This is a genomic window from Scandinavium sp. (assembly GCF_032012665.1).
Classification (GTDB): Bacteria; Pseudomonadota; Gammaproteobacteria; order Enterobacterales; family Enterobacteriaceae; genus Scandinavium.
The window spans coordinates 1-57,671 of the sequence record NZ_DALZVG010000028.1 but is presented as its reverse complement, the minus strand read 5'-3'; the positions used below and the strand labels follow the sequence as shown (position 1 = coordinate 57,671).

Annotated in this window: 55 protein-coding genes and 1 tRNA gene (1 of these 56 running past the window's edge); 21 read left to right on the top strand and 35 right to left on the bottom strand. The window is 52.6% G+C overall.

Features of this window, described 5'->3' with window-relative positions:
- Both mltD and gloB read right to left on the bottom strand, forming a co-directional pair.
- Positions 1 to 514, bottom strand: partial view of a murein transglycosylase D gene (gene mltD / locus RTU33_RS18730; protein WP_312629354.1) — the 5' portion only. It extends 851 nt beyond the left edge of the window; the window shows 514 of its 1,365 coding nt (coding positions 1–514); it begins with the start codon at positions 512 to 514; its stop codon lies off the left edge, out of view.
- 72 nt (positions 515 to 586) lie between these two features.
- Positions 587 to 1,342, bottom strand: coding sequence for a hydroxyacylglutathione hydrolase (gloB, locus tag RTU33_RS18725; RefSeq protein WP_312629353.1), 756 nt, complete (start codon positions 1,340 to 1,342; stop codon positions 587 to 589).
- A 32-nt stretch (positions 1,343 to 1,374) separates the two neighbouring features.
- Between gloB and RTU33_RS18720 the strand changes: the two genes are divergently transcribed.
- Positions 1,375 to 2,097 (top strand): class I SAM-dependent methyltransferase, encoded by a 723-nt coding sequence (locus tag RTU33_RS18720; RefSeq protein WP_312629352.1) that lies wholly within the window; start codon positions 1,375 to 1,377, stop codon positions 2,095 to 2,097.
- On the opposite strand, the gene rnhA is transcribed toward RTU33_RS18720, so the two are convergent.
- Entirely contained in the window at positions 2,094 to 2,561 is a 468-nt protein-coding gene (gene rnhA, locus RTU33_RS18715) for a ribonuclease HI (protein WP_312629351.1), read from the bottom strand. The genes RTU33_RS18720 and rnhA overlap by 4 nt on opposite strands.
- 62 nt (positions 2,562 to 2,623) lie before the next feature.
- Here rnhA and dnaQ point away from each other — a divergent pair, with 62 nt between their 5' ends.
- Together dnaQ and RTU33_RS18705 are read left to right on the top strand one after the other, a co-directional pair.
- Positions 2,624 to 3,355, top strand: a complete 732-nt coding sequence (gene dnaQ / locus RTU33_RS18710; protein ID WP_312629350.1) for a DNA polymerase III subunit epsilon — start codon at positions 2,624 to 2,626, stop codon at positions 3,353 to 3,355.
- 128 nt (positions 3,356 to 3,483) lie between these two features.
- Positions 3,484 to 3,560: transfer RNA gene (locus RTU33_RS18705), tRNA-Asp, on the top strand.
- Between the two features lie 240 nt (positions 3,561 to 3,800).
- Here the strand turns inward: RTU33_RS18705 and RTU33_RS21910 are convergent.
- The 22 genes from RTU33_RS21910 to RTU33_RS18600 all read right to left on the bottom strand — a co-directional run bounded on the left by RTU33_RS21910 (position 3,801) and on the right by RTU33_RS18600 (position 22,555).
- Positions 3,801 to 4,088 (bottom strand): helix-turn-helix transcriptional regulator, encoded by a 288-nt coding sequence (locus tag RTU33_RS21910; RefSeq protein ID WP_409438262.1) that lies wholly within the window; start codon positions 4,086 to 4,088, stop codon positions 3,801 to 3,803.
- A gap of 598 nt (positions 4,089 to 4,686) precedes the next feature.
- Positions 4,687 to 5,205: a hypothetical protein gene (locus RTU33_RS18700; protein ID WP_312629348.1), complete on the bottom strand. Its 519-nt coding sequence runs from the start codon at positions 5,203 to 5,205 to the stop codon at positions 4,687 to 4,689.
- Positions 5,206 to 5,222: 17 nt separating this feature from the next.
- Complete coding sequence (locus RTU33_RS18695) at positions 5,223 to 6,140, bottom strand: hypothetical protein (RefSeq protein WP_312629347.1); 918 nt, start codon at positions 6,138 to 6,140, stop codon at positions 5,223 to 5,225.
- 3 nt (positions 6,141 to 6,143) lie between these two features.
- The gene (locus RTU33_RS18690; protein WP_312629346.1) at positions 6,144 to 6,863 is read right to left on the bottom strand and encodes a hypothetical protein; all 720 of its coding nucleotides are present in this window, start codon (positions 6,861 to 6,863) and stop codon (positions 6,144 to 6,146) included.
- The gene (locus RTU33_RS18685) at positions 6,850 to 9,420 is read right to left on the bottom strand and encodes a TcfC E-set like domain-containing protein (RefSeq protein WP_312629345.1); all 2,571 of its coding nucleotides are present in this window, start codon (positions 9,418 to 9,420) and stop codon (positions 6,850 to 6,852) included. The genes RTU33_RS18690 and RTU33_RS18685 overlap by 14 nt, the downstream gene beginning before the upstream one ends.
- 19 nt (positions 9,421 to 9,439) lie before the next feature.
- Positions 9,440 to 9,958, bottom strand: a complete 519-nt coding sequence (locus RTU33_RS18680) for a hypothetical protein (RefSeq protein WP_312629344.1) — start codon at positions 9,956 to 9,958, stop codon at positions 9,440 to 9,442.
- Between the two features lie 56 nt (positions 9,959 to 10,014).
- Positions 10,015 to 10,557, bottom strand: coding sequence for a hypothetical protein (locus tag RTU33_RS18675; protein ID WP_312629342.1), 543 nt, complete (start codon positions 10,555 to 10,557; stop codon positions 10,015 to 10,017).
- Positions 10,558 to 10,766: 209 nt separating this feature from the next.
- On the bottom strand, positions 10,767 to 12,089 hold the full coding sequence (locus RTU33_RS18670) for a TadE/TadG family type IV pilus assembly protein (RefSeq protein ID WP_312629340.1): 1,323 nt from the start codon (positions 12,087 to 12,089) through the stop codon (positions 10,767 to 10,769).
- Positions 12,065 to 12,433, bottom strand: coding sequence for a hypothetical protein (locus RTU33_RS18665; RefSeq protein ID WP_312629338.1), 369 nt, complete (start codon positions 12,431 to 12,433; stop codon positions 12,065 to 12,067). Before RTU33_RS18665 ends, RTU33_RS18670 begins: the two co-directional genes overlap by 25 nt.
- A complete protein-coding gene (tadF, locus tag RTU33_RS18660; RefSeq protein ID WP_312629336.1) occupies positions 12,434 to 13,024 on the bottom strand; it encodes a tight adherence pilus pseudopilin TadF in 591 nt (196 codons plus the stop codon). It lies immediately after the preceding gene.
- The gene (locus RTU33_RS18655; protein ID WP_312629335.1) at positions 12,999 to 13,493 is read right to left on the bottom strand and encodes a pilus assembly protein; all 495 of its coding nucleotides are present in this window, start codon (positions 13,491 to 13,493) and stop codon (positions 12,999 to 13,001) included. The genes tadF and RTU33_RS18655 overlap by 26 nt, the downstream gene beginning before the upstream one ends.
- Entirely contained in the window at positions 13,493 to 14,230 is a 738-nt protein-coding gene (locus RTU33_RS18650) for a tight adherance operon protein (protein ID WP_312629333.1), read from the bottom strand. Before RTU33_RS18650 ends, RTU33_RS18655 begins: the two co-directional genes overlap by 1 nt.
- Complete coding sequence (locus tag RTU33_RS18645; protein WP_312629331.1) at positions 14,217 to 15,056, bottom strand: type II secretion system F family protein; 840 nt, start codon at positions 15,054 to 15,056, stop codon at positions 14,217 to 14,219. Before RTU33_RS18645 ends, RTU33_RS18650 begins: the two co-directional genes overlap by 14 nt.
- Positions 15,056 to 15,925: a type II secretion system F family protein gene (locus RTU33_RS18640; protein ID WP_312629330.1), complete on the bottom strand. Its 870-nt coding sequence runs from the start codon at positions 15,923 to 15,925 to the stop codon at positions 15,056 to 15,058. Before RTU33_RS18640 ends, RTU33_RS18645 begins: the two co-directional genes overlap by 1 nt.
- 3 nt (positions 15,926 to 15,928) lie before the next feature.
- Positions 15,929 to 17,209, bottom strand: a complete 1,281-nt coding sequence (locus tag RTU33_RS18635) for a CpaF family protein (RefSeq protein ID WP_312629328.1) — start codon at positions 17,207 to 17,209, stop codon at positions 15,929 to 15,931.
- Complete coding sequence (locus tag RTU33_RS18630) at positions 17,209 to 18,321, bottom strand: tight adherance operon protein (protein WP_312629327.1); 1,113 nt, start codon at positions 18,319 to 18,321, stop codon at positions 17,209 to 17,211. The genes RTU33_RS18635 and RTU33_RS18630 overlap by 1 nt, the downstream gene beginning before the upstream one ends.
- A gap of 12 nt (positions 18,322 to 18,333) precedes the next feature.
- Positions 18,334 to 18,810 (bottom strand): hypothetical protein, encoded by a 477-nt coding sequence (locus tag RTU33_RS18625; RefSeq protein ID WP_312629326.1) that lies wholly within the window; start codon positions 18,808 to 18,810, stop codon positions 18,334 to 18,336.
- Complete coding sequence (locus tag RTU33_RS18620) at positions 18,807 to 20,144, bottom strand: pilus assembly protein N-terminal domain-containing protein (RefSeq protein ID WP_312629325.1); 1,338 nt, start codon at positions 20,142 to 20,144, stop codon at positions 18,807 to 18,809. The genes RTU33_RS18625 and RTU33_RS18620 overlap by 4 nt, the downstream gene beginning before the upstream one ends.
- 29 nt (positions 20,145 to 20,173) lie before the next feature.
- Positions 20,174 to 21,010, bottom strand: a complete 837-nt coding sequence (locus tag RTU33_RS18615) for a pilus assembly protein CpaB (protein ID WP_312629324.1) — start codon at positions 21,008 to 21,010, stop codon at positions 20,174 to 20,176.
- Between the two features lie 22 nt (positions 21,011 to 21,032).
- A complete protein-coding gene (locus RTU33_RS18610) occupies positions 21,033 to 21,458 on the bottom strand; it encodes a prepilin peptidase (protein WP_312629323.1) in 426 nt (141 codons plus the stop codon).
- Positions 21,459 to 21,539: 81 nt separating this feature from the next.
- A complete protein-coding gene (locus RTU33_RS18605; RefSeq protein ID WP_312629322.1) occupies positions 21,540 to 21,767 on the bottom strand; it encodes a Flp family type IVb pilin in 228 nt (75 codons plus the stop codon).
- Positions 21,768 to 21,982: 215 nt separating this feature from the next.
- Positions 21,983 to 22,555, bottom strand: a complete 573-nt coding sequence (locus RTU33_RS18600) for a transcriptional regulator (RefSeq protein ID WP_312629321.1) — start codon at positions 22,553 to 22,555, stop codon at positions 21,983 to 21,985.
- Between the two features lie 1,473 nt (positions 22,556 to 24,028).
- Here RTU33_RS18600 and RTU33_RS18595 point away from each other — a divergent pair.
- From RTU33_RS18595 to RTU33_RS18550, 10 genes are all read left to right on the top strand, one after another.
- A complete protein-coding gene (locus RTU33_RS18595; RefSeq protein WP_312629320.1) occupies positions 24,029 to 24,676 on the top strand; it encodes a hypothetical protein in 648 nt (215 codons plus the stop codon).
- A gap of 1,590 nt (positions 24,677 to 26,266) precedes the next feature.
- Positions 26,267 to 26,956: a fimbria/pilus chaperone family protein gene (locus RTU33_RS18590; RefSeq protein WP_312629361.1), complete on the top strand. Its 690-nt coding sequence runs from the start codon at positions 26,267 to 26,269 to the stop codon at positions 26,954 to 26,956.
- A gap of 117 nt (positions 26,957 to 27,073) precedes the next feature.
- Positions 27,074 to 27,787, top strand: coding sequence for a DUF1120 domain-containing protein (locus tag RTU33_RS18585; protein ID WP_312629319.1), 714 nt, complete (start codon positions 27,074 to 27,076; stop codon positions 27,785 to 27,787).
- A 37-nt stretch (positions 27,788 to 27,824) separates the two neighbouring features.
- Complete coding sequence (locus tag RTU33_RS18580; protein WP_312629318.1) at positions 27,825 to 28,499, top strand: DUF1120 domain-containing protein; 675 nt, start codon at positions 27,825 to 27,827, stop codon at positions 28,497 to 28,499.
- Between the two features lie 81 nt (positions 28,500 to 28,580).
- The gene (locus RTU33_RS18575) at positions 28,581 to 29,294 is read left to right on the top strand and encodes a DUF1120 domain-containing protein (RefSeq protein WP_312629317.1); all 714 of its coding nucleotides are present in this window, start codon (positions 28,581 to 28,583) and stop codon (positions 29,292 to 29,294) included.
- 99 nt (positions 29,295 to 29,393) lie between these two features.
- Positions 29,394 to 30,092: a DUF1120 domain-containing protein gene (locus RTU33_RS18570; RefSeq protein ID WP_312629316.1), complete on the top strand. Its 699-nt coding sequence runs from the start codon at positions 29,394 to 29,396 to the stop codon at positions 30,090 to 30,092.
- 53 nt (positions 30,093 to 30,145) lie between these two features.
- Entirely contained in the window at positions 30,146 to 30,820 is a 675-nt protein-coding gene (locus RTU33_RS18565; protein ID WP_312629314.1) for a DUF1120 domain-containing protein, read from the top strand.
- 199 nt (positions 30,821 to 31,019) lie between these two features.
- Entirely contained in the window at positions 31,020 to 33,371 is a 2,352-nt protein-coding gene (locus RTU33_RS18560; protein ID WP_312629312.1) for a fimbria/pilus outer membrane usher protein, read from the top strand.
- 14 nt (positions 33,372 to 33,385) lie between these two features.
- Positions 33,386 to 34,042 carry a hypothetical protein gene (locus RTU33_RS18555; RefSeq protein ID WP_312629311.1) on the top strand — a complete coding sequence of 219 codons (657 nt, stop codon included), beginning with the start codon at positions 33,386 to 33,388 and terminating at the stop codon, positions 34,040 to 34,042.
- Between the two features lie 125 nt (positions 34,043 to 34,167).
- Positions 34,168 to 37,134, top strand: coding sequence for an autotransporter outer membrane beta-barrel domain-containing protein (locus RTU33_RS18550; RefSeq protein WP_312629310.1), 2,967 nt, complete (start codon positions 34,168 to 34,170; stop codon positions 37,132 to 37,134).
- Positions 37,135 to 37,317: 183 nt separating this feature from the next.
- On the opposite strand, the gene RTU33_RS18545 is transcribed toward RTU33_RS18550, so the two are convergent.
- Positions 37,318 to 37,677, bottom strand: coding sequence for a phosphatase PAP2 family protein (locus RTU33_RS18545; RefSeq protein ID WP_312629309.1), 360 nt, complete (start codon positions 37,675 to 37,677; stop codon positions 37,318 to 37,320).
- Between the two features lie 597 nt (positions 37,678 to 38,274).
- Between RTU33_RS18545 and RTU33_RS18540 the strand changes: the two genes are divergently transcribed.
- Together RTU33_RS18540 and RTU33_RS18535 are read left to right on the top strand one after the other, a co-directional pair.
- Complete coding sequence (locus RTU33_RS18540; RefSeq protein WP_312629307.1) at positions 38,275 to 39,087, top strand: winged helix-turn-helix domain-containing protein; 813 nt, start codon at positions 38,275 to 38,277, stop codon at positions 39,085 to 39,087.
- Positions 39,084 to 39,569, top strand: a complete 486-nt coding sequence (locus tag RTU33_RS18535) for a hypothetical protein (RefSeq protein ID WP_312629305.1) — start codon at positions 39,084 to 39,086, stop codon at positions 39,567 to 39,569. Before RTU33_RS18540 ends, RTU33_RS18535 begins: the two co-directional genes overlap by 4 nt.
- Positions 39,570 to 40,196: 627 nt before the next feature.
- Here RTU33_RS18535 and RTU33_RS18530 read toward each other — a convergent pair.
- From RTU33_RS18530 to fadE, 8 genes are all read right to left on the bottom strand, one after another.
- Positions 40,197 to 41,843 carry an alpha-glucosidase gene (locus RTU33_RS18530; RefSeq protein ID WP_312629304.1) on the bottom strand — a complete coding sequence of 549 codons (1,647 nt, stop codon included), beginning with the start codon at positions 41,841 to 41,843 and terminating at the stop codon, positions 40,197 to 40,199.
- Positions 41,844 to 41,845: 2 nt separating this feature from the next.
- Positions 41,846 to 43,486: an alpha-glucosidase gene (locus RTU33_RS18525; RefSeq protein ID WP_312629303.1), complete on the bottom strand. Its 1,641-nt coding sequence runs from the start codon at positions 43,484 to 43,486 to the stop codon at positions 41,846 to 41,848.
- An 87-nt stretch (positions 43,487 to 43,573) separates the two neighbouring features.
- Positions 43,574 to 44,668 carry a sn-glycerol-3-phosphate ABC transporter ATP-binding protein UgpC gene (locus tag RTU33_RS18520; protein ID WP_312629302.1) on the bottom strand — a complete coding sequence of 365 codons (1,095 nt, stop codon included), beginning with the start codon at positions 44,666 to 44,668 and terminating at the stop codon, positions 43,574 to 43,576.
- A 2-nt stretch (positions 44,669 to 44,670) separates the two neighbouring features.
- A complete protein-coding gene (locus tag RTU33_RS18515) occupies positions 44,671 to 45,516 on the bottom strand; it encodes a carbohydrate ABC transporter permease (protein ID WP_312629301.1) in 846 nt (281 codons plus the stop codon).
- Positions 45,513 to 46,433: a sugar ABC transporter permease gene (locus tag RTU33_RS18510; protein ID WP_312629300.1), complete on the bottom strand. Its 921-nt coding sequence runs from the start codon at positions 46,431 to 46,433 to the stop codon at positions 45,513 to 45,515. Before RTU33_RS18510 ends, RTU33_RS18515 begins: the two co-directional genes overlap by 4 nt.
- Complete coding sequence (locus RTU33_RS18505) at positions 46,434 to 47,699, bottom strand: ABC transporter substrate-binding protein (RefSeq protein WP_312629299.1); 1,266 nt, start codon at positions 47,697 to 47,699, stop codon at positions 46,434 to 46,436. It lies immediately after the preceding gene.
- A 181-nt stretch (positions 47,700 to 47,880) separates the two neighbouring features.
- Positions 47,881 to 48,651, bottom strand: coding sequence for an amidohydrolase (locus RTU33_RS18500; protein ID WP_312629298.1), 771 nt, complete (start codon positions 48,649 to 48,651; stop codon positions 47,881 to 47,883).
- Positions 48,652 to 48,823: 172 nt separating this feature from the next.
- The gene (fadE, locus tag RTU33_RS18495; RefSeq protein WP_312629297.1) at positions 48,824 to 51,268 is read right to left on the bottom strand and encodes an acyl-CoA dehydrogenase FadE; all 2,445 of its coding nucleotides are present in this window, start codon (positions 51,266 to 51,268) and stop codon (positions 48,824 to 48,826) included.
- A 237-nt stretch (positions 51,269 to 51,505) separates the two neighbouring features.
- On the opposite strand from fadE, the gene lpcA reads away from it, so the two are divergent.
- Both lpcA and RTU33_RS18485 read left to right on the top strand, forming a co-directional pair.
- Complete coding sequence (gene lpcA, locus RTU33_RS18490) at positions 51,506 to 52,087, top strand: D-sedoheptulose 7-phosphate isomerase (protein WP_312629295.1); 582 nt, start codon at positions 51,506 to 51,508, stop codon at positions 52,085 to 52,087.
- A 107-nt stretch (positions 52,088 to 52,194) separates the two neighbouring features.
- On the top strand, positions 52,195 to 52,962 hold the full coding sequence (locus RTU33_RS18485) for a class II glutamine amidotransferase (RefSeq protein WP_312629293.1): 768 nt from the start codon (positions 52,195 to 52,197) through the stop codon (positions 52,960 to 52,962).
- Here RTU33_RS18485 and dpaA read toward each other — a convergent pair.
- Positions 52,933 to 53,670, bottom strand: a complete 738-nt coding sequence (dpaA, locus tag RTU33_RS18480; protein WP_312629292.1) for a peptidoglycan meso-diaminopimelic acid protein amidase — start codon at positions 53,668 to 53,670, stop codon at positions 52,933 to 52,935. The genes RTU33_RS18485 and dpaA overlap by 30 nt on opposite strands.
- Positions 53,671 to 54,058: 388 nt before the next feature.
- Here dpaA and RTU33_RS18475 point away from each other — a divergent pair, with 388 nt between their 5' ends.
- The 4 genes from RTU33_RS18475 to RTU33_RS18460 form a co-directional block, all read left to right on the top strand.
- Positions 54,059 to 55,402 carry a Na(+)-translocating NADH-quinone reductase subunit A gene (locus RTU33_RS18475; RefSeq protein ID WP_312629291.1) on the top strand — a complete coding sequence of 448 codons (1,344 nt, stop codon included), beginning with the start codon at positions 54,059 to 54,061 and terminating at the stop codon, positions 55,400 to 55,402.
- 3 nt (positions 55,403 to 55,405) lie between these two features.
- Positions 55,406 to 56,644, top strand: a complete 1,239-nt coding sequence (locus RTU33_RS18470) for an NADH:ubiquinone reductase (Na(+)-transporting) subunit B (protein ID WP_312629360.1) — start codon at positions 55,406 to 55,408, stop codon at positions 56,642 to 56,644.
- Complete coding sequence (locus RTU33_RS18465) at positions 56,637 to 57,431, top strand: Na(+)-translocating NADH-quinone reductase subunit C (protein WP_312629290.1); 795 nt, start codon at positions 56,637 to 56,639, stop codon at positions 57,429 to 57,431. The genes RTU33_RS18470 and RTU33_RS18465 overlap by 8 nt, the downstream gene beginning before the upstream one ends.
- Positions 57,424 to 57,671 (top strand): Rnf-Nqr domain containing protein (locus RTU33_RS18460; RefSeq protein WP_312629289.1); only part of this gene is annotated, 248 nt, incomplete at its 3' end. The genes RTU33_RS18465 and RTU33_RS18460, both read left to right, overlap by 8 nt.

Here is a 57,671-nt window from a genome sequence, read left to right as displayed (position 1 = left end):
TAGAGGCAACCACATCGCGACGTGCATCGTATGCTCGGGTCTGTTTTAAACCATAATTGCGCCCTGTGCTCGGAATGATCTGCCAGATGCCTGCGGCATTGGCGCCAGACGTTGCATGGGGGTCAAAAGCGCTCTCCACTATGGGTAGTAGTACCAGTTCCATGGGCATGTTGCGTTTCTTAACTTGCCCGGCTATCCAGTACATATACGGCTCTGCCCGTAAAGTTACATCGTGGAGATAGCTCTTATTACGTAAATACTTCTGTTTCTGTTCGCGAATCCGGCCATTATCCGGAATTCCCATCTTTAGCTCGCCGCCAATGAAAGCCCACAAATCCTTATCCTGCGCATAAAACGTTCCGTCGTCCATCCATCGCGCTTGACTTGTAAACTTTCCTGCTTCCCCTTGACTAGCCGCAGAAAGGCTCTGTGCGTGCTGCTGTACGTTACCATCTCGATTAGCCTGGCAACCCACCAGCAGGACAGAGGCGAGTAATATCGCTCGTGCCTTCATGTGTGTGGTCAATAGTTGCTTAAAAGACGAGCAATCATAATGGCGAAAAATTAAAAAGGCAACCCTGAATGTCTAGAAGTTATCTTTCTTTGACCGTAACCATGCAAAACGCTGTTCAGGTTGTTGCAATTTTGTTTCTTTGTCTATTTCTTTAATTAAATCAATATCATTTGTGCGTAAAAATACATTATTACGTCGTTCATTTTTCAGAATTACGGGTAGTGTCATTTGGTTTTTTGCACGTAACTCCTTCACTTCACTGTAATAATCATTTATGGCTCGATCCTGAGGCAAAATGCTGAGTGCAAACTTCATATTTGCTAATGTGTACTCATGGGCGCAACATACAAGCGTATGGTCGGGAAGTGCACTTAGCTTTTGAAGTGACTGATACATATGCTCCGCAGTACCTTCGAATAACCGCCCGCAGCCGCCAGAGAAGAGTGTATCGCCGCAAAAAAGATAAGGATCGCTAAAGAAACATATGTGCCCCAGGGTGTGGCCTGGCGTTGCAATTACAGAAAATTCGCACCCCAAAATAGTGATACGATCGCCTTCCTTAACGATGTTCGTCGCCCCTTTATGTTGTGTCTCTTCAGGGCCATACACCACAAGATCCGGAAATGTATCCACCAGTTCCTTCACGCCGCCAACGTGATCGTTGTGATGGTGAGTGAGTAAAATGGCCTCCGGCTGCCATTGATGTTCGGCAATCGCCGCAAGCACCGGTGCCGCTTCGCCCGGATCTACAATCAGGCAACGACCCTCGTCCTGATTCAGAACCCAGATGTAGTTGTCCTGCAACGCAGGAATACTGTTAAGATTCATAAATTACCTCTCATAATGTCGCGGAAGGTGTGATGAAACCGGCAAGGATACCTCTGAAAGCCACGGCTCCCCGCCACTGGGCTGAAATGCCTTGGGGCGAATACTATCGCGAGGCGCTGGAGCAACAGCTGAAGCCGTGGTTGGCAAAACTGTATGGATTTCATCTGCTTAAGATTGGCAATTTGAGCGCGGAAATCAATACCGATGCGTGCGCTATCTCTCATCAGGTTAACGTCTCCCTGGATGGCAACCCGGTGCAGGTGAAAGCAGATCCGCTGTATTTGCCCTTTGCGGAAAAATCAGTGGATGCCTGTTTACTGGCGCATACCTTGCCCTGGTGCTCTGATCCGCACCGTCTGCTGCGCGAGGCCGATCGTGTGCTGATTGACGACGGCTGGCTGATTCTGACCGCCTTCAACCCGATAAGCCTGATGGGCTTGCGCAAAATGGTGCCGGTTCTTCGTAACCGTATGCCTTATAATAGCCGGATGTTCAGCCTGGTGCGTCAGCTCGACTGGCTGGCGCTGCTTAACTTCGAAGTATTGCATCAGGGACGCTTCCAGGTGCTGCCCTGGACGAAACAGGGCGGGCGACTCCTGAGTATGCATCTCCCGGCTCTGGGATGTTTACAGGTGATTGTGGCGCGTAAAAGGACGGTACCGTTAACGCTCAACCCAATGCGCCAGAGCAAAGCGAAAACGCAGTTGCGTCCGGCGGTCGGAGCCACAAGGCAATATCGTAAACCTCAGGATTAGTTTTCCGGCTTGTAGCCCGTATCTTCCTGCGTCGGGCTCATTGCTGCGGCGCGGGCAAGCTCATCGCAGCGTTCGTTTTCCGGGTGGCCCGCGTGGCCTTTTACCCACTCCCAGCGAATTTTGTGCTCGCCAAGCGCGGTATCCAGTCGCTGCCAGAGATCGACATTTTTCACCGGTTTTTTATCCGCCGTTTTCCAGCCGCGTTTTTTCCAGTTGTGGATCCACTGGGTAATTCCCTGGCGCACGTACTGGCTGTCGGTGCTCAGCACCACTTCGCAATGCTCTTTCAGCGCTTCAAGCGCCACGATGGCCGCCATCAGTTCCATCCGGTTATTGGTGGTCAGGCGATAGCCTTCGCTGAAGGTTTTTTCATGCTGACCGTAGCGTAAAATTGCGCCATAGCCGCCGGGGCCTGGGTTACCGAGGCAGGAGCCGTCGGTGAAAATTTCTACCTGCTTGAGCATCTCTGGTAGACTTCCTGTAATTGAATTCGACGTAAACGGTAAGTCTGACATAAATGAGCGACATGAGCACTGCAATTACCCGCCAGATCGTCCTCGATACCGAAACCACCGGTATGAACCAGATCGGTGCGCATTACGAAGGGCACAAGATCATTGAGATCGGTGCGGTCGAAGTGATCAACCGCCGCTTAACGGGAAACAACTTCCACGTTTACCTTAAGCCCGATCGGCTGGTGGATCCGGAAGCTTTCGGCGTTCATGGTATTGCCGATGAGTTCCTGCTCGATAAGCCGACTTTCGCTGATATCGCCGATGAGTTTATCGACTACATCAAAGGCGCTGAGCTCGTCATCCATAACGCCTCGTTCGATATCGGCTTTATGGACTATGAATTCGGCAAGCTGAACCGTGGCATCGCAAAAACGAATACGTTTTGTAAGGTCACCGACAGCCTCGCGCTGGCGCGTAAGATGTTCCCGGGTAAGCGTAATAGCCTCGATGCGTTATGTTCGCGCTATGAAATTGATAACAGCAAACGTACGCTGCACGGCGCATTGCTCGATAGTCAGATTCTGGCCGACGTCTATTTGTTGATGACCGGCGGGCAAACGTCCATGACCTTTGCGATGGAAGGGGACAGCGCGCAGCGGGCAGGTGATACCGGAATTCAGCGTATTGTGCGTGCGGCAAGCCAGCTGCGGGTGATTTCCGCCACGGATGATGAGCTGGCCGCCCATGAATCGCGCCTTGATTTAGTCCAGAAGAAAGGTGGCAGCTGCCTCTGGCGCGCCTGACATCACAGAACAGGCGCTGAAAAGCCGCGTATGGGTGATTTTTGCAGCAAACGATTCAAAACCTGAGAAAAAGCGTTGACGCTGGATCGAGGAATACGTAATATTCGCCTCGTTCCCAAGGGAACAGTGGAGCGGTAGTTCAGTCGGTTAGAATACCTGCCTGTCACGCAGGGGGTCGCGGGTTCGAGTCCCGTCCGTTCCGCCACTTTTCGAGGCCATGCTAGTCATTAGCATGGCCTTTTTCGTATCTGCGTTTTTTGGTATGCCATCCCGTAGCCATTACTGTCTGGCTTGCATGCACTGGATTCCTTCTCCCCCGGTCGTATGCAGATTTTGGTTTTTCTGCCGCCTTAGAAATAGAGTGCGTTTACCGCAATGAGCAAAGGAGAGTAACTCTTCACTTCCCGGGTGGAAGTTTCTTCAGCGTTCTTGCTCGTGGTACCCGTTACCGGAAATGAAGGAGATAGCTGCGGATAAAAGCGTTCAGTTCCTGATTATTTTTAAGGGAGAATTTATTCATAATCTGGTATTTATACGAATATATCGTTTTGGTATTAATGCTGAGCCTGTCCGCAATTTCTTTTTCGTTTTTTCCACGGAGCATTAATCGAATTAGCAACAGCTGCTGTTTTGACAAATATTTACAGGAACACGTCGAACATTTTATCGCTGGATCTGACTGGTTATTTTCCCAGGTGCCGATAATCTCCTGCCTGATTCTGTGTACCGCCATATTCCTGGTGATAAAACTGGCGTTTCTAAAACAGTAGGGGAGCCCGCGAATAGAGTGTGTCTGCCGTTCATGGATGGCAAGCAAAATACCTTTTCGGTAACGACACAGATCTGAATAGCATAAGTAACTTTCCCCTGGACGCAGATCCATCACAATAATATTAGCCTCCGTGATGGCGTCGAGAGTGAATCTGTACTCGAAGCTGACATCCTGATGTAGCCGGTTGTGGCTAAAATCCCTAAGCAAACACTCCATTCCCTGCTGAAAGAATCTGTTTTTATCTCGTATTAATATTTTGATCATCCTGTTTGCTCTTTACTGTTCGCGTTATTGTGTTTGTTGTTATGACGAAGTAAATACAGCTGCTTATATTGTCGAACGATGGTCGCGCGCAAAATATAAATAACCGATTTAAACGAATGATGACCCTGATAATCATCAGGGGAGAAGTTTGCCATTAATGGCTGCTACAGAGAGGCTCGCAACACCTTTTTGCCATGCTGGTGGCAGCGTGAGGACTCTGGCCGACAGGCACGTTTCCTGACGGCCAGTATTATTCCTCTCAATTCACTATCGGTCGGCCCGAGCCGATGGATTCCTACGAGGAAGGCGTCACCATTACCGTGTAGGTACCACTATATTTACCCAAAGGATAAGTTTCAGCGCGTTGGGCTGAAACAAACCGTAATTTCACGCCCGGCTCGTTAGCTGGTACGTCAGCCAGGGTAGGGTAAACAGGACGGTTGTTGACCGGCGAACTGGTGGTTGAGCCAGTGCCGTTGTCATTGCCGTCCAGGATCCATGCGGTATTAATCACCATTTTATCTTCCCCTGACATTAGTGACTTGCCGGGTGGCTCCGTGAGCCTCAGTGATACCGCAGAGGCGTTGCCAATAAACAGAAATTTAGGCGTAATGGCACGCATATATCCAGCCTGGTTGTCCAGCTTGATGCTGATGTTGCCGTTAGTGACGTCTTTCCCGTCAACGTAAACCCGCACGCTGGTGCTAATTTCGGCTTCGACGTCAATGGTTGTCGTGACCGGCAGGGCGCTGGCGGTCGTTGCGCTAAGCAGCAGCGCTAAAGCCAGTGAGGTCTTTATTTTACTTCGTTCCATATCTTTACCTTTCCTTATTAAGACGTTGGCGTAATCACTGCCGTTAGCGTATCGGTTAATCGGGTACCGGCAGCCAGCCCGCTAATATCTTTACCTGACAGAGAGAAATTCAGGCCGACTATGCTTGCCGTCGCGCTGCCAGCCGGAATGATTCCGCTGTAAACGGCGCCTGGCGTCATCACGTGGCTGCCTATTTTTATCTGATACGGAACCGAAATTTCACCCTGCGTATCCTTCAGCTGAAAACTATTCTCCCGCTGCTGGCGTGATTCAAACGTTAGTTCGTAGGGCAGGGCTGCATCGCCGGCCTCCGGGGTTTTGTTAATTGTTAGCCTGGCGGCGTAAAGGTTATTTCTTAATACGTTAACTTCACCAAACCTCAGCGCCGGGCGATCGAACGTCGCCTTTACCGCCGGGACGCCGCCGCTGAGCGCGGTCAAATCGAGATAAACGGCGTTGGAGGCCATGCCGCCGTTTGTTTCAATAAAATTTACGTATCCCAACAGCACGCGCTGACCGGCCAGCGCAGCCGGGATGCTGGCCGTCGCAATACGGCCGGTATCTGGCGTGGCTTTCACACCGACCAGCTGACTTTGCGCCGGGGCGTCGAATCGTAATGATTCACCGCAGCGGGCGCTGAGCCCCGGCTGGGCTATGCTGCGGATGACCGGTACCAGTGGAATGTGCACAGCAGCAAGCGGCCCACTACCGCTGAGAACCCCGTTTTCACAACGCCCCATACCGGCAGGCGTCACCTGTAGCGTAAGGGTTTCATTTTCCGTCTGGTGTCGAACCAGGGCGTCCGGTCCCTGTTCGGCGCCACCCTGTTGGGTCATTTGCAGTCTGCCGCTGGCGACCGGACGAAACATCCAGTCCCCGGCGTCAGCCGCCCCTACGCTGAGCAACAGCAGCGTTATCAGCACTGAACGCTTCATCGATCACTCCTTTAACCGGCACTGGTCGTAAACATAGGTTTTTTTATCCATTTCAAACGCCAGCTGGCGATTGACTGTCAGGCTACGGGGATAGCCTGGATAGACGTTGAACTGGGCCTTATTTGTGCGGCCATCAATCACCAGGTTATGCATTTCGCTGCGCACATTTCCGGTAGCTGTTATCGTCCATTGGTTGTTCTGACAGCGCATCTCAATGCCCTGGGCCCGCTTTCCGTCCGGTAAATAGCGCAGAAGGACGTCATAACCGATAGCGAAGCGGATCTTATCTTTCTCCAGCGCCTGTTCGGGATAGCTGGGGCGAATACGCAGGCGGTAAACTCGCTCATGGTCGACCGGCTTTAACGGCAGCAGGCGCACCTTCCTTTCTTCGCCGTAGGGAATAACCAGCCGGGTTGGAGAGAACATGAGCGCAGGCTCTTTTTTACCGAGCTCTTTCTCAAATATTTCTTTGTCGGCGCCGGGGTTTTTAATTTCATAAAGCTCCAGCGTGACAAATTCATACTGGCGGGTTTCAGCCTTATCCGGATTAACGCTGTCCTGCGCCTGAAACATTGATTTCACCGTGACGAAGTTGTCGCGCGGGGTTTCACTTTTCACCTCTTTCACGATAGGAAAAACTTCAATTGCCTGCACCAGCGGAGTGGCACCGGCCAGGGTTAATCCCAGCATTAACGGCGCTAAATTGATATTATTTAACTTCACATTCAACCTCACGAATTTGCATAACGCCCTGCGTTTGCCTGATATTGCCGTCGAGCAGCGGACAAACATATTTATTGCCGTCTTTTTCAACCGACAGCGTGGTTAATTTACTTTTTATATCTAAGGTAAAATCGCCGACAAAAAGGCCTTCATCATCGGTCACGGCGTTGCCGCCGACGACCCGGGCGTGGGTCAGCGGTGTGCCCTGGTGGTAGATTCGACCGGTGACAGTTTGATTTTTAGTGGCGCCCAGCTTGACGCTATAAGCCTGGCCCGGCATCACCCAGGTGGAAACTGAGCGGGTAGTCAGGTTATAGAATGCGTTGGTATCGCCGGTATAAACCTGCTCAACCGTTGGCGCTATTTTCTGATAGGACAGGACTGGCAGGGTTGTTTTATCTCCGCCTTTTACGATAATCGAAGACGCATCGCGGTTGCGTACCTCAAAATACTGATCCTGCGGCAGCGAGGTGGCGTCGACAATAAGCGCGGCACTGTCATCCATTTTACCGAAGGCGGCATCGCTATCGCCGATCGCGAAGCCGCTGCGCTGCGACAGATAGTACTGGCGATAAGGGTTATGACCGTATGACTTATTCAATCCGACGGAGGTATACCCCAATTTATTATCCGCTGTAAGACCCATTCCGCTGGTCGTCTGGCTATCCGGCCCGTTGCCGAGGCTGGCGTTGACTGAATATTTTCCGCCGCGATCAAATTCAGGATTATCTAAATCCAGCGCATAATCAGCGGTATAGATATTGTTGTCGCTGCCTTTATCGCTCAGCTTAGAGCGTAAATAGAGTGACTGATAATGGTTGTAGCTACGCTCGCGCATGCCGAGAGTAAACTGAATGAACACCCGGTTGTCGGTGCTTTCATTGCGCCGATTGTCGATATTCCGGCTGCTGATGTATTCGTTTTTACCGTGATGGTAGCCAAGGTCGACACGCAGGTTCAGATTGTCGCGGAGGGGGAAATCACGGTTGAGGCTAAGATCCCAGGTTTTATAGTTTGTTTTGTCCCGGCGGCCATAGTCCTGATACAGCGTATTCATGCTATAGATGGCGGAGAGCCCGGTATTCCAGGGCAAAAACAGACTGGTGCTGAACTGCAGATAGTTAAAATCGTAGGCCGACACAACACCAAAACGACGGTAGTCGCTTTCGGAACCCCTGTACCGGTTATCGCGATAGCTCAGGTTAAAGCCCATGTTGTACACGCTTTTGCTGGCGCCCACCTGGTAGCCGTAGCTGCCGTCGTTGCCAAAAATAGCATCGCTATACAGGCGCTCGGCCAGCCAAAGGTTCAGAGGAATATCGGCGCTGCCGTTGTAATAGAGGTGGTCGTCGTCCATTAACACCCCGCCGCCAAAAGAGGTCGCTGAGCGTGTGGTGTAGCCCAGTGTGGCGCTGGCAAGGTTGTTGTTATCGATGGTGTTGACCCGGTCATCGCAGTTGCTGAAGCAGCGACCGCTGTTTTTGGCGCGTAAATGCCCCTGGCGCTCGTCATAGCGACCCAACTGAATGCTGTACTCAAGATCGCCGGAGCGAAACATGCCATCGCGCTTGAAGAAGGGTTGAATTTTTTCTTCCCTGCTGCCGTTCGCCAGCTTCAGTACCAGCCTGACGTCATAGCCGCCGCTCGGCCAGCCGCTGGTATTCAGCTGTTGCATCCCCGCAGGAAACTGCTGCAGGTCGATCAGTCGCCCGTTGCGGTAAACTTCGACGGTACCGGCCTGCGGCATATAAACGGCAATGGGTGAAGAAGCGCCCTGAGCCGAACGTAAATAGTTATCGGTCATATAGCCGAGTGAGACGCCGTCAAAGCTCACCGGGTTGAAAAAGCTGTAGGTGAGGGAGGGGGTACTGTAAGTGAAGTTATCGCTCAGCCGCTGGCGGCCGCCCTTGAAGCGGTTACTGTTGTGCTCCAGATAAAGCGCCAGCTCCTCAAGGTTAAAATCAATGTCGTCTGAGTAGCTCCAGATACTGCGAACATAGCTGTTGCCGGTCAGGTTGAGGGTATCGTTGGAGGCAAGGGTAAAGCTATCGCTATAGCTGTCGGACAAAAAGTTGAAGTTATGGCTATGTACGAATCCCGCTTTATTTTTATTCAGAATATAGGTTCGGTCGTTGTCGTCCGTTGGGGTCTTAAACATTGTGGAGGGTAACATCAGATGCATTGTCGCATCCGATTCACTAATCCATGCGGTGACTTCCGCATGGTTAAACCCTTGCCTGTTGACGCGCTTTAGCGGACGAGAAAGATCTTTTAACAGCGCCGCCCGGGTAACGTTAAGCGCAGGCATATCGGCGGCAAGAATTTGCTCCACGACGGTCTGCGGCGAGCTAAGGGTTACGCTGGTGCGGTCGTACTCCATACTCAGAGAGCCGATAGAGATGTCCTCATAAACAACGTCAAAAATACCGCTCTGGCGTGCGTTAAATATATCTTCAAACCCGGCGGGCAGCGCCACCTCAGAAGCCTTTACCACAGAAGGCACAAGCGAAATAGCGCATCCCAGGAAAATCGCGCTAAAAGTAAATTTACTGTTCATGCGTCCCTGCTTTTTTTATTTAAAGATTAGACTTAACTAACAGCGTGAAAGAATTGGCATAGGTATCCTGGCTGTAGTTACCCGCTAATAATTCTGATTTAAAGTGAATTTTGAATCCTTTGGCGACGGTTGCCTCAGTGATATTTTTGAGTACCGGTACCTGGAGCGGCTGTAGCGCACTGGAAGGAGTATTATTAAAAATAAACTCTCCAGATAAATTAATTTGCCGATCGGCTCCGCTGGTGGAATAGAGAACAAAGCTGCTGTCGGCAAAAACGATTTCAGCCTGTTCGACGTTGCCAACCACATAGAATAGATCAGAAACTCTTTCAAAGTGTTGAGACAGCCCGTTAATCGGCAGCGGAAAATTAATGCTACTACCCGCCACAGGAGCGTCATGATAATAGACGACAACGCGAGCAACCGATTCGGCTGCTACCTCCAGGCTAATCTGAGGGCCACCCGCTGCCTGCGCCGGGCCGCACAGGGGCAGCACCAGAGTGAGTAGGGCAAGAGCCGCGTATTTTATTTTCATCATAAGGATCCACACAGGGCCAGTGATGAATACTGGCCCTGGACTTTAATTAAAAAGAATTACGGCTTAGCGTTAACGTTCGCGTAGACAACGCCGGTGTAGTTACCCTGACCGAGGTCGGTGTAAGCCTTGTCGGAAACGAAGTTAAATTTGATTGGCAGTTCGCCGTGGGTGCCGTTAGCAACCAGGCTGTAGTCCTGAGTTGCACCGGAGGTTGCAAACTGCTTGCTGCCGGCAGAAGAGATGGCGTTGATTTTGTATGTCATGTCGTTCAGGGTGCCGCCTTCGGTGCTGTACAGAGTGAAGTTACTGCCGGTGGCAGACTGGCTGTCATCCATGATCAGGGTAACTTCCAGCTTGTTTACGTCGTTATTCCACAGCTTCAGTACCGGAGTGGTTGCTTCCATAAAGCCAGAGGCTGCCGGAGTCAGTACTACATCCAGATCGGTGATAGGCTTACCACTTGGATCGGTAATGTGGGCGCTGTCCGGTACGTTAGCGCTGACGTTGATTTTGGTATCATAGCTTGCTGGCGTATCAGCCAGAGCGGAAGCGGAAAGGAACAGACCAGCCAAAACAGAAACAGCTACTTTAGTTTTCATTAAGTATCAATCCTATGATAATTGCGTTAAAAATTTCCATACGCGCCGATAAGCGGTATATACCCGCTTATTCTTATTCGGCAGCGCCGCGCTACATGAGAGGGTAGCGGCGGAGAAAAGAGTAACGATCGTGACCTAAGGAATCCTCAGCATTACCCTTATAAATTCTGATTAATTAGTCTCATTTGTATAATGAGATTGACGAGATACTAGTAATCCTTAAGCGTATTGTGGCCCACCTCTTCATATACCGCCCGGGTCATAGCATCTTCAAACTCCTGGTAATTTTGTGCCGTATAGAAGTTGTTAGCGCCGACGCATTTTTCCCAGTCGGAGGTAGGATTGTATTTCAACGCAATAAAAGCAATTTTCCCTACCGAATAGGGAGTCGTCAGTACGCTGCGAATTTTTTCACACAGCCCTGTGTTGAGTAGCTTCTCAGTAATTCCTTCATTTAATATGGGCCAGTCCTGTCCGTCTGAGACGATGACCAGCACCTTTCGTGAAGCCGTACCTTTTGCCAGAACCTGAGTGCCCTCCAGCATACCCGAGCTAACCAGCGTGCGATCGCTGGCTGACATATTAATGATGGTGTTCTCAAGATAATCAGGATCAGCGGTCAGAGGAATAGTTTGTGCCTGAGTCATAGTCAGTTTTTCTTCTTCTGATTCAGGGCTATGAAATGAAAGGCAGAGGAGTTCGGGAATATTTGCAACATTAATACGAATATCATTAACCTGATTTGGAATGGCGTCGATAGTACGCTGATAGTCTATATAGTTATACAACTCTCGAATGTTCCCCTCGCTATTTTTGCCAAATACGTCAGGCGGTAGCGGTGAGTTAAGAACAAACTGCGGGGTGCACAGGTTCCCTTTTCGCGTCCCCCAGCCGAAGGGGATAAAAGCCACCTTATTATCAATATTATATTCGGCAAGTTGGCGGGCAAGTTTAACTGTAATCTGCTTGGCGACGTCCATTTTCCATGGTTTAGATTTATCGCCAATTTCTTTATCAATGGACTGACGCATTGAACCTGAAAAATCCACGGCAAAGGCTACGTCAATATTGGAGCGGAATTTTCGCGCCGCGCCGTTATCGCCCACCTTGACCTGCTTGTTAAAGGAGGGAAAGTAAGAGGAGGCGAACCATGAGCTTTGCTGAACCCTGCTGCTGAGGCGATATTCCACCCAGGCCAGCTTATGGACGCCATCAGCGGATCCGTGCAGCACCCGAATTATCGGCTTATCAATCTTTTCCGCATGATTCATATAGGCGTCAAGCCAGCTCATAGAGAGCACATCGTTGCGTGATGCACCCTCGCCGTTGTCCTCGGCGGTCAGCGCCAGCGCCGCCTGCTCCATGGCATCCGACAGACGCGCTTGCTCCGTGATGTAGCGTGAACCCTCAAGGCCGAGCGCTGCCATACTCAATAAAAAGGCTCCCAGCATCGCCAGGCTTATGGCAAATGCGCCGCGCCGGTCGCTAATAAACCGACGCAGCGGGGTTAATTGGGGGGAAGGCATAGACATAGTTGCTCCTTGTTACTCACCGTGAGGTGATTTCGAATAGTTCCCTTCGTCTGGCAAAACAGCCAGGGCAGAGGCCCCGGGTGATAGCGCGCAACGGCGCTGCCTCCGGCATCCGGCCTGTAGGTTATCTCTCCGCTAAACGCCTGGGGTCGGGGGTTAATGTCGTAGACCGTTACCGACAGCGACGCGCGCAGCGTCGGGCTGTAAAAAAGCGCCTGATTGATGTCGGCGAGTAGCCGGGCCTGGTCGGGCTGCGATGAGTCGATAAACAGCACGGCCTCTGCCGCCGCCCGGGACAGCGGCGGCAGAGCAAGCGCGACAATCAGCAGCAGCGTTTTCATCATTCACCGCAGCATGACGACAGCGGAGGAGGCAACCAGAGGCTGCTTGCTGCTACCGCTGATTAACCGGGTGTACCAGCTGTTGGTCGCCAGACACAGCGTAACCTGATACAGAGGCACCCAGCGGCCGTAGCTGCCACGCGGCGAAAGGTCCTGAAGCTCACTGATGGATTTCAGCGGCTGGCATCGACTTTCATCAATCTCGACGTTAGTCATGAAAAAATCATTCTTGCGAACAGGATGCTTCTCGTTATCCGTCAGGTCGACGCGCGGTTCGAAAAACAGCTGCTGTACCCGTAATTGCAGGCCATAGTCCTTTGCCGAGGGATTCATGTCCTTGATCATACGGTTTGCCAACTGATAGACATCTCCGATGTCGCTTAAGCTAAGATCTTCCCGGCGATCGTACAGCTGGATGCGTTCGCGCAGCACGCCAGCAATGGAGTAGGAGAGCCGATCCAGCTTGCCCACCGTAGCCTGGCGCAGCACCAGGTCAGCCACAAAAAACATAAAGATAAGCAGCACGACGGAAATAATAGAGAACTCCACGGCCACCGAGCCGCGCAGGTCAGTCCATAAACTGCGAACGTTCATATTCCTGAACAAAGATCACCTCACGATTAAATAATGGATCGGCCCAGCTGGCGGGGAAGGGGAAAAACATCGGATGATAGTGGTAGAGCAGGTGCCAGCGAGCTAGTGCGTTGCCGCGGGTATATTGCTGTCCTTCGACGCCGCCGGTTTCGGCCATCTCCTGCACTGAGTTCGCGTAATGAATCGACATCTCGACCGCGTCGGCGCGGGTCAGAAAAGACCATAGCGATCCTCCTTGCTGAGTCAGCATTTCCCGATAACGGCGCTGATAGCCGTCCCCATCCTGTGGGGCGTTTTTCCCGGCCTTGGCCGCTTCGGAGACCGCCAAATCGATGACCGACGAAACGTAGGCCATCCGCGACATTTCGGCGACGAACAGCACCATAAATAGAAAGAGCATTACCGTAAGGGCAAATTCGATGGTGACGACGCCGCGCTGCTCGCGGCAAAAGCGATACAGGCGATGCATCAGGCCATTCCTTTTTGCAGTGGGCCGATTTGCTCCAGCGCGTCGACGACTTCATCGGGATACCCGGACAAGCCTTCACTCTGGATAATGTCGCGGGCGTAGCGGGTATCGCCGACCTTCACCAGGGCCAGCACCAGGTTGTGCACCAGGCGGGGCTGACGCTGACCGCGCAGGTACTGGGGTAGCAGCAGGCTGACGGCGTCCTGGTAGCGGCGATCGAGCAGGGCGACCATCGCAAGATTGTTGATGGCAACTTCATCAGCGATAAAAAGATCGCGTGATTTTTGTATCGCCTGCACGCTCTCGGGAAGCTTGCCAGAGAGGGCCATGGCGATGCCGCGCAGGTTCCAGGCCTCGGCGCTACGCGGGTCGTGTTGCAGCATTCGATCCGTGACCCGAATAGCCTGAGCCTGATCGCCCATCGCGATCATATTTTTTGCCTGCAGAAGGGGCACGTTCGGATCGGCTGAGGTGGCCAGCGGCTGTAAATAGAGCAGGGAGGAGGAGTAATCCCCGATCTGGTAATAATACTGCGACAGCTTGAGCCGCACGGCGCTGTCTTCCTTGTTTTTTAGCCAGCCGCGGTACAGGCTGATAAGCCCCGAATAGTTTTTCGACTTCAGTAAAATATCTTCCTGAGTGGTTAACTCCGCGTGGCTTGCGGGTCGCTGATTAGCGCAACCTCCCAACGTGAACAGACAAAGCAGAATTACCGTTGTGCGTTTAAAACATGCCATTCTTAACTATCCTTAGAATTCCTGGTGCCACGATTAATATGGTGATGGGAAACATGATGAAGATAATGAGCGGTACGCTCATCTTTGCCGAAAGGCTGCCGACTTTTTCTTCGGTAACTAATAGCTGTAATTCACGGATATCCTGAGCCAGCTCTATAAGGTGTTCGTACAGCGAAGTGCCGTAATGCACGCTTTGCTGAAGAGTCGCGGTGAACATCCTGATTTCAGTCATTTCCATTGAGTGGTACAGCTCGGAGAGTGCGCTCTCCATACCGTTGACCTCTGCGCGTTTGACCAGCAGTTTCATCAGGTCTGCGAGGTTAGCGTCGAGGTGGTTAAAGCGCTCGCTGACAAACTTCAGGGCGCTTTCGACGGTCATTCCCGCCTGAACGCACACCGCCACTAAATCCACCAGATACGGAAGTGCATCCATCATCCCTTTAACCCGGCTATTAATGGCTGGTTTGAGCAGCAGACCCGGCAGGACGATAAGCGTTATCATGATAACCAGCAGCAGCATGCCCAGCCCTGAGCGGGAAAAAGCCGTTACGCCCAACGCGTTCAGCGCGACTAGTACCAGCGCAAGGACGCCAAAGGCCTGCATTTTGAGGCGCAGCTGCTTATCGTATTTGTCCAACAGGCTTAACCAGCGGCTGTTATTGACGATCAGCGCGGCGTAATCGATGGCCGCTAGCGCTTTTTTCCCGGACTCGGCGGTAAGGGGAGCGAGCAGTTTCTTTTGCCGGCCTACGGTTTGCTGCTGTGAAACGCCAAGCAGCAGCGCGTACGCCCCCAGCACCAGAAGGAGTAAATAGATGATATTCATCAGGTCGCCTTTTTCAGCAGCAGCCAGATAATAAACATCCCAATCAGTTCGCTGCCGATGACGTAATACAAAATAAGTCGGCCAATGGGATCGTGAATAACAAAGTCAAAGTTTTCAGGTGTGAGATACTTCATGCCAAATAAAAACAGCAGTGGCATTGCGGCGACGATTTTTGCTGAAGCTCTGGCTTCTGAGGTCATCGCTCGCTTGCGCTTGGCCATTTTCTTACTGTTATTAATAATACGCGCCAGGCGATTAATCAGAGTGCGTAGCTGGCCACCGCGCTGAATACTGATTTGAATGACGATGATAAAAAAGTAGAACTCTCGATAAGGGTATTGCCGCCAGGCGTCAAGAAATACCCTGTCGGCCTCCTCGCCGAGATTAAGGCGGCGATCGATGCGATTGAAGGTGTCCCCCAGCTCGCCAGAGACGTCCTGGCCGCAGCGGTGTAGCGCCTGATGGATGCTGTTACCCGCGGAAACCGCGGCGCCGACAACCGACAACGCTTCGGGGAAACTGGTCTCAAACGCTTTTTGATGCAGGCTACGGCCAATGCGAATCTGTGCGATAAACAAAACTGCCAGCACGGTGGGAATAAAGCCCCATAGCGTGAACTTCAGCCACGTAGCGTTAATCAGCAGCAGGGCCAGCAGGGCGAGTAGCGCAAGGATAAAATTACGCCGCCCACGCCAGCTGCCGTCTCCCCAGGCGTAGGTGTGCCACTCTCTCACCAACGCCAGCAAATAGTCGCGGGGAAGATTACGTCTGCGGTGCGTTACATGGCTAAGAGGACGGGTTAGCCGCCTCCAGCTCCGCATATTTATGCCAAACAGCACAAGACCGATCAGCAGAATAAGATAGCCCATACCTTACTCCATATTAAAAATGTGTTTAAGTTCGGTTTCCAGGCCAAACATAATGGCACTGTGCATGACCGCAGAGCGCATCAGTAGCCCTTCACAGAGGAAGTTCCCTTTTATTTTCCCCTGCTCATCACGCTCGTTTTGACTCTGAAACGAAAAAATATCCTGCAAAATAATACGATCGCCTTCGATACCCATGACCTCACTAATATTCATTATTTTTCGGGAACCATCATTTAATCTCGATACCTGAATAATTAGATTTATGGCGGAGGCGATATTGCGACGAATGGACTCCATCGGAATATTCATTCCCGCCATCATGACCATATTTTCCAGGCGTGAAACGGCATCTCGTGGATTGTTGGCATGCAGGGTCGACATGGAGCCGTCGTGGCCGGTATTCATCGCCTGCAGCATCTCGAAAGCCTCCTCACCGCGACACTCTCCTACGATGATGCGGTCTGGACGCATACGTAACGAGTTGATAAGCAGAGAGCGCATTGAAATCAGTCCGGTGTTCTCGACTCCAGCGAGGCGGGTTTCCATGCGCAAAACATGCGGTTGCATCAGGCGCAGCTCGGCGGCGTCCTCCATGGTGATAATGCGTTCATCCTCGCCGATGTATTTGGACAGCGCATTGAGCAGGGTGGTTTTACCCGAGCCAGTGCCTCCTGAAATCAAAATATTGATGCGGCAGCGTGCGGCGATCGCCAAAAAGTTGGCGATCTGGGGTGTCAGGGCGCCTGCATTCATCAGATCGACCAGCTGCAAATTATGCTTGCCGAACTTCCTGATGGAAATGGAGGTGCCGTCCAGCGCGATGGGGGGAATGGCCACGTTCAAACGGCTGCCGTCCGGCAAACGGGCGTCCACCAGCGGGCTGCCTTCATCAAGGCGCCTTCCCACCCGCTGCACCAGCCGTTTGGCGATATCGGTGAGTTGGCTGTTATTGATAAAGCGACAGGGCGTCAGCTCAAGCTTGCCGTAGCGTTCGATAAAAATCTGCCCTGGGCCGTTAACCAAAATATCGCTGATCGTGTCATCTTCCAGCAGCGGTCGCAGCGGGCCAAAGCCGATGATTTCATCGGCCATCAGTTCTGCCATCTGCCACTGCGCCTGCGCGGTCAGGTAGATATTTTGCCGATCGGCAACCTGCTCCAGTAGGCGGTTCATCTCAGCGATCAGCAGAGGGCGATCTGACGTCAGATGCTCTATTTTGCTGATTTCGATATTTTTCAGTACGGCTTCGCGCAGAATCTCCTGCAATTCAATGGCAATCTCCATTAATAGCTCCTGCGCAACAGGGGAAGAAGGCGAGCAGTCAGGCTTCGCTTAGACGCAGATTCATCGCCTAATACCATGCGGGCCAGCCGATCAAGGGGTGAGTGAAGCCGTCTTTTTTTCCCCTGTGCAAGGGATGCGCTGCGGCGGCTATAAGGGAAAACGATATCTATTGGATGCCCGAGCAGGTTTTTTATGTCCGTCAGGCTCAGGGCGTCTGCTGCGAGCGGACGCGTATCGTTCAGGCAGATAAACAACCGCCGTGGCGTGTGGCTGCTGCGGCGCAGCAGCTCAACGTTTTCAATCATATTGCGCGCAACGCGCACTGAAGAGAGCGAGCGATCGAGCACCAGCACCAGGCATCGCGTCTTTTCTGCCAATTGGCGCATAAGCTCTTTATCCGCCGTGGCGATCGACTGCTCAAACAGCACTAAGTTGTAACGCTGACCGGCGTCATGTCCAATATCGGGGTAATGTTCGCCATCGGCGGGCATAACGTCGAGATTTTTATTCAGCGATGTCACCTCCTGCGATAGCTTCTTGCCAGCAAGCAGATCGAGATCGTGTGAGCCCGCGCTGCCCTGCACAAACAGCAGCGGTAGTTGCTTGAGACGAACGATCTCGCCCGCCAACTGCCAGGCCAGCGTGGTGGTGCCCGCTCCGCCACGGCATCCCAGCACGCTGATGCTGACGGCGGAACGATTATTTTTCAGCTCTGTGCTCGCCAGTGCCGCCTGAATGACCATATCCAACTGGGTATGGAGATTAAAATAGCCCACCTGGTTATGTGCGAAAGTTTGTGCCAGCGCGATGGAGTCGCTGTCGCCAACCACGCAGCACCATACTTTGCGTGGGATCTGCATTTGTAAGGCACCGACAATGTCCATCACCGCCTTGTTGTCGACAATGTCGATGATGACGCCGCTGGCATCCTCGGGAATGTTCAGGCTGGAAAGTTGTGTCGCGCATCGCGAAATGCTCTCAACGGCGCTGAACCCCGCGAGCCGTAACAATTGACACAGCTGCTCGCTGACGTCGCCTCTCCCGGAAACCACATAGAGCTTGCGTTCGGTTGATTCGGCGCCTGCGCGCGCTTTCTGCTGAAATAACAACATGTCATTTCCCTTTTAGTCATAGTGATAGGGGGTAACTAACGCCCGGCTGCGACTGTTGTTCAGCGCGCAGCCCTGTTCAGTGCGATCGTTAAAACGGTAGTTCTGTTGCTTGTCGGTACACTCAGATAGGCGTGGTCTTAAGCGCTGGATAACTATCCGAATGCCGCCGTCGTTACGATTGCTAAAGCCACCAGCCTCGTGGGGTAGCGTGATGCGATCCGGTGCTACACCCTGAGCTATCAGGGCGCTACGCAAGTTTTGCGCGCTGGTGTTGAAACCGTCGTTGTTCCAAATCAGGGCAATTTCACCATCAAAGTGCTGCCCGGCCAGCGCCAGAATTTTGCCGGTTGCCACTTCCCGGGAGATTGTGTCCGTCGAGGCCAGCGTCAGCGTGGTGACGGCTGAGAGTGCCTCCTGCGCGCGGCTGGTCGCAGATGCCAGCAGCAGGCAGGGCAGAAGCAGCAGGGTCAGAGGGAGCAGCCTGATCATTTGATGAACCCTCCCTGTTCGATAAATTCCTGCGCCCGCGCTCTGTCGCGACGCTGGCTGATGCCATCGAAATTAAAGAACCGGCTGAGAGTTGAGGTTCGCCTGAAGTCGGGCAGTACCACTTCGCGCGGGGTGAGGGGTTTGACCAGATTAACGGTAGCGACCACCACAAGTTCGTTACGTTTGCGCTGGGTTGACACGTTGCGGAACAGGGCACCCAGAATCGGCACGTCACCAATCATTGGAATTTTACTTAGTGCTTCACGCTCTTCATTGCTGATCAGGCCTCCGAGCAGGAAGCTTTCGCCGTCGCCCAGCTCAACGGTGGTCCGTGCGCGACGGGTTTGCAGCGCCGGGAGGCTATCTCCTGCCCGGGTGGAGTAGGTGTTATCGAGATTACTGACCTCTTCGCCCAGCAGCAGTCGTATCTTTTTGCTGCTGCTCACCTTTGCGCCAATATTCAGCTTAATGCCAAATTCTTTATAGGTAACGCTGCTGCCGTTTTGCGATGAGGTCACAATAGGCAGCTCGCCGCCGACCAGAAATTCGGCGGTTTCGCCGGAGAGCACCGACAGATTAGGTTCGGCCAGAACCCGGGCGACGGAGTCGTTGCTGATGGCATGCACCATGCTGGTCAGGGTATCCGCGTTAAAGCGGACAAAGTGGAACGTTCCGGGGATCGTAGAGCCCGCTCCCCAGTCCAGCCCGACGTTATCAATAAACTCACGGCTGACCTCAACCACCGACAGCTTAACGTTGACCTGGTTGGTGATCGGCAGCTCCAGCTTATTAATGACGCCTTCCCAGCTTACATCGCTCAGCCAGGGGGTGTTGTCATCGCTGTTGCTGCTCTTGTCGGATGCATCCTTAACCTTTTTCGTGCTCACGCGGCTTTTGGCGCCAATACCTTCACCGACAATCTGGTAGATACGACTTTTCGCCTCTTCGGTCGGTGCTGTACCGGATATCACGTAGGTCTTGCCCATTTTTTGAATAGTGACGTTGCTGTCCGGAAACGCCTGATTAATCTGCTGGTGAATACTGCTCAGCATGGTGTCGACCACTAGCGTAGCCTTAAGCACTTGATCACCGTTTTTATCGAAAGCAATGAGATCGGCGCGCCCCTCTTCCCTACCATAGGCGACGATGCTTTTATCGCCAATAAGTTCGTAGTCGGCGACATCTGGCGAGGAAATAAAGACCGTATCAATATTTTCTTTAACCTGGATGACCTGTGAATCGCCAGGCGTCAGATAAATATCTGCAGCCAGTGCGTGAAGTGCAAAAAAACTGATAAATATGCCCACTGCTGTGCGAGTAAAAACCTTATCCATATATTTTCTCTGAGTTAAATGTTGCAAAATTATCTGGAGCCTCTTAATTCCTTTATTGAGCGCAGCTGTGGAAGCACGTCGTCCATGCTTATTCGCTTAATACTCTGCTTATCCTGACTGTCCGGGAGAAGGAACAGCTGGCCGGAGGTTTCAATTGTTCTTAACATTGCAAGCTGCTTTTGATTCAGGCGCAGGACAATGGTGCCCACTATCTTATTACTCATGGAATAAGCATTTTCACCTTCTTTGGCGCTGGAAAAGCGTTTGCTGTCCAGTACCGTTACCTGTTCGAATATTCGGGTGACGACATATTTAGGCGTCTGGGCGCGATAGGAGGAGGACGATCCTTCCGAGGCCAGACCTACCATCTCCGTTTTCCCTCTCTCAATCTCTTTTATTCTGATGTAGAGCGCTAACTTATCGCCAGCACGGGTCGATGAGAGTAAATAATCGTCGGGAGCAGAAACCGGGAAGGCGTAAGGCATCTCATTCACTCTCAGGCTGCGCTTCGCGTAATCCGGATGAGTGGGGGAGAGCAACATCGGCAGCGTGATGCCGCTGCCTTTTTTTATCGTTTCTGTGACTAAATATCCGCGAAGATTTCCACCAGGTATCGATGATATATCCCGAGGATCGCTGATGGTTGATGATGTTTTTAAGGTGGCGATCTTATAATCCTGAGGCGACAGTATTTCTCCGGCCTGCAGGTTGTGGATGGCTTCTGCCACTAAAATGGTGCGGGGAACATTTTCAACCGTTACTTGTTGTTTGGGCTCCGATGTTTTTCCTTTTTGCTGTAAAAATATCCCTGTGACCCCGACAACGATAGCCGTGATGGAGAGAAAAAAAAGTGTCCGATGATTCATCAACGATTCCTTTCTGTATGCGTCAATTTATGGAATAAGAAAAAATAAAGGCTAATGAGATAGCCACACCGTAAGGCACGCCATGCTGTTTTGTGGTTTTAAAAAAAAAGAGCAAGCAAACCAAAGCAACGGCTCCGCCGCTCAGAGCGGTCAGAAATAAAAAATGGGGAAATTGAGAGGAGGTATAAAGCAGCGCCAGCGCCGACATCAGCTTGATATCACCGCCGCCAATAATATTAGCCATGCAGAGAATAAAACCGGGAATCAGTACAGCAGCAAAAAGAATCAGGTTGGGATACTGGCCGCGAAGCAGAGACAGCGTACAGGCGGCTACGCCGACTGCAATCACGAGTTTATTGGCAATCAGCCGTGAGGTGACGTCCTGCACGCAAACACAGAGTAATAGTAGAACTACCGCAATATAGTTTGCCGTGATTAACCACGTCATATTATTATCCCTGATAATCAATCTCTGAAGAGAGGCCAGCGATATCCACCGTGATAGCTATCACGGCGGATATAACAGCAATTATTTGCTCATTGTTACGCTTTCAATAGCTTTTTCGATTTTCTGGAAGGCGGTATTGATTGCACCGAGGAAGCCGCTGTTCTGATCGCCGAAGATTAATGCCAGCAGGGTCGCCATTCCGACCCCGATCAGTGCATATTCAATAGCTGTTACGCCGCGCTGGTTTTTAAAAAAATTCGCAATGTTGTTTTCTGCAACGATGTAGTACTTAGTCAAAAAATGAGTCATAACGATACCTTGTTTTATGCCAAAAAATTAATAATTAACTGGGCAGTGAGTTGAAATAAAATATCCAATCATCGAACATGCCTTTTGACACTCCCTTGTTGATTCGGAAATTCTGCTGGCAGTAGCGATGTTGACCTAGGTATCTAACCCGAAAAAGGGGAGTGAAATCCTCATTAAAACCCTTAAAAATTATAATTAGTTATTATTTATTCTGCTTAAACCTTCCAGAAGAACAGAATTGCCATCGTCAGCGTTACCAGCCAGCACACGGCCAGCACCGAGAGGACAAAAACAAAAATATTCCAGCTTTTCGAATTGTACCATTCGGGTTTACCGCGAATGGAGGAGCCTCTTTTTGCTGCTGCCTTCTCCTCGTCACCAGGCCCTTCAAACCTGACTTCTGTGACGCTTTTCTCTTGTACGGGGAAGGGGAGTGGATGTTCTCCCTCCACGAGTGTACCTTTTATGACTTCGCCCGTGTATTTAACCCCTTTGCGTGGGATCGTTTTAATTAAAGAGTGAGAGAGACCTACCTCGTTAAACGACCTTCGCAGAAGGTAAAGTTGGCCATAATAGCTACTTTCGCTGACGGAGCCTTTTTGCTCGGCCCAGACCTCGTTGATGATTTTTTGTTTATCAGTTTCACCGTTTAATAGCTGCAACAGAAATCGATAGCTATTTTCAGATAATTCAACGCTAATACCGTCGTGAGTCATTAAGCAGCGCTTTTCCGGCAGAAACATTACCCCTTTGTCGAGAGTGTATAGCGGTCTCTCTTTTACATCCATGAATAAACTCCAGTGTTACTGTTTGCTGCTTGATTGATATCAGTTAACCAGGATTCTTTCTGGTAGGCGACAGTGAGAAAACACTGAAGATATCCCAGGAGAATTGTTAGCGGGCAAAATGATATTCACGATGAGAGGCAGTGTTAGCTCAGAATAGCTGCCAGAACGCATGTTAAATCCATGTTGAATATGGTCTGTCAAAAATGTGATGAACATGATAGGAGGAAATCTCTGGTGGGTTAAAATTGGAATTTTCGATCGATTTCTTCTTTTTGATTGGTATGGTGATTGTTGTCCGTGAGGTGTGTTAATTGTGTGTTAATCAATTAATCTTATTTTGTCTTTTACCCTACTGGTGCGGGTTTGGAGGCTGGTAAGTTGAATTCAAAAAAAAGCTAACATAATTTATTTATTTATAATGAAAAATTAACATGCCCATTTAAATTAGGAAAATGCCTTATGGTTTTATGCGATTCAACAAGAAGAAATGAAGTTTACCAGGTGGAGATTATCTATCTTGCAGTATTTCTCGGGCTAATTGTGAGGAAACCAACCTGTTGAGCAGTGTCTTGTTCTTCGGATAGCACATGATAATCAAAGTACTGGAAATAGTACTGGAGGCCCACGTCAAGCCTGGTGGAGTTATATTCAGTGGTGAGGCCGTCATCATACAAGTGGGCTGTTCCTGCCGATACGATGGCGATACCGGATCAGGCTGAGTATGAGTCGACGTGGAAGTTGTCGGGATAATAGCCTGGCGGTGTACTGCCTCAGGCGTCAGCAGAATAAGTCCTTTCGCTACCGGATAATCAGAAATTGATTTTGGCTCCAGCGGAAAATGCCCGGCCGCTGATGCCTTCTGATTGAAGGCGCTGCCGATATTGTACTTGGGTATTGAACAATGCGTTTTTCGTAAGCTCGAATCCAACCCCGTTTTTCAGCTGCAGATTATCTTCTCCCTTCCGGACTCTTCTGCTTTATCGCCACCAACGACGGTTCGCGGTACTTTGTGGGGGGCTATTTTTTGTTCGCTGTACTTACAGAATTCACTTTGCAATTCTCTTTTTCTTGATTTCTAGTATTAACTGCCTTATGTCTGCCTTATGTCTGCCTTATTTTGTAATTGGATTGTACTGAAACTGTTTCTGTGGCGTGCGCTTAAAGGCCTTTATTTTATTGGTCGGATCCCCGGTGGGTGCACTTATTGTGGTGTTATCAGGGTATTGAGAAATATTGCGTTTACATTGTGATCACATTATGTGCATCGGTGAATAAAAAGATGCTATTAAGACCTTTTTTTGTGATTCCATTTATGAATAACCCGTCAGATAATACTTAGTATGTGTGGCAGACCTGCCTGCATTATGAATTAATATTTTTGTCGGGCGACAGTCTGTCTTTCATTCAGAATTTATTCTGTGAAGTGAAGAACAGGAACGTTGCGCTATTGTTGCTAGTCGAGGGAAGGCTATCGTGTCTGTAATGGTTATTAGTGATAGTATTTATTTTCTACAGGGAAGCAGCAACTATCCTTTGGGCGGTAACGTAACATGTTTACTGGCAGCCGACATGGTGGGTATTCCGGATTACTTTGATTATCTTATTAGCTCAAAAAAAACTAAAGTTCTTGTAATCAGCGTGGCTGATTACAGTATGCTGCTGACAATTATTAGCTATGCTGCCCATCATAAAACACTCCGTATAATTATCGAAATTGCCTCGATTGTAGCTGTTCCGGTTATTAATGTTTGTGGCATCCTGATCGTCCATCGAAAATTATCCAGAGAAATACTAATTGAACTCGTCCTTTACGGGAAGCTCACACGGCAGTATCCGTTTCAGGTTAATTTCGATCGGTTAGCCGGGCGCTCGCACTATAATACCTTCCGGACATTGCTTTTTGATGTTTCTGGCAGGTTTAGTATGCCGGAAAAAACGATCAGCAGACATAAATGCTTGTTGGCCCGGGAAATGTTCCTGGAGGGCATTAACAGCGCCGTTCAGCTACGGCTGATGCGCCTGTACATGCTTATTTATTCTATACGGGAAGAGGGAAGAGAGTCCCGGATGACCATGGCAATCGGCACGCTGCCTGACTATCTCGCAATTGTAGATCGTTAAAGCGATTTACTCAGAGACAATGTTGAAGAAGCGGGCAACCTTTCATAAAAGGTACAGTATACCTCTGGTATGACGATAAAGAGTCCTGCCAGGTTAACGATAGTTGCCCTGTACGCAGTGTTCAGAAATCAGTAACCCGCCGGAGTTATGGACCAGGGATATAGCATAAATATAACTCGTGGAATGTTACTTTAATGGCGCCATTGGTCGTAAACATTTAGCTAGAGGGTGATACTAGTAATACTTTTTATTCCTGTTCCACAATAAGAGCGGTGAAATCATCTAATACATGCTATTGGTGTGTGTTAGATGATTTTTCAATCCACGATCTGCCGATAAATTGTGCTGATGATTCTATGAATTTTCAAGCCAGCCTCCATTTGTAATACAACATACCATTCATATTTAAATAAAATGCGATGAAGCATCCTTAGGGACTTATCAATGCACTGCTGCCCCGCACTGTATGATATCCTGACTTTTCGTGTTAAAGGTTAGTGATTTTTTTACGTGACGCAATGTTTTTATTCCTTGCTGGTGTGCATATTTTAATATGTAGCTCATCATTGTGAGGTGTTGGCTACAAAACTCCTTTCTCAAAAAATCTTACGCAATACGATGCGTAGTATCTCCAAAGTCTGTCAGACACAAACTTCCGAAATCCTTAGATATACATCGTGCTGGTTATATGAAAATCCGAAGTATTGAGGAGTGAACCACTTTCAGTACTATCCTTAGCGAAGATTTCAACACGGCTGAGGTTGAACCAGAAAGGAACCAGGAGCTATATTTTAGTTTTTTTTGACTACAATCTACTCTATATGCCCTTATTTTTAATTTTTTCAGTCTTAACTGTCTTATCCAAAACTTATTCTGTGAATATTTTGTTACGACCGTGCTTTTTCTTTGGTGTGATTGATTTTGTATTTTAATAATTATTTCAATGTGTTAGCTATCTTTTTTCGTTGTGGATATGTATGCGAAACACTAATTTTACATTGTGTGGTTTTGCTTAGGCCGTAAGTGAGAAAAGATATTCTTAAGGTTGTTTTTCGCTATTTATTTTTTTTGTGCAGTGCCGGATAATTTTCGACATACAGCAGGCACGTTCGTATCAAAAAAATAATATTTGTCTTTGGGATGTTATTTCTTGTGAGGGTATGCACTGTTTTGGTTGACAGATGATTAATCAGCGCTTTTTGCTGTGCTCCCATGAGTTATCAATGGAAATATATTCCTGTATGTAATGGTGTGATTATTCATCATCCGGTGACGAGACCTGCTTTTGGAATACGGAAATGACCCGTTACCAGGATTGATTTAATTACATCTGCCGGTAGATAAAACCTGAGAACTTTGTCATCAGTGTAACAGACCATGCCTGTTATTGACTAATGTCTGCCACGCTAACCTGCATAAAGCATTCAGCATTTTTATAGAGGTGCTGTCTGCTGCGTCTGTTTGTGCCGACCCACTCGATGGGGGAAGTGATGGCAGAATGCTTTATTAAATAAATGAAATTTCGTCAGGTGATATGAGCCTGATAAACAGAATCAGAGGTGTTAAGTGAAAGTAATAAATAAATCTGCAATGTCAGCGGCCAGCTTATTGTTGAGTACGTTGTGTCTCTTCCCTCTGTATTCCCACGCAACGGGAATGGTGCCAGAAACGTCGGTGGTTATTGTTGAGGGCGGGGATGGCGAAGCGACCATGAATGTCACCAACACGGATAATTATCCAATGCTGCTGACCACCACCATTCAGGATATTGCTCAGGATAAAGAGAAGTTGTTGCTGGTTTCGCCTCCGGCCATTCGTGTGGACGGCGGCAAAACACAGAAGGTGCGCTTTATGCTGATAAGTAAAGCGCCGCTTAAAACGGAGCGCCTACGCCGCGTCATTTTCAACGGTATTCCGCCCCAGAATAAGGGCAAAAATGAGGTGCGCATGAGCGTCAGTCAGAATTTACCGGTGCTGATTCGTCCGGCAGGCCTGGCCCGCGATGAGGCTCCCTGGAAACGCCTGAGCTGGAAGGTCGCTGGCAACAAGCTGCTGGTCAGCAACGATTCCCCTTACGTGGTACGCCTGGCGCAGGGCGTGAAAACGCTGCCGGGGAATGTAGCCCTGAGCCTGCCTCAAAGTTACATCCTGCCAGGACAGCATCTTTCTTTACAGGCTCCGGAAGGAAAAGCGCTGTCCGGTACGAAGCAGGTGCGTATTTCGCCAGCGACCACATGGGGATATTCGGTAAATACCTTCGATGCACCGATCGCGCAGTAACCTGCATGACGGTCAGTAAGGTGTCTGCCTGAGAAGGAAGCCTGGTCTGCGGGTCCGGCTTCCGGTATGGAAAGCACCGGCCTGGAGCCGGTTTACAGTCATAAAAAGGAAAGCAGAATGAAAACAACAACTATTAGTAAAGCCTTACTGGCCACGCTCCTGGCCGCCGTAGCAGGCCAGGCCATGGCCGAAGGCGACAGCGTTGATGTTAAGGTCCGTGGACAGTTCGTTCCGGCGGCCTGCACCACAACCGTCAGCGGCGGTGGAACCGTGGACTACGGCACCATCAAAGCGGAAACCATTGCGAAGGACGATTTCACCATGCTGGCAGTGAAAAACCTGAACCTGAGCATTGCCTGCGAGGCGCCGATGAAGATTGCGCTCCACACCACGGATATGCGCGCGGATAGTACCGTAGCGCTGACGGGTAAGAGCTGGAATGTTAAGGCCCAGAGCGGGGAGTATAAGGCAAGTAGCTCAGTGCTTGGGCTGGGCAAAGCTGGCGATAAAAATATTGGTTCGTGGGCAATGTGGATGGAGCCAGACTCCATTAAGGCCGACGGTAACGCTGTGGACGTTATTGCTGTGAATGGTTTCCCGGCAGCAACGGACAGTGCCTGGGTTAAACCTACATCAGGTACTACCTGGCTGGCGCAGACTGGGGATTCATATAAGTCATGGGCAGCTACCGGCACCACTACTCCGATTGCGCTGACCACTCTGAACGGCACCCTGTCCGTGCAGGCGGGTATCAATAAAGGTTCAGAGCTTGATCTGACCAAAACCGTAACCCTCGATGGCATGGCCACCATCCAGGTGTTCTACCTCTGATTATTTGTTTCTGAAAATACAAGTTGGAATACCGATAATGAATAAATTAACCAAACTGGCGGCCGCTACGCTGCTGGCTGCCGTTGCCGGTCAGGCAATGGCGGTTGACGACAACGTTGACGTTAAGGTTACGGGGCAGATCGTGCCTCCGGCATGCATACCGGCAGTCAATGGTGGGGCAGTATTTGACTATGGGGCGATTAAGGCGGGTTCATTAAAGAGCGACAGTTTTAACGTTCTGGCGAAAAAGGGTCTGAGCTTCAGCCTCACCTGTAGTTCTCCGATGAAGGTGGCCTTTATCTCAGCGGACGGTCGTGCGGGAACGGTTGTTTCCGGCGGCGGCTCTATGGGAATTAATGGCAGCAGTACATCCAAATTCTATGGGCTCGGGCAGGTAGACGGAAAAAACATCGGCAACTATGCCATGGGGATCAGGGACACCGATTTAACGATCGACGGCGAAAAGGGCTTTGAAGGTATTCAGTCGCAGGATAACGGAGCAACCTGGAAAACTGGTGATTACAGAGGTATCTGGATGGATCAGCAATATATTTCAAGCGTTGCAAAATCCGGAACCACGGAACCAGTAGCCTTTACGACATTGACCGGCACTATTCTTACCCAGCCCGTGATCAATAAGGCTTCTGAGCTTGATTTGACCAAAGTTATCAATCTGGATGGACTGGTCTCTATTCAGGTCTTGTACCTATAAACAGGATCGGTTTAATAAATCAGATTCAGGACAGTTTCGCCTGCCTGAATATAGTGGGCAGGCTGAAATAGGGATAAAACAATGAAAGCAATTACGCGTAAAACGCTGTTAGCCGCTTTTCTGAGTGTCGTGGCGTGTCAGGTGATGGCCGTTGACGATAACGTTGATGTTAAAGTCACCGGGCAAATTGTACCGCCAGCCTGTATTCCGGCGATGAGCGGTGGGGCCGTATTTGATTACGGTGCCATTAAAGCAGCCTCTCTGAAAAGCGATGATTTTAATCTGTTAGCAGAAAAAACACTTAATTTTTCGGTATCCTGCGACTCGCCAACAAAAATAGCCTTTAAGGTAACGGATGCACGCAAGGGAACGGCCGTGCTGCCGGTGGGTAAAAACATGCAGCGTCGCGATATCACTGCTGATACGGCTTTATCCGGGCTGGGAACAGAGGATGGCAAAAATATCGGTGCCTATTCCCTGAATATTGCAAAAATGACGGTGGATAAAGGCGACGGTTCTACGGAGACCGCCCTCGACAGCCTCGACAGCATCCGTTCAGAGGACAACGGGCAGACCTGGACAAAGCTCTCAACGGGAACAAATACCCGCGTTTACCTTGATGACGACGGACGTTTGTTCGCACTGGCGGAAAAAGGGCAGCTTGAGCCACTGTCGGTTAAAGTTATGAATGCAACAATGTGGGCGATGGTCGCGATCAATAAAGGGTCAGCGCTTAATCTGACAAAGATAAATAATCTGGATGGTCAGATAAATATTCAGGTTATTTATCTCTAAAGCAACGCGTCTTCTTATATTTTAGAGTGTGTTGGTTTGTATTCTGCTTATTTTTATAAGCAGACTGAAAATGTGAATTAAATTGTAAAGGAAAACACTATGAAAGCAGTAATGCGTAAAACTCTTCTGGCTGCCGTGCTTGCTGCAACTGCAGGACAGGCTATGGCCGCAGGCGACAGCATTGATGTGAAAGTTATCGGTCAGATTGTCCCGGCTGCCTGCACGGCGAACGTTACCGGTGGCGCAACTGTTGATTACGGCACCATGAAATCCAGCACCCTGGCAACGGATGATTTCACCATGCTGGACGTGAAGACGCTTGAGCTGAGCATCGCCTGTGAAGCGCCGGTGAAGATTGCCCTGAAAACTCAGGATATGCGCTCTGACAGCGTCGTGGCGCTGACCGGTAAAAACTGGGGTATGAAGGCCAGCACCGTGGCGGCCAACGGAAAAGAGTTGGGCCTGGGCAGTGCTGATGGCAAGAACATTGGTGCATGGGCAATGTGGATGGAGCCAGCGTCTGTTAAGGCGGACGGTAATGCGGTTGATGCGCTGGATACGACGGGTACCCCTAATGCCAGCTCCACCTGGACCAAAGCCGCGGGCGGCGCAGCCTGGCTGGCAACTACTGGTGCCTATAAGTCCTGGGGCGCAACCGGCACTGTCACACCAGTTGCTCTGACTACCCTGACCGGCACTCTGTCCGTACAGGCGGGTATCAACAAGGCATCTGAGCTGGATCTGACCAAACCGGTCACGCTGGATGGCCTGGCTACCCTGCAGGTTTACTACCTCTGATGACCAATGCGGGCCGGGTTTCCGGCCCATTTATAAGACCGGGAGATAATGGAATGAACCGTTCAGTAAAATTAATCGCTGTTGCGGCGCTGGTGCTGGCAGCAGGCCAGGCGATGGCCGTCGACGATAATGTGGATGTGAAGGTTACCGGGCAGATTGTGCCGCCAGCCTGTGTACCGGCTATCAGCGGAGGCGCGGTGTTTGATTATGGTAGTATTAAAGCCGCCAGCCTTGCGCAAGACGATTATACGGTATTGAGTGGAAAGTCTTTGAGCTTTACGGTTAAATGTGATGCTCCTATGAAAATCGCATTTAAAACTACGGATATCAGGAAGGACTCAGGTTTTCTTGGCCCTGCAGGAATAAAATTACTTGGTGCTGATAGTAAGGATAAGCAATTAAGTGGGTTAGGTATGATTAATGGTATTAGCATCGGGGGATACGTTCTCGGACTAGCTGGTACCAGTTATCTCGCTGATGGTTCTTCCGTTTCTGCTATCTATTCTACTGATAATGGGTCCACTTGGAAAGTGGGGGGCGGATGGTTATTAGATGATAATAAGCTGAACTCAGTTGCTTCTTCGGATGATATGACCGCTCCGATCCCTTTAACCACATTAAGTGCATACATTTCTGCTCAGGCTATTCTGAATAAAGGCTCAGAGCTTGATCTTACTAAAGTTATTAATTTAGATGGTATGTCAACCATTCAAGTCATCTACCTTTGATTAATCATTAAAATAATTACAGGTGCCCTTGCCGGGGCGCCTTTTATGGACTGTTTTATTTTTTTCCGGAGTACCCGTGTCAGACGCACGTCCCGTTATTTCATTCAGGTTATTTTCTGGCGCTGCTTTTTATTATAAACCGTCGGCTCTGGCATTATTTGTCCGCACAACGCTGACTGTTTTTCCTGCTCTGCTGGCAATGTCTGCGGCCCATGCCGACGATATTATTTTTGATACCGGAGCGCTGAAAACTCAGGGGCTGGATACCTCCCTTGCCACACAATTTCAGCGTGGTGATGCGTTTCCGCCGGGCGTTAACCGGGTTTCACTGAAGGTGAACGGTGCCGATCGGGGGCGTCATCCGGCATATTTTGATAAAGCTGGGCGCTTTTGCCCGGATGCGACGCTCCTGCGCAATGCCGGGTTGAAGGTACCGGCTGGCGTACCGGAAAGACAGGGGGAAGAAGGGGAGATGAAGGAAACCTGCCCTGACCTGACAGCCGTCTGGCCACAGTTTACGGTGGAAGCCGATCCGGGCGAGGGTACATTGGCCTTGATTGTGCCCCAGGATGCGCTGGACCCGGATGCGGATCGGGCGCAGTGGCAGCACAATGGCGCGGCCGCGCTGCTGAACTACAGCGCCCAGTATATGGGGAGCCAGGCGAGTGCCACCCGTATGAACTACTGGCAGGTGCAGACTGAAGCCGGGTTCAATGCCGGAGACTGGGTGGTGCGCAGCAATCAGAGCCTGTACCGCTTTGACGATACGATGGAAACGGATTACCAGAACGCATATGCCCAGCGCACCTTTGCACGTCTGAAGAGCACGCTTCAGGTTGGGCAGGTTCCGCTCTCCGGCGGCCTGTTCGGTATCGGGCAGGTGATCGGCTTCCAGATGACGCCTGAGCAGGCGCTGTATGCGGGTCGTGGAGCGGCCGTTGTAACAGGAATCGCCGACGGCCCGTCAGTCGTGGAAGTGCGCCAGCTTGGGATTCCGGTTTATCACACTACCGTCCCGGCCGGGCCGTTCAGCCTGAGCGGATTTTCTCTGCTGAATACCCGAACCGACCTGACGGTAACGGTGAGCGGCACGGATGGTAGCCAGCGCAGCTTTATCGTTCCTGCCTCCGCTTATGCCCGCGATGGGGCCACCATCACGCCCGGCGTGTCATGGGGAATGGGGCGTTATGACCAGAAGGGGGCGGATAAAAAGCCCCTTGTGGCCATGGCCTCAAAAGGCTTTCAGCTGACGGAGAGAACGGCCCTTCAGGCTGGCGTTGTGTGGTCTGATGATTATCAGGCGGTGAGTTCGGCGCTGAACAGTACTTTCCTGTGGCGCACGGGCTTAACCCTGCAAAATACGCTGGCCCGCGCCTCTTCTTCCGATAAAAAAGGATCGCTGACCTCCCTGTCTCTCAGCCAGCCGCTGGGGGAGATGTTTTCCCTCAATCTTAGCGGTACGCACCAGGACGAGGGCTACCGTGAGTTCAGCGAGTCCCTGAGTCGGGAGCAGGAAAATGCTTCCCGCAATAAAAACCAGTACGGGGGTGGGATAACCTGGTCACAGGAGTGGCTGGGTAGCTTGAGCCTTTCTGCGGGGCGTAGTACCCAGACGCGTGGAGATGCAACAACCTGGACCCAACTCGGCTGGGGCCGGCAGTTTGGCCGCGCTACGCTGAATGTCAATGCTTCACGTAATCAGAGCGGAGGTGGCTATGGGCGCGATGACCGGCTTTACATCTCACTACAGTTCCCTCTGGGAGAACAAACAACGCTTAATACTACGGCGAGCCACAGCCGGGATGGCTGGCGTTATGGTAGCCGGATTGACCAGCGTCTCAGCCAGGATCGTAACTGGAGCCTTTCCGTGGACAGGGATGAAGGCCGCAGGCAGAACTCCGCCACAGGCACTTTTAGCGCCGTTAGCCGCTGGAGCGATCTGACCGGCAGCTTGTCCGCAGACTCTGACCATTCGCGTAGCCTGAGCCTTCAGGCCACCGGCAGTGCGGTGGCTCATCGGCACGGCATTACCCTGGCCCCGTACCAGGTACAGGACACGTTTGGCATTGCGAAAGTGGGCAAAAAGGCTGGCGTAAGGCTGGAAACGCCAGCTGGTCCGGTGTGGACGGACAGCAATGGTTATGCGGTGCTCCCTTCCCTGACCAGTTGGACCCGCTCCGACGTAGAGGTAGATACGCGTAGCCTGGGAAGGAGGGCCGATGTGCTGAACGGTACGCAGGACGTTTCTCCGGCGCGCGGCTCGGTCAGCCAGGTGCGCTTCGACACCGTCTCCACCCGGCGAGTGCTGGTCAGCGTGCGGAACGCGGCGGGCGGTCGCTTGTCACCGGGAGCCGCCGTTTATGATGACCAGGACAACTTCGTCACCGTGGTGGATGACGACGGTAATATTTTCCTGCCGGATACAAAGCCCGGCAGTGTGTTCAGCGTGGATCTGAAGGGGCAGGAGTGCCGCATCATCATGGACAATTTGCCGGAAGATCCTGATGAAAGTGCGGGCCTTTACGAAAACGCAAGCGGCGTATGCCGATAATGAGAGAGATACCAGTGAACAACAGTGACAGCCAGTTTCGCCAGATCCTGAACGTGATTTGTGGCCCTCGCAGGCCCGCCCGTCCGACCGCATTTTTTCTGCAGGTTGCATCGGTCATCTTGTTGATGGCTCTGGTCTGTGCCGGGAAGAGCCACGCCGCAGTCAACCCTCAGCCGCAAATGCAGTTAATCCTTCCTGAATGCCGGGTGACGGCGGGATCCGGCGTGGTGGATTTTGGCAGCCGCAGCCGAGGACAGCTCCAGAATGCTCCCGGTGGAATGACGCCGGGTACCCGCACTCTCCAGCTGAGCGCCATCTGCACCCTGCCGCGGAATATGAAGATCCGCCTTGACGGAATAGCAAGAGGAAGCGCCTTCAGCTGGGGGGGCGCAGACAGCGTCCTGCGCATTCGCGCTCTCAGGGCACAGATTGACGGGGAGAGCGTACAGCTTCAGAAGCTGAACGGTGCCGGAAATCCGGAGGGGCAGCCGGAAGCGTCGCTGTCCCTGACGCCCGGCGACGGCCTGATGGCCGTCCGGAATGGGCAGCCGGTTCACGGCAAACAGCTGAACGTGACCCTCGAGGTGGTACCGGTGTTGGGCGAGCAGGACAGCCGTCCGCTACAGCGGGCATACCCGGAAGCCTCGCTTGGCATCACCCTGGTGCCCTGAGCAAAGAAGAAAGTGCCCCGTAGCGGCAGGTCAGGCCGCTGCGGTCGGCTTCGTGAATTATGGCGCGGCCCGGCCATGCTGAGGTGCGCTAAATGTCAGTGCTCTGTTACTCATAGGATGAGATCATGTCTGAAACATTTTCCGGCGAGCGCCAACGCTTGTCCCTTTCCTGCCTCAGCACCGCCATCATACTGGCCCTGAGCACCTTCAGCTGCGGTGTTCGTGCCGCGCCAGCTGTGAATGCCGGCAGCGGCGAAAACAAGATCATTACCGGTGATATTACCGCAACGGCGATGGGCGATTCGGCTCTGAACGCCCATGACGGCGGTGTGATTACCGGCGGGGACGTCATTCTTTCCAGCCGATTCAACGCGCTTATTCGCGCTTCAGGAAACAGCTGTATCGAGCTTAACGGCGTGACCCTGGGCCCTTCGTTTGGTGCTCAGGCGTACATTGAGGACGGTGCGCAGGTGGCGCTGTCGGACGTTACCTTTACCGGAGGGGATGTGCTGTACGTTGCCGGGGCAGGAAGCCAGCTTCTGCTGAAAAATGCTCTGTCATCGCCCTCCCGGGCGGCGTTTGATATCAGCGACGGTGGCCGCCTGGCGCTGGATAACTTCACGCTTGAAGGCGAGCCCTCCGGCAGCGGTGCGGCGATGATCCGCGCCGCAGGCGGTTCCACCGTTTCCATTACCAGTGGCAGCAGCCTGCTGTCCCACGATAACGCCGTGCTTAAGCTGAGTGAGGGGGCCACGGCCATCCTGCGGGACAGCTCACTGTCCACCTCTCCGCTGAATCCTGAAAATATCGGCTACTATCCGGTTGTTCAGCTGAACCCGGGAACCGCCCTTGATGCGGATAACGTACAGCTGGCGTTTGACGTGGAGGGGAGCGCCTTTTCGCTGGACGAGGGCGCGACTGCTGATATTCGCAACAGTCGCATCGTGGGCACGAAGATTAGCGGGGCAGGGGCTGCGGTCGATGTTTTTGGCCGAGAGAGCCGGGCCGACCTCACTGATACCAGCATCTCCGTTGCAGGGGATATGTCCGCCACCCCTGGGCAGTTTATGGGCATTTATGTTGGGCAGGGTGCCGCGCTGGACATGCAGGGAGGAAGTATTACAACAGACGGAAAAGGAACGACGGGGCTTCAGGGCGATTATGCGCAGGTACATCTTCGTGACGTGAATATCGTCACGCAGCAGGATGAATCGGCGGGGGTTATCCTGTATGGCGCGTCAGGGGATATCACCGGGGGCACGATTACGACGAAAGGGGGTAATGCACCGGCGCTATCCCTGCGGGACAATGGTGCGCTTATTGTCAAGGATACGACGATTATGGCGTCGTCTTCTGATGCGCTTCTGCTTGTCGGAGGAGCCAGTCATTCGCTGGATTTGACGCTTGATAATGCGCAAATCCTCTCCGGCGACAGCGGTACATCGCTGGTCATGCAGGATCCCACCAAGCGGCAGCCTGGCGGGGCAGTTATCAGTACTAATCTGCGCAATGGCACGATGATGTCAGGAGATGTTAGCGTGACGGGAAACGATTCCCGTTCGGCATTCAGCCTGGCGCTGGATAATGCCACGCTGAATGGCGCAGTCAATGCCTCAGGCGGAACGACCTCGCTGACTACGACAAATCATGGGATATGGAACGTCACGGGCAATTCCGTACTGGATACGCTGCACAATGGTGGCACCGTTGCATTCGCAGGAGATACTCCAGGGACCCGGCTTCATGTTCGTGGGGATTATGCTGGCGACAATGGGCTAATTGCCTTTCGTACGGTGCTTGGTGATGACGATGCCCTAACGGATCGTATGCTGGTAGACGGTAATACCTCGGGAAAAAGCAGCGTGCTGGTCACAAATGCGGGTGGCAGCGGGGCAAAAACGCTGGAAGGAATTGAACTCATCCATGTGCAGGGCGACTCTACCGGCGAGTTTATGCAGAAGGGACGAATTGTGGCAGGTGCCTGGGATTATCGTCTGGCCAGAGGAGAAGGTGCCTATGCTGCTAACTGGTATTTGACCAGCAAGGACGTTACGCCAACGCCTCCCCCGGATGATGGTGGAAAAAATACGGATAAACCGCTGGACCCTCGCGATTCGTCGACAGCTCGTCCTGAAGCGGGCGCCTACGCGGCAAACCTGGCGGCAGCGAATACGCTGTTCCTTAACAGACTTCATGATCGCCTGGGAGAAACACACTATGTGGATGCGCTCACCGGCGAGGACCGGGTAACCAGCCTGTGGATGCGAAATGTAGGGGGGCACAGCCGCAGCAAAGACAACAGTGAGCAGCTTAGTACCCAGGCTAACCGCTATGTTCTTCAGTTGGGGGGAGACGTTGCACAATGGACTGCAGGCAACGAGAGCCGTTTTCATCTGGGTGTAATGGGTGGGTATGCGAACCAGCATAGCCGTACCCGCAACCAGCGTAATGATTACCATGCTGATGGACGAATTAACGGATACAGCGTAGGGGGGTATGGCACCTGGCTTGAGGATGGCAAGGATAACACAGGGGGATATATTGATATCTGGATGCTTTACAACTGGTTCAATAACAGTGTGAAGGGGGAGTCCTTATCCTCAGAAGATTATAAATCGAAAGGCGTGACCACTTCCGTTGAAGCGGGTTATACCTGGAAAGCCGGTGAAAGAACGCCCCGCGAAAGCTGGTATATTCAGCCGGTGGCGCAGCTGACATGGATGAATGTCAGGGCCAATGAGCACCACGAGGCCAACGGTACGCGTGTTCAGGGAGAAGGCACCGGAAACGTTCAGTCGCGCCTGGGTCTCCGTACCTTTATAAAAGGGCATAGCCGACTGGATGAAAATAAGAATAGAACCTTCGAGCCGTTTATCGAGGCAAACTGGTTACATAATACAAAATCATTCGGGGCTAGCCTGAATGGTGTGCGCATCGATCGGGCAGGCAATCGTAACGTCGCAGAGTTGAAAGCGGGGGTAGAAAGCCAGCTAAACCGCAGCCTTTCCCTTTGGGGAAACATTGGGCAGCAAATAGGTGATAGCGGCTACAGCGATACTCTCGGTATGCTGGGCGTGAAGGCGGCTTTTTAACAACGGTGACATAACCCGTTTTGAGTAGTCTGGTAAAACAGGCTATTGCCTCTATGGCTCCGGTAGCGCTATAGAGGTAATAGCCAAATCGTCAGTACTTTCCAGAAAATGAAAGAGAAATTGCTGATTCGTACATTAATATCACTAAGCATTGCCTGGCTTTTTATAATGCTTAATTGCTTTTTAAATGGTCTGTTTAAATTCTTCCTTCGCATTATTTAACGCCATATTAAATTTAGGATTGCTATGTAAGGAAGCAACCACTGCTGCACCCATTAGGCGACCGTTATCCACATCACTTTGCCAATGGGCCCCACAGATAACTCGACTCTGACCAAAATCATAACCGCGCTTCAGAATATCCGTTTCTCGACCGGGATTTATTTCAGCTAATATTAATGCTGCTGCCCATCCAAATGAGGCGTGCCCGGAGGGATATGAACCCGTTTTTGCCATTTTTTCATCGTCTTGAGGCGTGCAGGTATGATTCTTAAATAAAACAAAAGGCCTGACTTGCATATAATGATCTTTAGAACCTCGCATTGCGAAGTCGTGGCTATCCTTCAGAACACCTTGCAGTAATGCATACAACTTTGGCGTGTTTGACGGTGAAATCTCTTCGCCGAAGGCTGCGGAAAATATTTGCGTGATGTTTTTGTAATCGGCATCATCTGCCGGACCAATAAATCAGAATAAAGTGAATAAAATCTCTGTTTTTAACCTGGGTTAGCCAGAAGAGGCATTAAGAAATCCCTTTCTCATGCGGAATACATTACGAAGTTTCCCTAATGGGAGCAATGGTTTTAGTCAATAATAAGGGCTGTCGTGGATGGGATTTTTCTCGAAATTAATTCTGAAATTAAAACTTCCTGTTCGGGGAAAAAGGGGGCGTTTTTTGTGCAGAAAGTGCGCCATGATGAATGATGGATGATTCAGGCCGAAGTTATAACGCATTGATAAAAATGGTTTTATTTTCTTATCATGCCCTCAGAAGATGTAGGGAATATTAGCCTGGATTGAGCTTGCATGGCAAAGGAGTCTATGCAAGGTCTGTATTAATAGCGACCCAGGTGTTCTACATTTTGTTGAGAAAACTCCTATAATTTTATAAGCTTTTTTTAATTCAGAGGGCTAATCTATATGTCTGACACTTCGGTTAAAAATTCTGATAATGCTAAACCTTTAGGATATCGCATCGCTGGGAGCGTTGACTTTATTCTCGAAGAGGGAAAATTACGTCATGTTTTATCAGGAAAAGAATCCCTTCTGTACATCCCTGCTGCTCAATGTCTGGAGAAGCTGCTGAGCGAGCACGGAAGCGTGGTTAGCTATGAAGAGTTGATTCAGGCTGGCTGGCCAGAAAGGGCTGACAAAATCTCCCTGAACACCTTTTACCAGATGGTATCAAACCTCCGTCGGCAGATCGGTGCTGTGTTACCTGAAGAGGATATTGTTACTACAGTAAAACGCAGTGGGTTACAAGTTACAGTTCCTGTAACTGTAATTCAAAATACTTTTTTAAAAGATGAGGGTAAATCTCTGTCTCAGCCAGCTGACATCAGCCACCCTAATATTGCTTTAAATCCAGCAGGTGAAAAAAGATCCGTTAAGCTGAGACTGATAAGTTCCTTTTTGATGCTAACATGTTTCGCTGGGAGCATTTTATATGTTTATCTACAGAGTAAATCACCGTTCCCCCGTTTTTTTGATAATTATACTTTTTATCAGAAATTATCTTCCGGATGTTCGATGTATACAAATAATGACGATGCAGCGAAAATCTCCAACCGGTTCTCACCAACGGTATTTGATTGTAAGGGGTTTTCTGTGGCGTACATTAGCCAATGGCCGATGAGGACTCGTTCGTCGGCCATTTTGTGCCACCCTACCGGAAGATCAAAAGTTTATGGTCTTGAATGCAAAAGCTATTATTATGCGAGTAATGCACAATGATAAAATTTCGTAAAATAAGTATCCTGAAATTTAATTTGATAATGTTGTCTTTTTCCCTGGCGATTTTTGCCTATGGATGGCAGCTTAAGCAATTCAACCAGAAAATGAATTGCACCATAAATATGGTTATATCAAACCATGACCTGACCATGCCATTTATCGGTCGGCTGTTTTATTCAAATGGTCGAGGGTATCTTTCCTTTGATGGGCCGGTCTACGCAGATCATCAGTATGAAGGTATACTTAGCCGCATCATATACTTTTCGGGGGAATATAAAGGGGATATGTTGAGTATTAAAGGGGAAAAGATGCTCGTTCCTGAGAAAAATAGTTTTCCTCAATTAAATGCTGAAAGAATTCTGCCTAATTTTTTTGTACGGCCTAATTCGACAATTTCATTTTACTTACGACAGGAGAAAGGCGGGGTGTTTTTCCTGAAAGAAAATGTGCCCATTTTTTACTGTAAAGATTTAGTGAAATGACTATATTTACTCCCCTTATATCTACATCTACACCCAACTTTTGGGATTGGCAGTTTGCCAGCTATAGGTATATGCTCTTATAGCACTGTTTTTTTTAGTGAATCAGGAGGAACATCAGTTGTTATTATTTACCCATTAGTATTCTATTATTCTTCGCAGTAAGGTTAATATTTGAACTGTATAGGTGGAAATGTTGAATATTTGTGCTATCTAGGTATTTAGAATACTCAATAATATTTAACACAGGCCTGTTCTGTTTGATAAAACCTCTCGCCACTGTGTGGCGTTTCAGTCCGTTGAACCAGAACTGCTCAGTGAAAATTTGGACAGTTGATGATCAATGCTGCATGTGATCATATGCCGAAAATGGATGGCTAAATATTCCATTATCTGAACGTTACACTGAGCGGTTCTGTCTGGTGCAGATAGACTTGCCGATGGCTGAAACCTCATTATCTAGTACTAAGCACTGACTATGGCACCGTTTGAAAATGACCATTTAAATTCGAATATTATCGAAAAGCATTTAACTTGTACTGATCCGCCTTTATAAATTAATCGGGTTGGCTGCATCAGCAACGAGGTAGGTTTGATCAATAACAGTTGGATGAGTGAGGGGAGTGCAACTCAAAACTGATAAACCCGCGTTTCCCAGTGATGAAGCCGGTAAGGCTCGTCAATCTGTGCAGCGTTCCCCAGCACGCACTTCGCACCTTCAAGGCTGAGCTCGCTCTGCGGCCACTGTGCAGATTTGGACGACAAATTACACAGCACCAGAAACGTCTCGTTGCCCAGCTCACGGGTATAAGCATAGATCTGCGGGTGATCCGCCAGCGCCAGCCGATAGCGGCCATAGATTAGCGTGCGCTCTTTTTTACGCAGGGCGATCAGGGCCCGATAAAAATTGAGCACCGAATCGGGATCCTGCTGCTGAGCGGCAACGTTAATGATGACGTGGTTGGCATTGACCTGAAACCAGGGCTTAACCTCACTGAAACCGGCATTGGTCGAGTGATCCCACTGCATTGGCGTGCGGGAGTTGTCGCGCCCGGTGTGGGTGAGGAAGGCAATGATTTCCTCTTCGCTTTTGCCCTGCGTTGCCATATCCCGCCACATATTTTTCGCTGAGACATCATCGAAGTCGGCCAGGCCATTAAAGTGGGTGTTGGTCATGCCGATTTCCTGGCCCTGATAGATAAACGGCGTGCCCTGCATCAGAAAATAAAGCACCGCGAGACAAGTCGCACTTTCCCGCCAGTAGTGCTGGGTATCGCCCCAGCGTGAGGTGATGCGGGTTAAATCGTGGTTTTCGACGTACAGCGCATTCCAGCCTTTGCCCTCCAGCGCCTCCTGCCAGGCGGTGAAGATTTTTTTCAGCTGAGCGGGAGAGGGGCGGATCCCGGCTTCGGTTTCCCACAGCCGTACGTGCTCGAACTGGAACACCATATTCAGACGATTGCGATGCTCGCCGACCCACTCCTCGGCGTGAGCGGAATCCAGGCCGTTTACCTCGCCAACGGTGACGATGTCGTAGTGCTGAAAGACGTTGCGGCTCATGTCGTCGACGTAGTCCAGCAGCCCGTCGTAGTTGAGGTGGCTTTTCATTGACGGCACATAGCGCAGATTATCAGGGTTGGGCACATCGGCAAGCGTCGGCTCTTTTTTCATATGGCAGATGGCGTCGATGCGAAAGCCGTCGATGCCTTTGTCCAGCCACCAGCGCATCATCTCGTAAACCGCGCTGCGTACTTCCTGATTCTCCCAGTTCAGATCCGGCTGACGACGGGTAAACAGGTGCAGGTAATACTGTTCAGTGTGCGGATCAAACTCCCACGCTGAGCCTTTGAAAATGCCTTCCCAGTTGTTCGGCTCCGCGCCATTTTTCCCGTCGCGCCAGGTGTACCAGTCGCGTTTCGGATTGTCTCTTGAAGAGCGGGATTCCAGGAACCATGGATGCTCGTCGGAGGTATGGTTGACGACCAGATCGATAATCAGCCGCATCCCGCGGGCGTGAACTTCGGCCAGCAGGCGGTCGAAATCGGCCATTGTGCCGAACTCCGCCATGATCTGCTGATAGTCGCTGATGTCGTAGCCGTTGTCGTCGTTAGGCGATTTGTACATCGGGCAGATCCAGATCAGATCGATGCCCAGATCCTTCAGGTAGTCGAGTTTATCGGTGATGCCGTTGAGATCGCCAATGCCGTCGCCATTGCTGTCCTTAAAACTGCGCGGATAAATCTGGTAGGCCACGGCCTCTTTCCACCAGGTTGCCATCGTTATCTCCCGATCAGTATTGCGAAGGATTCATAAGGTTGGAGCTCGATGCTCGAGCCAAGCAGTTCGCGTGGGGCGTAATGGCTAATCATGCATTCGCCGTGCCAGCCGTGCATCTCTTCTGGCAGCTTCAGCATCACGCGTTCGCGGCTGAAGTTGTTTATCACCAGCAGCGTGTCGCTGCCGAGGGTTCTGAGCCACGCGAAAACCTGCGGGTGGCTGGCAAAGATCTGCTGAAAGTCGCCGTACACCAGAACAGGGTGCTGTTTACGCAGCGCCACCAGCTTCTGGTAATGCCAGAAAACAGAATCCGGATTCGCCAGCGCGGCGGCGACGTTGATTTCCCGGTAGTTGGGATTCACGGCAATCCACGGTGTACCGCTGGTAAAACCGGCATTTGGGCTTGCGTCCCATTGCATCGGCGTGCGGGCGTTGTCGCGCCCGTTGGCGTGGATGCCGAGCATCATCTCTTCATGGCTGACGCCTGCCTCCACCCGTTCGCGGTAGAGGTTCAGGGTTTCGATATCACGGTAGTCATGAATGGATTTGAAGCGCACGTTGGTCATGCCGATCTCTTCGCCCTGATAGATATAAGGCGTCCCCTTCAGGCAGTGCAGGGCGGTGGCGAGCATTTTGGCAGAGGCTTCGCGATACTCTCCCTCGTCGCCGAATTTGGACACCGCTCGTGGCAGATCGTGGTTGCTCCAGAACAGCGAGTTCCAGCCTTCGTGCGCCAGCGCCGTTTGCCATTTATCGATCACGGCTTTGAAACCCGACAGCTCAAACGGCCTGCTGCGCCACTTTCCGGCGTGCTCGTCCCAGAACTGCTTGATGTGGTCAAACTGGAACACCATCGACAGCTCATCGCGATCTTCAGCGCTGTAGAGCAACGCATCCTCCGGCGAGGCGCTCCAGGCTTCACCGACCGTGACGTAATCACCTTTGCCGAAGGTGGCCCGGTTCATCTGGCGAATCAGCGCGTGCAGGTTTTTGCCGTTGGCCATGATTTGCTTATCGACCTCTTTGCCAATCAGGTCGATAACGTCCATGCGAAAGCCGCCAATACCGCGGGCGAGCCAGCGATTCATCATGGCGTGGACTTCTTCGTGTACGCGCGGGTTATCCCAGTTGAGATCGGGCTGGCGCTTTGAAAACTGATGCAGATAGTATTCACCGCTCGCCTCGTCGAACGCCCAGCCGCTGCCGCCAAAATAAGAACGAAAGCCATTCGGCGGCCCGCCGTCCGCTGCCGGTTTGCGCCAGATGTAGAAGTCACGGTATTGGCTATCGGGGGATTTTAGCGCTTCGAGAAACCACGGATGCTCGTCGGAGGTGTGGTTGACCACCAGATCCATCAGGATGTGGATGTCGCGCCGTTTCGCCTGTTCGATAAGTTCGTCCATTCGGGCAAGGGTACCGAACTCGGCGGCGATATCTTCGTAGTCGGAGATGTCGTAGCCGTTATCGTCCATCGGCGAGCGATACACCGGCGAGAGCCAGATCAGGTTAATACCTAGCTGGTGGAGGTAATCGAGCTTACTGATGATGCCGCCGAGATCGCCGATCCCATCGCCGTTGCTGTCCATAAAGCTGCGCGGATAGATCTGGTACACCACGGCGCTGTGCCACCATTTTTGCTCCATTGCTTTCTCCTTTGAATGTCGGGTGGCGCTGCGCTTACCCGACCTACAAAACCCTTGCAGGGGGGATAAGCGTAGAGACATCCACCACTAAAGCCTTTGAAATGCCAGTCCCGCATCATCGAACAAATAGCAGCGCTCCGGCGGCAGGCGCAGGCCGAGGCGCTGATCGGGCGCGATTTCCAGCCGCGACGTCAGGCGCGTCACCAGGGGTTCGCTGCCATAGCCACCGTTGACGTAGAGCAGCGTTTCGTTGCCCATCTGCTCGACAAACAGCACTTCGCCCTCCACATCCGCCACGGGCAGGTCAATCAGCTGAACGTGCTCCGGGCGGATGCCAAGCCATACGCGATCGCCAACTTTTCCCCTCAGCGTATCTATTGGCAGCACCATGCGCTGGCGGTTCTCCAGATCCACCCCCGTTTCGCTTTCGCTCGTTGCGGTGAGCGTGCCAGCAATCAGGTTCATCTTCGGTGAGCCAATAAACTGCGCAACGAACAGGTTGGCGGGGCGATCGTACAGCTCAAGCGGAGAGCCGACCTGCTCTATATGGCCCTGATTCAGCACCACAATCCGGTCAGCAAGCGTCATCGCCTCCACCTGATCATGGGTGACGTACAGAATGGTGGCGTTAATACGCTTGTGCAGCGCGGCGATCTCCATGCGCATCTGTACGCGCAGTGAAGCATCAAGGTTTGAGAGCGGCTCGTCGAACAGAAACAGGCTGGGTTCGCGCACTATCGCCCGGCCAATCGCCACGCGCTGACGCTGGCCGCCGGAAAGATCTTTCGGCCGCCTGTCGAGCAAGTTTTCAAGTTGCAAAATGCGCGCACTGTTCCTGACTTTTTCATCGATCTCCTTGGCCGGGCGCTTTGCCATTTCAAGAGCAAACGCCATGTTCTGGTAAACCGTCATGTGCGGGTAGAGCGCGTAAGACTGAAACACCATCCCGATGCCGCGCTCGGAGGGGGAGTCATCGTTCACGCAAACGCCGTCGATGCGCATTTCGCCTTCGCTTATCTCTTCAAGCCCCGCCACCATCCGCAGCAGCGTCGATTTGCCGCAGCCCGAAGGGCCGACCACAACCACGAATTCGCCATCGCTGACGGTCAAATCCAGCGGCTTGATCACCTCCGAAGAGGAGCCGTAACGCTTGCTGATCTTGTCGAGTACCAGTTGCCCCATCGTTACCCCTTAATTGCTCCGCTGGTGAGCCCGCTGACGATACGTTTCTGAAAGATCAGCACCAGGATGATGATCGGCAGCGTCACCACCACCGATGCCGCCATAATGCTGCCCCATGGCAGCTCGAAGGTGGAGGCACCGCTGAACATGCTGATGGCTACCGGCACCGTGCGTTTGTCTCCGGAGATGATGAACGTCAGCGCGAACATAAATTCGTTCCACGCGCCGATAAACGCCAGCAGGCCCGTGGTGACCAGCGCCGGGGCGAGGATCGGCGCAAAGACGCGGCGGATAATGGTCCAGGTGCCTGCGCCATCGACAATGGCCGCTTCTTCGAGTTCGACCGGGATCGACTTCATAAAGGTGGTCAATACCCAGACGGTAAACGGCAGCGAAAACGTGGTGTAGGAGAGAACGAGCGCGCCCAGTGAGTCGTACAGCCCCAGAAAGCGCACCAGTTCGAACATGCCGGTCAGCACCGCCACCTGCGGGAACATCGATACGCACAAAATGGTGAACAGCAGAAAGCGCCTGCCGCGAAACGGCACGCGGGCCAGCGCAAACGAGGCGGTGACGGACACCAGCAGGCAGATGCCAACGGTGATGGTCGCCACCAGCACCGAGTTCAGCAGGCTGCGGGCGATACCGTTATCCACCAGCGCGACCACATAGTTATGCCAGTGCCAGCCGCTCGGCAGATAGGCCGGTAAAAACAGCTCCTGTCCGGTGCGCAGCGAGGTCAGGATTGCGTAGTAAAACGGGAAAACGCAGAACAGCACGGCAAGCGTCGCGCCTGCGTAAATCGTGAGGTTTTTGCCAAAGCGTCGCTGGGTGCGCGTGGTTTTCATGGCCGCTTCTCCTTGTCGTTAAGCTTTGAGACGCGGATAAAACAGGCGGCAATGCCCGCCACCATCATAAAGACCAGCACCGACGCCGCGGAGCCCGCGCCCATATCCTGATAGGAGATGATCTGCTCGCGGGCGTAGCCGGAAACGGACATGGTGGCTTCGCTGTTGGAGGTCAGGACGAAAATCAGATCGAAAATGCGCATGGCGTCCATCACCCGGAAAATGACCGCCACGACCATGGCAGGCAGGATCAGCGGCAGCGTGATGCGCTTAAAGCGCTGCCAGGCGCTTGCGCCGTCCACGCGTGCGGCTTCGTAGAGATCGCCGGGGATCAGCTGCAGGGCCGCCAGGAGCATCAGCGCCATAAACGGCGTGGTTTTCCAGACGTCGGCGATCACCACGGCCCACATCGACAGCGACGGTTCCGCAATCCACGCCAGATGCGCCTGATAGCCGAAGATCTTCGCCAGCAGATCGTTCACTACGCCGTACTGATCGTGGAACATCCAGCCCCACATTTTGGCGCTGACGATGGTCGGAATAGCCCACGGCACCAGGATGGCGGTGCGCACCAGCCCCTGGCCGCGAAACTTCTCGTTCATCAGCAGCGCGAGCAGCATGCCGAGCAGCACTTCCAGACAGACGGAAACCACCGTGAACCACAGCGTGTTGCCTACAGCCTGCCACCAAAGCGGATCAGCCAGCACGCCGCTGATGTCGCCGTCATGATTGAGGTAATAGTTAGCCAGCCCCACCATCTGATACTCGCCCGGGTTGTCGAGCATCGCGTTGGTGAAGCTGAAAAAGAAGGTGCGAGCCAGCGGCCATCCTGCCGCCAGCGCCAGTAATAAAAGGGCGGGCGCCACCAGTATCCATGCGATACGGCGGCGCCGCTGCTGATAGCCTGAGTGCGCCAATTAATGCCAGTCCTTGCCTTTCACGCGCTCCAGGCGCTTTTGCAGATCCGCCACCGCAGTTTTGCCGTCGCTGCCGCCGTTCAGCACCTTAAAGGTGACGTTGAAGATGGCGTTGGAGACGCGCGGGTACTGACTCCTGGTCGCAGTTGCCGGGCGCGGGACCGCATTGGCGAAGATCTCTTTGAACATCGTCAGGTGCGGCGCGCTTTCCATCACTGCTTTGTCTTCATACAGCACTGAACGCGTCGGGGCAAAACCGAGATACTTCAGCTGCATTTTCTGCGAGTCGGCATCGGTGAGGATTTTCAGCAGCGCAATAGCCGCGTCTTTGTTTTTGGTGTTGGCGTTGATTGACCACTGCCAGCCGCCCAGCGCGTTGGCGGATTTGCCGTCCGGCCCGGCAGGTAGAGGGGCTACGCCCACTTTGCCTTTCAGCGGGCTATCCGCCCCTTGTGATAACAGGTAAGCGTATGGCCAGTTGCGCATAAAGAGCGCGTCACCGTTCTGGAATACGGCCCGTGACTCTTCTTCTTTATAGCCGAGTGCGCCTTTTGGCGTGATTTTGCCAATCCAGCCTGCGACCATGTCCAGCGCCGCCGCGGCCTTTGGATTGTTAACGGTCACGTTCCCTTTTTCGTCGATAAAGGTGCCGCCACCGTAGGAATCAATCCACTCCAGCGCGTTACAGGTCAGGCCTTCGTAGGATTTGCCCTGGAAGATCATCCCCCAGAAGTTGTTGTGCCCGGCCTTGCGCTCTTCGGCCTGAATTTTGGTGGCAATGCGGGTCAGCTCATCCCAGGTTTTTGGCGGCTGCTCGTTGTATTTTTCCAGCAGGTCTTTGCGGTAATAGAGCACGCCGGTGTCCAGATAGGCGGGGATAGCTTTGACCTTGCCGTTTACGGTGTCATTGGCCCACGGGCCCGGGAAGAAATCGCCCTTCATGTCGCTGACTGCGTCGGTCAGATCCAGAGTTTGCTTATCGAGCAGCCCGACCCAGATGGTGTCTGACTGGAACAGATCCACCGCTTTTTCATCCTTAGCGGCGAACAGCTGCTGGAGCAGGGCGAGCTTCTCGTCGGAGGCCGCCGGGAATTCAATAAACTCCAGCTTGTTGTGGGTTTGCTTTTCAAAACGGTCTTTGACGTAGCTGCAGTATTCCTTACCGCCGGGAGAGATAGGGCATTCCATACGCAGGGTGTCGGCCAGCGCCGCGTTTGCGACACCTGCCAGCGCTAAGGTCATCATACTTAACGTCAGTTTTTTCATTATGTCCTCGACTGTTCAGACGTAACCAGAGGTGGCGTATATAGAAAACGCCATCTCAAAAGCTAGTTAACAACGAGGCCAGGCAGCAAGTTAGCTGCCTAATCTTTGTGCTAAATCCGGATCTACCGCACGAACAGGATTTTTTTTCAGCGCTTCGCAGAAAGAAGCGCTAAGAGGGAAGTCAGTCGAGGGTGAAGGTGTCGGCATCCTGCCAGGCCGGGAATTTTTCGCGGTATTCCTTCAGCGCAGTCAGCGACAGCTCGGCGTGAATCAGCGTGGCCTGATGCGGCTCGGCTGTGGCGACGATCTCGCCCTGGGGATTAATCACCCGGCTGTCGCCGCGATAGTGATGCCCGTTGCCGTCGGTGCCGACGCGGTTGCAGCCAACCACGTACGCCTGGTTTTCAATGGCGCGTGCGGTGAGGAGCGCCTGCCAGTGCAGAGAACGCGGCGCGGGCCAGTTGGCGACGTACAGGATCAGATCGTAATCGTTGTGGTTACGTGACCATACGGGGAAGCGCAGGTCGTAGCACACCAGCGGCATAATCCGCCAGCCGCGCCACTCAAACACCACGCGCTCGTCGCCAGCCTGATAGTGATGATGCTCATCGGCCATGCGGAACAGATGACGTTTGTCGTAGTGATGAATGGTGCCGTTGGGCTCAACCAGTAAAAAACGGTTAACCGGGCCGCGTTCGGTTTGCAGGGCAGCGCTTCCGGCAATCAGCGCATCGGCCCGCTGAGCTTTATCCTGCATCCAGGCAATGACGTCCGCCTCAGGTAGCGACTGAACGGCGGCCTCCATGGCAAAACCGGTGGTGAACATCTCCGGCAGGACAATCACGTCCCGCCCGCTGACGGCTTCCAGCTGACGATCGAAGTGGCGCAGGTTGGCGGGGCCATCCATCCACACCAGGGGCTGTTGCAGGACGGTTACTTTCAGGTTAGGCACGGTCTAAAACTCCCGATGTCAGGCTCACGATTCAGGCTTCTACCTTATCAGGGCAGGGCGAGAGTGCGTAACATTTCAATAAAAAAAGCGGAGAATTTCTCCGCTTTGAGTATGAACACGTGATGTGATTTTCATGGGCCGAATCGTTGTCCGGCCCTGTTGTTATGCTTTGTTATGCGGCTTCAATCTTGCGCACTTTTTCCGGGAGCTTTACCGGTTTTGTGGCCAGTGCGTCAGGTTCGAAGTCGTCCACGTTGATGCTGCGCAGGCGGCTCTCTTCGGCTTTCGTCAGAACGGCAGCTTCTTCCTGGTCAATCAGCCCTTTCGCCAGCGCGTTGCGGGCCAGCTCATCAAGTCGGGTGAACGGCAGGTTCTTGCCAATCTCTTTGCAGATCCGCTGGTGGATAGGATCGGCAGCCATCACGTCAATCAGTGCTGATTCCAGCAGACCCACCGGGTTGTGCTCGCTCGGCGTCAGGTACTGGCCGCGACCGATGCGTGAACGGGTGGCGCTTGGTACCTGCAGGATTTTCGCCACGGCGTGATCCAGTTTGTCAGAAGGTGCGGCGTAGTGGCGGCCCGTCGGGAAGATAACGAAGCGCATCACGCCTGCCACGAACCCGTTCGGGAAGTTGCGCAGCAGGTCATCAATGGCCTGTTCTGCCTGATGCAGCGCGTCCTGAACGCCCCAGTGAACCAGCGGCAGATCCGCTTCGTTCCGGCCTTCATCGTCATAGCGTTTCAGCACGGCAGAGGCCAGGTAGAGCTGGCTCAGCACGTCGCCCAGGCGGGCTGAGATGCGCTCGCGACGCTTCAGGCTGCCGCCAAGTACCGCCATCGACACATCTGACAGCAGCGCCAGGTTCGCGCTCAGGCGGTTCAGGTGTTGATAGTAACGACGGGTGGCATCGTGGGTTGGCGTGCTGCTGGTCAGGCCGCGAGTCAGGCCGAGCCAGAAGCTGCGCACTTTATTGCTGCCCACGTGGCCGATATGTTTGAACAGCAGCTGGTCGAACGCGTCCAGGTCTTTATTCTGCGCGGCGGCCATCTCTTCGAGCACGTACGGATGGCAGCGGATGGCGCCCTGGCCGAAGATCATCATGCTGCGGGTCAGGATGTTGGCACCTTCCACAGTGATGGCAATTGGTGCGCCCTGATAAGCACGGGCGAGGAAGTTGCCTTCGCCGAGCATAATGCCTTTCCCACCGGTGATGTCCATCGCATCAATGATTGACTGCTGGCCGCGGTGGGTACAGTGATACTTCACAATTGCTGACAGCACCGCCGGTTTTTCACCGAGCATAATGCCATAGGTAATCAGGGATGCAGCAGCATCCATTACGTAGGCGTTGCCGGCGATACGCGCGAGCGGCTCTTCAATCCCTTCCATCTTGCCGATGGAGATTTTGAACTGACGGCGAATGTGGGCATAGGCACCCGTCGCCATCGCCACGGATTTCACGCCGCCCGTAGAGTTAGACGGCAGGGTAATGCCGCGGCCCACGGAGAGACATTCCACCAGCATACGCCAGCCCTGACCGGCCATTTTTGGCCCGCCGATGATGAAGTCGATCGGCACAAAAATATCCTGACCGCGGGTTGGACCGTTCTGGAACGGTACGTTCAACGGGAAGTGACGACGGCCAATTTCCACGCCCGGCGTGCCGGTTGGGATCAGCGCACAGGTGATGCCTAAATCCTCTTCGCCGCCGAGCAGTTTGTCCGGGTCGGAAAGTTTGAACGCCAGGCCCAGCACGGTGGCGATAGGGGCCAGCGTGATGTAGCGCTTGTTCCAGGTCAGGCGCATGCCAAGCACCTGCTCGCCCTGCCATTCACCCATGCAGACCACGCCGGTATCCGGAATAGCGCCCGCATCGGAACCCGCTTCAGGGCTGGTCAGCGCGAAGCATGGAATTTCCTGACCGCGTGCCAGACGCGGCAGATAATGATTTTTCTGCTCGTCGGTGCCGTAATGTTGCAGCAGCTCGCCCGGGCCTAAGGAGTTCGGTACACCGACGGTGATCGCCAGGATCCCGGAGACGCCGGAGAGTTTTTGCAGCACGCGGGACTGTGCGTAAGCGGAGAATTCCAGGCCGCCGTACTCTTTCTTGATGATCATCGCGAAGAAGCGATGTTCTTTCAGATACGCCCACAGCTCTGGCGGCAGATCGGCCATTTCGTGGGTGATTTCAAAGTCGTTTGCCATGCGGCACGCTTCTTCTACCGGCCCGTCGATAAAGGCCTGCTCTTCCGGCGTCAGGTGCGGCTGAGGATAGTTGTGCAGCTTTTTCCAGTCCGGATTACCCTGGAACAGATCGCCTTCCCACCAGGTGGTGCCCGCATCAATTGCTTCTTTTTCGGTGCGGGACATCGGCGGCATAACTTTGCTGAAGGTGCGGAACACCGGCGCGGAAATCATCGATTTACGCATTGGCGTCAGGTTGAACGGCAGCAGGATAATGGCCAGCGGCACCAGCAGCCAGATATTCCATAGCCCGACAGCGCCCAGCGCACCGGTCCAGACCAGCAGAACAAGGCTGCTCAGCAGCAGGTTAACCCGATGATAGAACAGCACCCCGAGTAACACGATGGTTGCAACAATACTCAAAATCATCATAAAGAAATGCTCCCTTGCTTGTAGGAGGTCTGACCACTTGTGATGATATGGTTGTAGTGGATGTTATTTCTTTTATCAATGTGTTTACAAAATAATTACAACCCAGCTCACACTGTTGCCGCATTCGGGGGCACGGAAAATCAAAAGCGGGGTGGATTACGCAGGGGAGTGCTTCTCGCGTCAGCCGCTATCCGTTACACTGCTGAGGTTAATAATCAAAGCGGAAGGACATTCCTCATGTACCAGGATCTGATTCGTAATGAACTGAACGAAGCCGCAGAAACGCTGGCTAATTTCCTCGCCGATGAAGCGAACATTCACGCTATCCAGCGCGCCGCAGTACTGCTGGCGGACAGCTTTAAGGCTGGCGGGAAAGTCCTTTCCTGCGGCAACGGCGGCTCACATTGCGATGCCATGCACTTTGCCGAAGAGCTGACTGGACGCTACCGTGAAAACCGTCCTGGCTACCCGGCGATCGCGATTTCCGACGTCAGCCATCTCTCCTGCGTGAGCAACGACTTCGGTTACGAATACGTCTTCTCCCGTTACGTGGAATCCGTTGGCCGTACCGGCGACGTTCTGTTTGGTATCTCCACCTCCGGTAATTCCGGCAACGTTATTAAAGCGATTGAAGCGGCGCGCGCGCAGGGCATGAAGGTGATCACCCTGACAGGTAAAGACGGCGGGAAAATGGCGGGTTCCGCGGACGTTGAAATTCGCGTGCCGCACTTTGGCTACGCCGATCGCATTCAGGAAATCCATATTAAGGTTATCCATATCCTGATTATGCTGATCGAAAAAGAGATGGTTAAGGCCTGATGATGTTGTGTCGGGCGGCACTGCGTTTGCCCGGCCAGCAACTCAGCCCACAGGCCGGGTAAGCAACGCGCCACCCGGCGCTGCCTGAAAGCGCTAAGAGGTGATTTATGTGCGAACTGCTCGGGATGAGCGCCAATGTGCCAACCGATATCTGCTTCAGCTTTACCGGGCTGGTACAGCGCGGTGGCGGCACCGGGCCGCATAAAGATGGCTGGGGAATTACCTTCTATGAGGGTAAAGGCTGCCGCACGTTTAAGGATCCGCAACCGAGCTTTCAGTCGCCGATTGCCCGGTTGGTGCAGGACTATCCGATCAAATCCTGCTCCGTCATTGCCCATATTCGCCAGGCGAACCGCGGCGAAGTGGCGCTGGAGAATACCCATCCCTTTACCCGCGAGCTTTGGGGCCGCAACTGGACCTACGCCCACAACGGGCAGCTGACGGGGTATAAATCGCTGGAAACCGGTCAGTTCCGCCCGGTAGGCGAAACCGACAGCGAAAAGGCCTTCTGCTGGCTGCTGCACAAACTCACTACACGCTACCCACGTACGCCGGGCAACATGAACGCAGTATTCAAATATATTGCGACGCTTGCGGGTGAGCTGCGCGAAAAGGGCGTGTTCAATATGCTGTTGTCGGATGGGCGCTACGTAATGGCGTTTTGCTCGACCAATCTGTACTGGATCACGCGTCGTGCGCCGTTTGGGGTGGCAACGCTGCTGGATCAGGATGTGGAAATTGATTTTCAGCGGGAAACCACACCGAACGATGTGGTCACCGTGATTGCCACACAGCCGTTAACCGGCAATGAAACCTGGCACAAGATTATGCCAGGCGAGTGGGCGTTATTTTGCCTGGGGGAGCGTGTAGTTTGACACGAGCTGCGAGCGCACCTCGTGGCTCAGCGGCTTGCTGACAACATAGCGTCCGTTGACGACGGAAACCGTTGGCGGCTTATGCGTCTGCTGGAAGTAGTCATATCCCGGCTTCAGCTGTGACCAGAAGTCTTTATAGTATGAATATTTGTGGCGTTCCATGTTGGCGTCGGTCATGCGGAACGGGTAAATGCTCACCTGCACGCTTGACTGACCAAACACCAGCGCGCCGGTCACGAACTGGAAAATCTCATCAATACCGGTATCGGTCATGGCGTAGCAGCCAATCGACACGCAGGCACCGTGGATCATCAGGTATTTCCCTTCATAGCCGTGTGCCTGATCGTAGGCATTTGGAAAGCCGATGTTGATGGCTTTATAGAAGCGGCTGTCGGGTTTGAGCTGACTGCGGGAGACGTTATAAAAGCCTTCCGGAGATTTGAAATCGCCCTGACGCTGTTTTGGCCCCAGCCCGCCGGAATAGTTGCAGATTTTGTAGCTGTCGAGCAGCTGGTACGTTTCGCCCATCTTCACGTAAAGATCAAGGGTGCGTTCTTCTTTGAAGATCTGGATATAAACCGGTGAGCCCATCAGCTGCTGCTTGTATTCTTTGCTGACTGGCGTGGTCGAGCTGGAGCTGCTCAGCAAACCGGCAAATGACATGCACGGGATCAACAGCATCGCAAGTAACAATGCGATTTTGCGCATACTACATGTTCCTTGATAAAACGGTGAAGAGAGGCCGGGAGGCCAAAATAAACCCGGAATCAGAATTGTCCTGAATTGGTGCGCTCACATTAGCATCACCAAAGTTTTTCGCAAGTCCGGACTGCGCGGTTTACAAATAAGTTTTACGTTATAAACCGTTTTTCTGCTCAAATCTGTCAGAACTTTGCGTATTTGCTCGCAAATACTGGCCTGCAAACCGCGCAAATGCTGCTTTCGAGCGACTCATCCTGTAAACTTCTTCGGTCTTACGATCAGGTTAAGAAAGGATGCTTTACTCTCATCGCACTGCCGCCAGCAGCGCCCTCTGGCCCTGGCTTTTCCTTTCTTATTTCTTCTTTCTACGCTGGGTTTTAGTGACAGTAACGACATGATTAAAATTACAAAAGGGTTGAATCTGCCTATCGCAGGCGTGCCTTCGCAGGAGACTGCCGAAAGCGTAAAGATCACACGCATTGCCGTTCTGGGAGAAGAGTTTATCGGCATGCGCCCTTTAATGGCGGTGCAGGAAGGCGACCGTGTGCGTAAAGGGCAAGTGCTTTTTGAAGATAAAAAGACGCCCGGCGTATGTTTTACCGCTCCGGCAAGCGGTGTGGTCAGCGCCATTCACCGTGGCGAACGCCGCGTGCTGCAGGCCGTGGTCATTGATATCGACGGTGAAGACGCGATTGCGTTTCCACGCACGGAGGCCGCGGAACTCGTTCGGCTGGATCGCGAAGCGGTGCAGCAGCAACTGCTGGCGTCCGGTTTATGGACCAGCCTGCGCACGCGGCCTTTCAGCAAAATTCCGGTACCGGCAAGCGTGCCAGCGGCGATTTTTGTCACCGCTATTGATACCAACCCGCTGGCCGCCGATCCGCTGCCCATCATCTTTCAGCATCGCGAAGCCTTTAATGCGGGCTTAACGGCGTTGACGCGCCTGACGGACGGCAAAGTGCACGTCTGCCAGGCAAGCGGCGGCATACTGGGCGGGCATCCCGTCGGCCAGGTCACCTTCAATACCTTCACCGGACCGCATCCGGCAGGCCTTCCGGGCACGCACATCCATTTTCTCGAACCGGTCAGCCTGACGAAGCAGGTCTGGCATCTGAATTATCAGGATGTTATCGCCATCGGCAAGCTGTTCGTGGAGGGCGAGCTGTGGACGGAGCGCGTTATCTCTCTTGCCGGGCCGCAGGTGAAAACGCCGCGCCTGGTGAAAACTCAGCTTGGCGCAAGCCTTGAACAGCTGACGGCAGGTGAACTTGCTGAGGGTGAAAACAGGGTTATTTCCGGATCGGTGCTGAGCGGGACGCGTGCGCTGGGGCCATATGCGTTCCTCGGCCGCTACCACCTGCAGGTGAGCGTAGTGAAAGAAGGGCGTGAGAAAGAGCTGTTTGGCTGGGTGATGCCCGGCAAAGACAAATTCTCTGTTACCCGTACCACGCTCGGCCATTTTCTCAAGCGCAAGCTGTTCAGCTTCTCCACGGACACTCACGGCGGCGAACGGGCGATGGTGCCCATTGGCAACTACGAGCGCGTGATGCCGCTGGATATTTTACCGACGCACCTGCTCCGCGATTTGCTGGCTGGCGATACCGACAGCGCGCAGGCGCTGGGCTGTCTCGAACTTGACGAAGAAGATCTGGCGCTTTGCACCTATGTTTGCCCGGCAAAATATGAATACGGCCCGGCGCTGCGTGAGGTCTTAACCCGCATTGAGCAGGAAGGATAAATGATGGGTTTGAAAAATCTGCTGGAAAAAATTGAGCCGCACTTTACCCAAGGTGGCAGGCTGGAGAAGTATTACCCGCTGTATGAAGCGGCGGCGACTATTTTCTACACGCCGGGTCAGGTGACCAGAGGGGCATCGCACGTTCGTGATGCCATCGATCTCAAACGCATGATGATCCTGGTATGGCTGGCGGTATTCCCGGCCATGTTCTGGGGTATGTACAACGTCGGGCTGCAAACCCTTCCGGCTTTGCACAAGCTTTACGGCGTGGAACAGCTGCAGCAGGTGATTGCCAGCCACTGGCACTACAGCGTGGCACAGTGGCTGGGCGTGAGCTTCGCGCCAGATGCGGGCTGGCTCAGCATGATGGGATTAGGCGCGGTCTTCTTCCTGCCCATTTATCTGACCGTATTCATCGTCGGCGGCTTCTGGGAAGTGCTGTTTGCCATCGTGCGCAAACATGAAATCAATGAAGGCTTCTTTGTCACCTCCATTTTGTTCGCGCTGATTGTGCCACCCACGCTGCCGCTGTGGCAGGCGGCGCTCGGCATCAGCTTTGGCGTAGTGATCGGCAAGGAGATTTTTGGCGGAACCGGACGTAATTTCCTCAACCCTGCACTGGCGGGGCGTGCGTTTCTGTTCTTCGCCTATCCAGCGCAAATCTCTGGCGATCTGGTGTGGACGGCAGCGGATGGCTTCTCAGGTGCAACGCCGCTTTCCCAATGGGCAAGCCATGGCGGAGAAGCGCTGGTGAACGTTACCACCGGGCAGCCCGTCACCTGGATGGATGCCTTCCTCGGTAACATTCCAGGTTCAATTGGTGAAGTCTCCACGCTGATGATTTTGCTCGGCGGCGCGCTCATTATTTTCGGTCGTATTGCTTCCTGGCGCATCGTCGCGGGCGTGATGCTCGGTATGATAGCGACAGCCACCCTGTTCAACTTTATCGGCTCCGCGACTAACCCAATGTTTGCCATGCCGTGGTACTGGCATCTGGTGCTCGGCGGGTTTGCCTTCGGCATGATGTTTATGGCGACGGATCCGGTTTCGGCATCCTTTACCGACAAAGGGAAATGGGCCTACGGCGCGCTGATTGGCGTGATGTGCGTGCTAATCCGCGTGGTTAACCCGGCGTATCCGGAAGGCATGATGCTGGCCATTCTGTTTGCCAACCTCTTTGCACCGCTGTTCGATTACCTGGTGGTGCAGGCCAACATCAAGCGGAGGAAGTCGCGTGGCTGAAGTGAAAAGTAACGATAGCATCGGTAAAACGCTGCTGGTTGTGCTGGTGCTTTGCCTGGTTTGCTCCGTCATCGTGGCGGGCTCGGCGGTCGGTCTGAAGCCCCGTCAGCAGGAGCAGCGAGCGCTGGATAAGCAGCGCAATATTCTGGCTGTAGCCGGGCTGATGCAGCCGGAAATGACGCCGGGCGACGTCGCATCGGTTTTTGCCGGGCGTATTTCTCCGCGGTTGTTGGATCTGAAAAGCGGTGCGCTGCTAGATAAAGATCCGGGCACTTTTAACCAGGGGCTGGCGCTTAAAGATCCTGCTCAGAGCATTCAGCTGGTGGCCGGCGACGATCCGGCTGGCATTAAGCGACGGAGCAACGTGGTGGAAATCTACCTCGTTAAAGATGCCCAGCAAAAGGTGCAGCAGGTGGTGCTGCCTGTTTACGGCAACGGCCTGTGGTCGATGATGTATGCCTTTGTGGCGCTGGATACCGACGGACGCACGGTGAAAGGCATCACTTACTACGATCAGGGTGAAACGCCGGGGCTCGGTGGGGAAGTGGAAAACCCGGCCTGGCGTAAGCAGTTTGTCGGTAAAAAAGTGCTGGATGACAACGGCATGCCTGCGCTGAAGGTCATGAAAGGCGCGGCGCGTCCGGGCGATGAGTATGCGGTGGACGGGCTGTCCGGCGCGACGCTGACCTCCAACGGCGTGCAGCACAGTTTTGATTTCTGGATGGGAGAGCAGGGTTTTGGGCCATTCCTCAAACAGATGCGTGAAGGAGGCCTGAACCATGGCTGAACTCGGTGAAATGAAAGAAGTAAAACGGGTGCTGGTGGGGCCGCTTATTGCCAATAACCCGATTGCGCTGCAGGTGCTGGGCGTCTGTTCGGCGCTGGCGGTAACGACCAGGCTGGAAACGGCCTTCGTGATGACCATTGCGGTCACGCTGGTGACGGCGTTTTCCAGCATGTTTATCTCGATGATCCGCCACCACATTCCGAACAGCGTGCGCATTATCGTGCAGATGGCGATCATCGC

Bases quoted from the DNA above. Each gene is read 5' to 3' on its own strand.
- gloB (WP_312629353.1), bottom strand. From the start codon at position 1,342: ATGAATCTTAACAGTATTCCTGCGTTGCAGGACAACTACATCTGGGTT.
- RTU33_RS18720 (WP_312629352.1), top strand. From the start codon at position 1,375: ATGAAACCGGCAAGGATACCTCTGAAAGCCACGGCTCCCCGCCACTGG.
- rnhA (WP_312629351.1), bottom strand. From the start codon at position 2,561: ATGCTCAAGCAGGTAGAAATTTTCACCGACGGCTCCTGCCTCGGTAAC.
- dnaQ (WP_312629350.1), top strand. From the start codon at position 2,624: ATGAGCACTGCAATTACCCGCCAGATCGTCCTCGATACCGAAACCACC.
- RTU33_RS21910 (WP_409438262.1), bottom strand. From the start codon at position 4,088: ATGGCGGTACACAGAATCAGGCAGGAGATTATCGGCACCTGGGAAAAT.
- RTU33_RS18700 (WP_312629348.1), bottom strand. From the start codon at position 5,205: ATGGAACGAAGTAAAATAAAGACCTCACTGGCTTTAGCGCTGCTGCTT.
- RTU33_RS18695 (WP_312629347.1), bottom strand. From the start codon at position 6,140: ATGAAGCGTTCAGTGCTGATAACGCTGCTGTTGCTCAGCGTAGGGGCG.
- RTU33_RS18685 (WP_312629345.1), bottom strand. From the start codon at position 9,420: ATGAACAGTAAATTTACTTTTAGCGCGATTTTCCTGGGATGCGCTATT.
- RTU33_RS18680 (WP_312629344.1), bottom strand. From the start codon at position 9,958: ATGATGAAAATAAAATACGCGGCTCTTGCCCTACTCACTCTGGTGCTG.
- RTU33_RS18675 (WP_312629342.1), bottom strand. From the start codon at position 10,557: ATGAAAACTAAAGTAGCTGTTTCTGTTTTGGCTGGTCTGTTCCTTTCC.
- RTU33_RS18670 (WP_312629340.1), bottom strand. From the start codon at position 12,089: ATGTCTATGCCTTCCCCCCAATTAACCCCGCTGCGTCGGTTTATTAGC.
- RTU33_RS18665 (WP_312629338.1), bottom strand. From the start codon at position 12,433: ATGATGAAAACGCTGCTGCTGATTGTCGCGCTTGCTCTGCCGCCGCTG.
- tadF (WP_312629336.1), bottom strand. From the start codon at position 13,024: ATGAACGTTCGCAGTTTATGGACTGACCTGCGCGGCTCGGTGGCCGTG.
- RTU33_RS18655 (WP_312629335.1), bottom strand. From the start codon at position 13,493: ATGCATCGCCTGTATCGCTTTTGCCGCGAGCAGCGCGGCGTCGTCACC.
- RTU33_RS18650 (WP_312629333.1), bottom strand. From the start codon at position 14,230: ATGGCATGTTTTAAACGCACAACGGTAATTCTGCTTTGTCTGTTCACG.
- RTU33_RS18645 (WP_312629331.1), bottom strand. From the start codon at position 15,056: ATGAATATCATCTATTTACTCCTTCTGGTGCTGGGGGCGTACGCGCTG.
- RTU33_RS18640 (WP_312629330.1), bottom strand. From the start codon at position 15,925: ATGGGCTATCTTATTCTGCTGATCGGTCTTGTGCTGTTTGGCATAAAT.
- RTU33_RS18635 (WP_312629328.1), bottom strand. From the start codon at position 17,209: ATGGAGATTGCCATTGAATTGCAGGAGATTCTGCGCGAAGCCGTACTG.
- RTU33_RS18630 (WP_312629327.1), bottom strand. From the start codon at position 18,321: ATGTTGTTATTTCAGCAGAAAGCGCGCGCAGGCGCCGAATCAACCGAA.
- RTU33_RS18625 (WP_312629326.1), bottom strand. From the start codon at position 18,810: ATGATCAGGCTGCTCCCTCTGACCCTGCTGCTTCTGCCCTGCCTGCTG.
- RTU33_RS18620 (WP_312629325.1), bottom strand. From the start codon at position 20,144: ATGGATAAGGTTTTTACTCGCACAGCAGTGGGCATATTTATCAGTTTT.
- RTU33_RS18615 (WP_312629324.1), bottom strand. From the start codon at position 21,010: ATGAATCATCGGACACTTTTTTTTCTCTCCATCACGGCTATCGTTGTC.
- RTU33_RS18610 (WP_312629323.1), bottom strand. From the start codon at position 21,458: ATGACGTGGTTAATCACGGCAAACTATATTGCGGTAGTTCTACTATTA.
- RTU33_RS18605 (WP_312629322.1), bottom strand. From the start codon at position 21,767: ATGACTCATTTTTTGACTAAGTACTACATCGTTGCAGAAAACAACATT.
- RTU33_RS18600 (WP_312629321.1), bottom strand. From the start codon at position 22,555: ATGGATGTAAAAGAGAGACCGCTATACACTCTCGACAAAGGGGTAATG.
- RTU33_RS18590 (WP_312629361.1), top strand. From the start codon at position 26,267: ATGTCAGCGGCCAGCTTATTGTTGAGTACGTTGTGTCTCTTCCCTCTG.
- RTU33_RS18585 (WP_312629319.1), top strand. From the start codon at position 27,074: ATGAAAACAACAACTATTAGTAAAGCCTTACTGGCCACGCTCCTGGCC.
- RTU33_RS18580 (WP_312629318.1), top strand. From the start codon at position 27,825: ATGAATAAATTAACCAAACTGGCGGCCGCTACGCTGCTGGCTGCCGTT.
- RTU33_RS18575 (WP_312629317.1), top strand. From the start codon at position 28,581: ATGAAAGCAATTACGCGTAAAACGCTGTTAGCCGCTTTTCTGAGTGTC.
- RTU33_RS18570 (WP_312629316.1), top strand. From the start codon at position 29,394: ATGAAAGCAGTAATGCGTAAAACTCTTCTGGCTGCCGTGCTTGCTGCA.
- RTU33_RS18565 (WP_312629314.1), top strand. From the start codon at position 30,146: ATGAACCGTTCAGTAAAATTAATCGCTGTTGCGGCGCTGGTGCTGGCA.
- RTU33_RS18560 (WP_312629312.1), top strand. From the start codon at position 31,020: ATGTCTGCGGCCCATGCCGACGATATTATTTTTGATACCGGAGCGCTG.
- RTU33_RS18550 (WP_312629310.1), top strand. From the start codon at position 34,168: ATGTCTGAAACATTTTCCGGCGAGCGCCAACGCTTGTCCCTTTCCTGC.
- RTU33_RS18545 (WP_312629309.1), bottom strand. From the start codon at position 37,677: ATGCGAGGTTCTAAAGATCATTATATGCAAGTCAGGCCTTTTGTTTTA.
- RTU33_RS18540 (WP_312629307.1), top strand. From the start codon at position 38,275: ATGTCTGACACTTCGGTTAAAAATTCTGATAATGCTAAACCTTTAGGA.
- RTU33_RS18535 (WP_312629305.1), top strand. From the start codon at position 39,084: ATGATAAAATTTCGTAAAATAAGTATCCTGAAATTTAATTTGATAATG.
- RTU33_RS18530 (WP_312629304.1), bottom strand. From the start codon at position 41,843: ATGGCAACCTGGTGGAAAGAGGCCGTGGCCTACCAGATTTATCCGCGC.
- RTU33_RS18525 (WP_312629303.1), bottom strand. From the start codon at position 43,486: ATGGAGCAAAAATGGTGGCACAGCGCCGTGGTGTACCAGATCTATCCG.
- RTU33_RS18520 (WP_312629302.1), bottom strand. From the start codon at position 44,668: ATGGGGCAACTGGTACTCGACAAGATCAGCAAGCGTTACGGCTCCTCT.
- RTU33_RS18515 (WP_312629301.1), bottom strand. From the start codon at position 45,516: ATGAAAACCACGCGCACCCAGCGACGCTTTGGCAAAAACCTCACGATT.
- RTU33_RS18505 (WP_312629299.1), bottom strand. From the start codon at position 47,699: ATGAAAAAACTGACGTTAAGTATGATGACCTTAGCGCTGGCAGGTGTC.
- fadE (WP_312629297.1), bottom strand. From the start codon at position 51,268: ATGATGATTTTGAGTATTGTTGCAACCATCGTGTTACTCGGGGTGCTG.
- lpcA (WP_312629295.1), top strand. From the start codon at position 51,506: ATGTACCAGGATCTGATTCGTAATGAACTGAACGAAGCCGCAGAAACG.
- RTU33_RS18485 (WP_312629293.1), top strand. From the start codon at position 52,195: ATGTGCGAACTGCTCGGGATGAGCGCCAATGTGCCAACCGATATCTGC.
- dpaA (WP_312629292.1), bottom strand. From the start codon at position 53,670: ATGCGCAAAATCGCATTGTTACTTGCGATGCTGTTGATCCCGTGCATG.
- RTU33_RS18475 (WP_312629291.1), top strand. From the start codon at position 54,059: ATGATTAAAATTACAAAAGGGTTGAATCTGCCTATCGCAGGCGTGCCT.
- RTU33_RS18470 (WP_312629360.1), top strand. From the start codon at position 55,406: ATGGGTTTGAAAAATCTGCTGGAAAAAATTGAGCCGCACTTTACCCAA.